This window comes from Micromonospora purpureochromogenes (genome assembly GCF_900091515.1).
GTDB classification, from domain to species: domain Bacteria; phylum Actinomycetota; class Actinomycetes; order Mycobacteriales; family Micromonosporaceae; genus Micromonospora; species Micromonospora purpureochromogenes.
In genome coordinates this window covers 6,450,954-6,504,414 of record NZ_LT607410.1, presented here as the reverse complement: position 1 = coordinate 6,504,414, position 53,461 = coordinate 6,450,954, and the positions used below count along the sequence as shown (strand labels likewise).

General features: G+C 73.8%; 64 protein-coding genes (2 of these 64 only partly in view). 35 read left to right on the top strand and 29 right to left on the bottom strand.

The window, feature by feature from the left end; genetic code table 11:
- On the top strand, positions 1–365 hold the 3' portion of the coding sequence (locus tag GA0074696_RS29705; protein WP_197700793.1) for a trypsin-like serine protease. 517 nt of this gene lie to the left of the window's left edge; only the last 365 of its 882 coding nucleotides appear in the window; its start codon lies beyond the left edge, outside the window; it ends in the stop codon at positions 363–365.
- 70 nt (positions 366–435) lie between these two features.
- Here the strand turns inward: GA0074696_RS29705 and GA0074696_RS29700 are convergent, their stop codons facing one another.
- The gene (locus GA0074696_RS29700) at positions 436–1,032 is read right to left on the bottom strand and encodes an ATP-dependent Clp protease proteolytic subunit (protein ID WP_088964893.1); all 597 of its coding nucleotides are present in this window, start codon (positions 1,030–1,032) and stop codon (positions 436–438) included.
- A gap of 139 nt (positions 1,033–1,171) precedes the next feature.
- Positions 1,172–1,756, bottom strand: coding sequence for a helix-turn-helix domain-containing protein (locus GA0074696_RS29695; protein WP_088964142.1), 585 nt, complete (start codon positions 1,754–1,756; stop codon positions 1,172–1,174).
- Between the two features lie 154 nt (positions 1,757–1,910).
- Between GA0074696_RS29695 and GA0074696_RS29690 the strand changes: the two genes are divergently transcribed.
- Positions 1,911–2,927: a potassium channel family protein gene (locus GA0074696_RS29690; protein ID WP_088964141.1), complete on the top strand. Its 1,017-nt coding sequence runs from the start codon at positions 1,911–1,913 to the stop codon at positions 2,925–2,927.
- Between the two features lie 91 nt (positions 2,928–3,018).
- On the opposite strand, the gene GA0074696_RS29685 is transcribed toward GA0074696_RS29690, so the two are convergent.
- The 3 genes from GA0074696_RS29685 to GA0074696_RS29675 all read right to left on the bottom strand — a co-directional run bounded on the left by GA0074696_RS29685 (position 3,019) and on the right by GA0074696_RS29675 (position 7,615).
- Entirely contained in the window at positions 3,019–4,053 is a 1,035-nt protein-coding gene (locus tag GA0074696_RS29685) for a 2-oxoacid:ferredoxin oxidoreductase subunit beta (RefSeq protein ID WP_088964140.1), read from the bottom strand.
- Complete coding sequence (locus tag GA0074696_RS29680) at positions 4,046–5,893, bottom strand: 2-oxoacid:acceptor oxidoreductase subunit alpha (RefSeq protein ID WP_088964139.1); 1,848 nt, start codon at positions 5,891–5,893, stop codon at positions 4,046–4,048. The genes GA0074696_RS29685 and GA0074696_RS29680 overlap by 8 nt, the downstream gene beginning before the upstream one ends.
- 291 nt (positions 5,894–6,184) lie before the next feature.
- Complete coding sequence (locus GA0074696_RS29675) at positions 6,185–7,615, bottom strand: hypothetical protein (RefSeq protein ID WP_088964138.1); 1,431 nt, start codon at positions 7,613–7,615, stop codon at positions 6,185–6,187.
- A 146-nt stretch (positions 7,616–7,761) separates the two neighbouring features.
- Here GA0074696_RS29675 and ndhC point away from each other — a divergent pair, with 146 nt between their 5' ends.
- The gene (gene ndhC / locus GA0074696_RS29670; RefSeq protein ID WP_088964137.1) at positions 7,762–8,139 is read left to right on the top strand and encodes an NADH-quinone oxidoreductase subunit A; all 378 of its coding nucleotides are present in this window, start codon (positions 7,762–7,764) and stop codon (positions 8,137–8,139) included.
- Positions 8,140–8,151: 12 nt separating this feature from the next.
- On the opposite strand, the gene folP is transcribed toward ndhC, so the two are convergent.
- Positions 8,152–9,021: a dihydropteroate synthase gene (folP, locus tag GA0074696_RS29665; protein WP_088964136.1), complete on the bottom strand. Its 870-nt coding sequence runs from the start codon at positions 9,019–9,021 to the stop codon at positions 8,152–8,154.
- Between the two features lie 154 nt (positions 9,022–9,175).
- Between folP and GA0074696_RS29660 the strand changes: the two genes are divergently transcribed.
- From GA0074696_RS29660 to GA0074696_RS29645, 4 genes are read left to right on the top strand one after another with little or no spacing between them, the layout of a single operon-like run.
- Positions 9,176–9,880 (top strand): DivIVA domain-containing protein, encoded by a 705-nt coding sequence (locus tag GA0074696_RS29660; protein ID WP_088964135.1) that lies wholly within the window; start codon positions 9,176–9,178, stop codon positions 9,878–9,880.
- A complete protein-coding gene (locus tag GA0074696_RS29655; RefSeq protein WP_088964134.1) occupies positions 9,877–10,374 on the top strand; it encodes an SRPBCC family protein in 498 nt (165 codons plus the stop codon). Before GA0074696_RS29660 ends, GA0074696_RS29655 begins: the two co-directional genes overlap by 4 nt.
- Positions 10,375–10,414: 40 nt before the next feature.
- Entirely contained in the window at positions 10,415–11,014 is a 600-nt protein-coding gene (locus GA0074696_RS29650) for a DNA-3-methyladenine glycosylase I (RefSeq protein WP_088964133.1), read from the top strand.
- Positions 11,011–11,592: a hypothetical protein gene (locus GA0074696_RS29645; protein WP_088964132.1), complete on the top strand. Its 582-nt coding sequence runs from the start codon at positions 11,011–11,013 to the stop codon at positions 11,590–11,592. Before GA0074696_RS29650 ends, GA0074696_RS29645 begins: the two co-directional genes overlap by 4 nt.
- A gap of 54 nt (positions 11,593–11,646) precedes the next feature.
- Here the strand turns inward: GA0074696_RS29645 and GA0074696_RS29640 are convergent, their stop codons facing one another.
- On the bottom strand, positions 11,647–12,438 hold the full coding sequence (locus GA0074696_RS29640) for an enoyl-CoA hydratase/isomerase family protein (RefSeq protein WP_088964131.1): 792 nt from the start codon (positions 12,436–12,438) through the stop codon (positions 11,647–11,649).
- Positions 12,439–12,442: 4 nt separating this feature from the next.
- Positions 12,443–13,261 carry a PaaX family transcriptional regulator gene (locus tag GA0074696_RS29635; protein ID WP_088964130.1) on the bottom strand — a complete coding sequence of 273 codons (819 nt, stop codon included), beginning with the start codon at positions 13,259–13,261 and terminating at the stop codon, positions 12,443–12,445.
- 190 nt (positions 13,262–13,451) lie between these two features.
- Between GA0074696_RS29635 and GA0074696_RS29630 the strand changes: the two genes are divergently transcribed.
- Positions 13,452–13,619 carry a DUF3117 domain-containing protein gene (locus tag GA0074696_RS29630; protein ID WP_007455245.1) on the top strand — a complete coding sequence of 56 codons (168 nt, stop codon included), beginning with the start codon at positions 13,452–13,454 and terminating at the stop codon, positions 13,617–13,619.
- Between the two features lie 144 nt (positions 13,620–13,763).
- On the top strand, positions 13,764–15,239 hold the full coding sequence (locus GA0074696_RS29625) for a leucyl aminopeptidase family protein (RefSeq protein ID WP_088964129.1): 1,476 nt from the start codon (positions 13,764–13,766) through the stop codon (positions 15,237–15,239).
- A gap of 55 nt (positions 15,240–15,294) precedes the next feature.
- Here GA0074696_RS29625 and GA0074696_RS29620 read toward each other — a convergent pair whose 3' ends face one another.
- A complete protein-coding gene (locus tag GA0074696_RS29620) occupies positions 15,295–15,903 on the bottom strand; it encodes an O-methyltransferase (protein WP_172894507.1) in 609 nt (202 codons plus the stop codon).
- Between the two features lie 255 nt (positions 15,904–16,158).
- Between GA0074696_RS29620 and GA0074696_RS29615 the strand changes: the two genes are divergently transcribed.
- Together GA0074696_RS29615 and GA0074696_RS29610 are read left to right on the top strand one after the other, a co-directional pair.
- Positions 16,159–17,502 (top strand): S1C family serine protease, encoded by a 1,344-nt coding sequence (locus GA0074696_RS29615; protein WP_172894773.1) that lies wholly within the window; start codon positions 16,159–16,161, stop codon positions 17,500–17,502.
- A 74-nt stretch (positions 17,503–17,576) separates the two neighbouring features.
- Complete coding sequence (locus tag GA0074696_RS29610; protein ID WP_088964127.1) at positions 17,577–17,999, top strand: Sec-independent protein translocase family protein; 423 nt, start codon at positions 17,577–17,579, stop codon at positions 17,997–17,999.
- Between the two features lie 236 nt (positions 18,000–18,235).
- On the opposite strand, the gene GA0074696_RS29605 is transcribed toward GA0074696_RS29610, so the two are convergent.
- The 3 genes from GA0074696_RS29605 to GA0074696_RS29595 all read right to left on the bottom strand — a co-directional run bounded on the left by GA0074696_RS29605 (position 18,236) and on the right by GA0074696_RS29595 (position 21,358).
- Positions 18,236–19,384 (bottom strand): Mrp/NBP35 family ATP-binding protein, encoded by a 1,149-nt coding sequence (locus GA0074696_RS29605; protein WP_088964126.1) that lies wholly within the window; start codon positions 19,382–19,384, stop codon positions 18,236–18,238.
- Positions 19,385–19,479: 95 nt separating this feature from the next.
- Positions 19,480–20,082 carry a DUF1003 domain-containing protein gene (locus GA0074696_RS29600; protein ID WP_088964125.1) on the bottom strand — a complete coding sequence of 201 codons (603 nt, stop codon included), beginning with the start codon at positions 20,080–20,082 and terminating at the stop codon, positions 19,480–19,482.
- A complete protein-coding gene (locus GA0074696_RS29595) occupies positions 20,075–21,358 on the bottom strand; it encodes a magnesium transporter MgtE N-terminal domain-containing protein (protein ID WP_088964891.1) in 1,284 nt (427 codons plus the stop codon). Before GA0074696_RS29595 ends, GA0074696_RS29600 begins: the two co-directional genes overlap by 8 nt.
- A 33-nt stretch (positions 21,359–21,391) precedes the next feature.
- Between GA0074696_RS29595 and GA0074696_RS29590 the strand changes: the two genes are divergently transcribed.
- On the top strand, positions 21,392–22,261 hold the full coding sequence (locus GA0074696_RS29590; protein ID WP_088964124.1) for a PhzF family phenazine biosynthesis protein: 870 nt from the start codon (positions 21,392–21,394) through the stop codon (positions 22,259–22,261).
- 89 nt (positions 22,262–22,350) lie between these two features.
- Positions 22,351–22,815 carry a hypothetical protein gene (locus tag GA0074696_RS29585; RefSeq protein WP_172894770.1) on the top strand — a complete coding sequence of 155 codons (465 nt, stop codon included), beginning with the start codon at positions 22,351–22,353 and terminating at the stop codon, positions 22,813–22,815.
- A gap of 12 nt (positions 22,816–22,827) precedes the next feature.
- Here the strand turns inward: GA0074696_RS29585 and GA0074696_RS29580 are convergent, their stop codons facing one another.
- Positions 22,828–23,526 (bottom strand): HAD family hydrolase, encoded by a 699-nt coding sequence (locus GA0074696_RS29580; RefSeq protein ID WP_088964122.1) that lies wholly within the window; start codon positions 23,524–23,526, stop codon positions 22,828–22,830.
- Between the two features lie 96 nt (positions 23,527–23,622).
- On the opposite strand from GA0074696_RS29580, the gene GA0074696_RS29575 reads away from it, so the two are divergent.
- Together GA0074696_RS29575 and GA0074696_RS29570 are read left to right on the top strand one after the other, a co-directional pair.
- Entirely contained in the window at positions 23,623–24,588 is a 966-nt protein-coding gene (locus tag GA0074696_RS29575; RefSeq protein WP_088964121.1) for a DMT family transporter, read from the top strand.
- A gap of 82 nt (positions 24,589–24,670) precedes the next feature.
- The gene (locus tag GA0074696_RS29570; RefSeq protein WP_088964890.1) at positions 24,671–26,821 is read left to right on the top strand and encodes an APC family permease; all 2,151 of its coding nucleotides are present in this window, start codon (positions 24,671–24,673) and stop codon (positions 26,819–26,821) included.
- A 24-nt stretch (positions 26,822–26,845) separates the two neighbouring features.
- Here GA0074696_RS29570 and GA0074696_RS29565 read toward each other — a convergent pair whose 3' ends face one another.
- Together GA0074696_RS29565 and GA0074696_RS29560 are read right to left on the bottom strand one after the other, a co-directional pair.
- On the bottom strand, positions 26,846–27,139 hold the full coding sequence (locus tag GA0074696_RS29565) for a hypothetical protein (RefSeq protein ID WP_088964120.1): 294 nt from the start codon (positions 27,137–27,139) through the stop codon (positions 26,846–26,848).
- Entirely contained in the window at positions 27,136–27,960 is an 825-nt protein-coding gene (locus tag GA0074696_RS29560) for an SDR family NAD(P)-dependent oxidoreductase (RefSeq protein WP_088964119.1), read from the bottom strand. The genes GA0074696_RS29565 and GA0074696_RS29560 overlap by 4 nt, the downstream gene beginning before the upstream one ends.
- A 130-nt stretch (positions 27,961–28,090) precedes the next feature.
- On the opposite strand from GA0074696_RS29560, the gene GA0074696_RS29555 reads away from it, so the two are divergent.
- Positions 28,091–29,047, top strand: coding sequence for an HpcH/HpaI aldolase/citrate lyase family protein (locus GA0074696_RS29555; protein ID WP_088964118.1), 957 nt, complete (start codon positions 28,091–28,093; stop codon positions 29,045–29,047).
- Between the two features lie 40 nt (positions 29,048–29,087).
- On the opposite strand, the gene GA0074696_RS29550 is transcribed toward GA0074696_RS29555, so the two are convergent.
- A complete protein-coding gene (locus GA0074696_RS29550; RefSeq protein ID WP_088964117.1) occupies positions 29,088–29,564 on the bottom strand; it encodes a DUF4190 domain-containing protein in 477 nt (158 codons plus the stop codon).
- Positions 29,565–29,675: 111 nt separating this feature from the next.
- Here GA0074696_RS29550 and GA0074696_RS29545 point away from each other — a divergent pair, with 111 nt between their 5' ends.
- A complete protein-coding gene (locus GA0074696_RS29545) occupies positions 29,676–30,581 on the top strand; it encodes an SDR family NAD(P)-dependent oxidoreductase (RefSeq protein ID WP_088964116.1) in 906 nt (301 codons plus the stop codon).
- Positions 30,582–30,595: 14 nt separating this feature from the next.
- On the opposite strand, the gene GA0074696_RS29540 is transcribed toward GA0074696_RS29545, so the two are convergent.
- Positions 30,596–31,150 carry a DUF4190 domain-containing protein gene (locus GA0074696_RS29540; RefSeq protein ID WP_172894505.1) on the bottom strand — a complete coding sequence of 185 codons (555 nt, stop codon included), beginning with the start codon at positions 31,148–31,150 and terminating at the stop codon, positions 30,596–30,598.
- 180 nt (positions 31,151–31,330) lie between these two features.
- Here GA0074696_RS29540 and GA0074696_RS29535 point away from each other — a divergent pair, with 180 nt between their 5' ends.
- Positions 31,331–32,527, top strand: a complete 1,197-nt coding sequence (locus tag GA0074696_RS29535; protein WP_088964115.1) for an acyl-CoA dehydrogenase family protein — start codon at positions 31,331–31,333, stop codon at positions 32,525–32,527.
- 12 nt (positions 32,528–32,539) lie between these two features.
- Here the strand turns inward: GA0074696_RS29535 and GA0074696_RS29530 are convergent, their stop codons facing one another.
- Together GA0074696_RS29530 and GA0074696_RS29525 are read right to left on the bottom strand one after the other, a co-directional pair.
- Complete coding sequence (locus GA0074696_RS29530) at positions 32,540–33,298, bottom strand: hypothetical protein (RefSeq protein ID WP_088964114.1); 759 nt, start codon at positions 33,296–33,298, stop codon at positions 32,540–32,542.
- A 49-nt stretch (positions 33,299–33,347) separates the two neighbouring features.
- Positions 33,348–34,010 carry a hypothetical protein gene (locus GA0074696_RS29525; RefSeq protein ID WP_088964113.1) on the bottom strand — a complete coding sequence of 221 codons (663 nt, stop codon included), beginning with the start codon at positions 34,008–34,010 and terminating at the stop codon, positions 33,348–33,350.
- A 95-nt stretch (positions 34,011–34,105) separates the two neighbouring features.
- Here GA0074696_RS29525 and GA0074696_RS29520 point away from each other — a divergent pair, with 95 nt between their 5' ends.
- Positions 34,106–34,720 (top strand): TetR/AcrR family transcriptional regulator, encoded by a 615-nt coding sequence (locus GA0074696_RS29520; protein ID WP_088964112.1) that lies wholly within the window; start codon positions 34,106–34,108, stop codon positions 34,718–34,720.
- A gap of 10 nt (positions 34,721–34,730) precedes the next feature.
- On the opposite strand, the gene GA0074696_RS29515 is transcribed toward GA0074696_RS29520, so the two are convergent.
- Together GA0074696_RS29515 and GA0074696_RS29510 are read right to left on the bottom strand one after the other, a co-directional pair.
- Positions 34,731–35,138 (bottom strand): CoA-binding protein, encoded by a 408-nt coding sequence (locus tag GA0074696_RS29515; RefSeq protein ID WP_088964111.1) that lies wholly within the window; start codon positions 35,136–35,138, stop codon positions 34,731–34,733.
- A 38-nt stretch (positions 35,139–35,176) separates the two neighbouring features.
- A complete protein-coding gene (locus tag GA0074696_RS29510; protein WP_088964110.1) occupies positions 35,177–36,223 on the bottom strand; it encodes an Rv2578c family radical SAM protein in 1,047 nt (348 codons plus the stop codon).
- Between the two features lie 91 nt (positions 36,224–36,314).
- Between GA0074696_RS29510 and GA0074696_RS29505 the strand changes: the two genes are divergently transcribed.
- Positions 36,315–36,734, top strand: coding sequence for a thiol-disulfide oxidoreductase DCC family protein (locus GA0074696_RS29505; protein ID WP_088964109.1), 420 nt, complete (start codon positions 36,315–36,317; stop codon positions 36,732–36,734).
- 12 nt (positions 36,735–36,746) lie between these two features.
- Here GA0074696_RS29505 and GA0074696_RS29500 read toward each other — a convergent pair whose 3' ends face one another.
- The 3 genes from GA0074696_RS29500 to trxA all read right to left on the bottom strand — a co-directional run bounded on the left by GA0074696_RS29500 (position 36,747) and on the right by trxA (position 38,640).
- Positions 36,747–37,709: an HTTM domain-containing protein gene (locus GA0074696_RS29500; protein WP_157746139.1), complete on the bottom strand. Its 963-nt coding sequence runs from the start codon at positions 37,707–37,709 to the stop codon at positions 36,747–36,749.
- Positions 37,706–38,146 carry a hypothetical protein gene (locus GA0074696_RS29495; protein WP_088964108.1) on the bottom strand — a complete coding sequence of 147 codons (441 nt, stop codon included), beginning with the start codon at positions 38,144–38,146 and terminating at the stop codon, positions 37,706–37,708. The genes GA0074696_RS29500 and GA0074696_RS29495 overlap by 4 nt, the downstream gene beginning before the upstream one ends.
- 131 nt (positions 38,147–38,277) lie before the next feature.
- The gene (gene trxA / locus GA0074696_RS29490) at positions 38,278–38,640 is read right to left on the bottom strand and encodes a thioredoxin (protein ID WP_088964107.1); all 363 of its coding nucleotides are present in this window, start codon (positions 38,638–38,640) and stop codon (positions 38,278–38,280) included.
- A gap of 555 nt (positions 38,641–39,195) precedes the next feature.
- On the opposite strand from trxA, the gene GA0074696_RS29485 reads away from it, so the two are divergent.
- The 11 genes from GA0074696_RS29485 (at position 39,196) to GA0074696_RS29440 (ending at position 47,593) form a co-directional block, all read left to right on the top strand.
- Positions 39,196–39,711, top strand: a complete 516-nt coding sequence (locus tag GA0074696_RS29485; protein WP_088964106.1) for a MaoC family dehydratase — start codon at positions 39,196–39,198, stop codon at positions 39,709–39,711.
- A gap of 92 nt (positions 39,712–39,803) precedes the next feature.
- Positions 39,804–40,292, top strand: a complete 489-nt coding sequence (locus GA0074696_RS29480; protein WP_088964888.1) for a hypothetical protein — start codon at positions 39,804–39,806, stop codon at positions 40,290–40,292.
- A gap of 49 nt (positions 40,293–40,341) precedes the next feature.
- Positions 40,342–40,965, top strand: a complete 624-nt coding sequence (locus GA0074696_RS29475; protein ID WP_088964887.1) for a TrmH family RNA methyltransferase — start codon at positions 40,342–40,344, stop codon at positions 40,963–40,965.
- 74 nt (positions 40,966–41,039) lie between these two features.
- Positions 41,040–41,741 carry a DUF6758 family protein gene (locus GA0074696_RS29470; RefSeq protein WP_331716524.1) on the top strand — a complete coding sequence of 234 codons (702 nt, stop codon included), beginning with the start codon at positions 41,040–41,042 and terminating at the stop codon, positions 41,739–41,741.
- Positions 41,742–41,858: 117 nt separating this feature from the next.
- A complete protein-coding gene (locus GA0074696_RS31290) occupies positions 41,859–42,017 on the top strand; it encodes a hypothetical protein (RefSeq protein WP_170285364.1) in 159 nt (52 codons plus the stop codon).
- 6 nt (positions 42,018–42,023) lie between these two features.
- Positions 42,024–42,905 (top strand): PH domain-containing protein, encoded by an 882-nt coding sequence (locus tag GA0074696_RS29465; RefSeq protein WP_088964104.1) that lies wholly within the window; start codon positions 42,024–42,026, stop codon positions 42,903–42,905.
- A gap of 103 nt (positions 42,906–43,008) precedes the next feature.
- Positions 43,009–43,782, top strand: coding sequence for a SigE family RNA polymerase sigma factor (locus GA0074696_RS29460; protein WP_088964103.1), 774 nt, complete (start codon positions 43,009–43,011; stop codon positions 43,780–43,782).
- A gap of 50 nt (positions 43,783–43,832) precedes the next feature.
- Complete coding sequence (locus tag GA0074696_RS29455; protein WP_088964886.1) at positions 43,833–45,035, top strand: hypothetical protein; 1,203 nt, start codon at positions 43,833–43,835, stop codon at positions 45,033–45,035.
- Between the two features lie 26 nt (positions 45,036–45,061).
- Entirely contained in the window at positions 45,062–45,925 is an 864-nt protein-coding gene (locus tag GA0074696_RS29450; RefSeq protein ID WP_088964885.1) for a PHP domain-containing protein, read from the top strand.
- Between the two features lie 40 nt (positions 45,926–45,965).
- A complete protein-coding gene (locus GA0074696_RS29445) occupies positions 45,966–46,580 on the top strand; it encodes a MarC family protein (protein WP_088964102.1) in 615 nt (204 codons plus the stop codon).
- 149 nt (positions 46,581–46,729) lie between these two features.
- Positions 46,730–47,593 carry a RecB family exonuclease gene (locus GA0074696_RS29440; protein ID WP_407940628.1) on the top strand — a complete coding sequence of 288 codons (864 nt, stop codon included), beginning with the start codon at positions 46,730–46,732 and terminating at the stop codon, positions 47,591–47,593.
- Positions 47,594–47,775: 182 nt separating this feature from the next.
- On the opposite strand, the gene GA0074696_RS29435 is transcribed toward GA0074696_RS29440, so the two are convergent.
- Entirely contained in the window at positions 47,776–48,633 is an 858-nt protein-coding gene (locus GA0074696_RS29435; RefSeq protein WP_088964100.1) for an oxygenase MpaB family protein, read from the bottom strand.
- 98 nt (positions 48,634–48,731) lie between these two features.
- Positions 48,732–49,160, bottom strand: coding sequence for a Fur family transcriptional regulator (locus GA0074696_RS29430; protein ID WP_088964099.1), 429 nt, complete (start codon positions 49,158–49,160; stop codon positions 48,732–48,734).
- 195 nt (positions 49,161–49,355) lie between these two features.
- Here GA0074696_RS29430 and GA0074696_RS29425 point away from each other — a divergent pair, with 195 nt between their 5' ends.
- A complete protein-coding gene (locus tag GA0074696_RS29425) occupies positions 49,356–49,838 on the top strand; it encodes a DUF2231 domain-containing protein (RefSeq protein WP_088964098.1) in 483 nt (160 codons plus the stop codon).
- A 13-nt stretch (positions 49,839–49,851) separates the two neighbouring features.
- Here the strand turns inward: GA0074696_RS29425 and GA0074696_RS29420 are convergent, their stop codons facing one another.
- Positions 49,852–50,385, bottom strand: a complete 534-nt coding sequence (locus tag GA0074696_RS29420; RefSeq protein ID WP_088964097.1) for a hypothetical protein — start codon at positions 50,383–50,385, stop codon at positions 49,852–49,854.
- Between the two features lie 230 nt (positions 50,386–50,615).
- Here GA0074696_RS29420 and GA0074696_RS31285 point away from each other — a divergent pair, with 230 nt between their 5' ends.
- On the top strand, positions 50,616–50,795 hold the full coding sequence (locus GA0074696_RS31285) for a hypothetical protein (protein ID WP_407940627.1): 180 nt from the start codon (positions 50,616–50,618) through the stop codon (positions 50,793–50,795).
- A 247-nt stretch (positions 50,796–51,042) separates the two neighbouring features.
- On the opposite strand, the gene GA0074696_RS32160 is transcribed toward GA0074696_RS31285, so the two are convergent.
- A complete protein-coding gene (locus tag GA0074696_RS32160) occupies positions 51,043–51,741 on the bottom strand; it encodes a flagellar biosynthesis protein FlgA (protein ID WP_231925193.1) in 699 nt (232 codons plus the stop codon).
- A gap of 532 nt (positions 51,742–52,273) precedes the next feature.
- Between GA0074696_RS32160 and GA0074696_RS32155 the strand changes: the two genes are divergently transcribed.
- A complete protein-coding gene (locus GA0074696_RS32155) occupies positions 52,274–52,468 on the top strand; it encodes a hypothetical protein (protein ID WP_231925192.1) in 195 nt (64 codons plus the stop codon).
- A 216-nt stretch (positions 52,469–52,684) separates the two neighbouring features.
- Here the strand turns inward: GA0074696_RS32155 and GA0074696_RS29400 are convergent, their stop codons facing one another.
- A complete protein-coding gene (locus GA0074696_RS29400) occupies positions 52,685–53,341 on the bottom strand; it encodes a 5-formyltetrahydrofolate cyclo-ligase (RefSeq protein ID WP_088964884.1) in 657 nt (218 codons plus the stop codon).
- 84 nt (positions 53,342–53,425) lie between these two features.
- Here GA0074696_RS29400 and GA0074696_RS29395 point away from each other — a divergent pair, with 84 nt between their 5' ends.
- Positions 53,426–53,461: the 5' end (the start) of a GGDEF domain-containing protein gene (locus GA0074696_RS29395; protein WP_172894501.1), read on the top strand. 2,154 nt of this gene lie beyond the right edge of the window; the window shows 36 of its 2,190 coding nt (coding positions 1–36); the start codon lies at positions 53,426–53,428; the stop codon falls past the right edge of the window.

Below are 53,461 nucleotides of genomic sequence, written 5' to 3'. Positions count from 1 at the left end.
ACGCCCTCGGCGCCCGCGCGCTCGACGCGGCCCGCTGGGAGGTCATGGGGTACGGCACCGAGGAGGCCCTGCGCGGCCCCGGCGGCCACACCCACCGGGGCGGCGGCGTCCGGATGAAGGCGGTCGTCGGCTTCGACGCGCTCAACAAGACCTGGGTACGCCTGGCGATGAACGAGTCCCGGGCTTACGGCGGCGCCTGCTACGGCGACTCCGGCGGCCCGAACTTCGTCACCGTCGACGGGCGGCGGATCCTCGCCGCCACCACCATCACCGGTGACAGCCCCTGCTACGCCACCAACGTGTCGTACCGGCTGGACACGCCGAGCGCACGGGGCTTCCTCGGCGACTTCGTCGAGCTGCCCTGACCCGACGCGCGGACGGCGGACGGCGGCCGGCGGGGGACCATCCCGCCGGCCGCCGCTCGTCGCCCGCCGGTCAGCCGGCGAGCTGGTCCACCCGGGCGATCACCTGGTCGATCAGGCCGTAGTCGCGGGCCTGCTCGGCGGTGAACCAGCGGTCCCGGTCCCAGTCGCGCTGGATCTCCTCCAGCGTCCGACCACTGTGCTGGGCGATCAACTCCTGCATGGTCCGCTTCACGTGCAGCATGTTCTCCGCCTGGATGGTGATGTCGGCGGCGGTGCCACCCATCCCGCCGGAAGGCTGGTGCATCATGATCCGCGAGTGCGGAAGCGCGAACCGCTTGCCCGCCGCGCCGGCGCAGAGCAGGAACTGCCCCATCGACCCGGCGAAGCCGAGCGCCAGCGTGGCCACGTCGTTCTGCACGTAGCGCATGGTGTCGTAGACGGCCATCCCCGCGCTCACCGAGCCGCCCGGCGAGTTGATGTAGAGGAAGATGTCCCGCTCGCTGTCCTCGGCGGCGAGCAGCAGGATCTGCGCGCAGATCTGGTTCGCGGTGTCGTCGGTGACCTCGGTGCCGAGGAAGACGATCCGCTCCCGCAGCAGCCGCTCGAACACGTGGTCTCCGAAGGTCGGCTGACCGCCGTCCAGCATGCGCACGTCGTACCCGATCATCGCGACCACCCTCCAGGCTGGCGCCGGCGGGCGAGGAGCACCGCCCGGGAACCGGCGTCTCCAGCCTGCGCCCGGCGCCGGTCGCGGCCCCAGGATTTCTGCCGCCGGCAGATCCGCCGACGGCAGAACCCAGGCCGGCCTACACCGCGGTCAGCCGCCGCCGGCCCGTCCGGGCCCGGCGGCGGGCCAGCATCCTGGAGGTACGCGGACCGGGGCGCCCGGCCGGCGCGGAGGCGATCAGCCGGACCCGCAGCCCCGCCCCGCCGACGGTCGACCCGACGGGCGACGCCGGACCGCCGACGTGCAGGATCGGCCCGCCCAGCCGCAGCACCGGCCCGGCCGGGTGCCTGAAGGTCGGGGCGGCCGACACCGGCGGCGTCGCCCCGGCGGGCTGGAAGCCGATCCGGACAGTCGGGCCGGTCTCGCCGCGGGCCGCCGGCACCCGGTCCAGCCGGGACAGGGCGGCCCGGGGCGCGGCGGGGATCCGCCGTTCGACCCGGCGCAGGTCGTCACGGGCCTCTTCGAGCAGGTCGGACAGGTTGATGCCGAGGGCGCGGCAGATCGCGGCGAGCACCTCGGAGGAGGCTTCCTTGCGGCCCCGCTCCACCTCGGAGAGATAGGGCAGCGACACCCCGGCCGCCTCGGCGACCTCGCGCAGCGTCCGGCCCTGGCGCAGCCGTAGCCGGCGCAGCACCCCACCGATCACCCGGCGCAGCAACGACATGCGGGCCTCCTCGCGGTCGGCGTCGGCGGAACTTCCCCCATCATGCCCGTCGTCGTGCCCGCCCACCCGCCCGGTCGGCCACCCCGGCGTGCGGATGCCGGCCCAACCGCTATGTTGTGGGCGTGCAGGCGATCCGGGGGAAGCAGGACCGACGGTGATCCATTTCCCGGCGCAGCGGCGCGGTCCGCTGAGCGCGTTGAGCCTGCGGCTGGCCGCCGCTCTGGGCCTGGTGCTGCTGACCGTCGCGGTGGTCTTCCTCGACCGGGACGGCTACCGCGACGTCGACGAGAACGGGCTGACCCTGCTCGACAGCGCCTACTACGCGGTGGTCACCCTCTCCACGACCGGGTACGGCGACATCACCCCGTTCTCGCAGTCGGCCCGGCTGGTCAACGTCCTGTTCATCACCCCCGCCCGGGTGCTCTTCCTGATCATCCTGGTCGGCACCACCCTGGAAGTCCTGACCGAGCAGTACCGGACCGGCCGTCGGCTGGGGCGGTGGAGGAGAACCGTGAAGGACCACGTCATCATCTGCGGCTACGGCACCAAGGGTCGCAGCGCGGTCTCCGCCCTGCTGGAGAACGGCCTGGACAAGTCCCGGATCGTGGTGGTGGAGCGCAGCGGCACCGCGCTGCGGCAGGCGACCTCCGCCGGCCTGGTCGCCATCGAGGGTTCCGCCACCCGCTCGTCGGTGCTGGAGGAGGCGCACGTCCGCAACGCCAAGGCGGTGATCATCGCGACCGACAGCGACGACGCCTCGGTGCTGGTGGCGCTCACCGCGCGGCAGCTCACCGCCGGCCAGGTCCGGATCATCGCGGCGGTCCGCGAGGCGGAGAACGCCCCGCTGCTGCGCCAGAGCGGCGCGCACCACGTGATCGTCTCCTCGGCCACCGCCGGCCGGCTGCTGGGGCTCTCCACCTCGGCGCCGCCGCTGATCGACGTGGTGGAGGACCTGCTCACCCCCGGCCAGGGCATGGCGCTGGCGATGCGCTCCGCCGAGCGGCACGAGGTCGGCAAGTCGCCGCGCGAGCTGGAGTCCCTGGTCATCGCGCTGGTCCGCCGGGGCAAGGTGGTCACCCTCGCGGACCGGGCCGGTGCGGTGATCGAGACCGGCGACATGCTCGTCCACGTCCGCGACGACCGCCCCCAGACCAGCGCCACCCACCCCTGACCCCCCGGAGCCCCCGGACGCACTTACCGAGAAAGAGTGGCTATTCCAGACGGAATAGCCACTCTTTCTCTGTAAGTGGGTGGGGCTGGGGTCAGAGGATGGTCCAGGTGTCGCCGGTGGCGAGGAGGCCGGCGAGCTGCTGCTCGGGGGTCTCGGTGACCTTCGCCTTGGCGGCGGCCACCTGCTCCTGTACCACGCTGTCGTAGGACGGGCGGTCGACCGAGCGGAACACGCCGATCGGGGTGTTGCGCAGGTCGAGTCCGGGCAGCCGGGACAGCGCGAAGGCGTACGCGGGGTCGTTGACTCCGGCGTCGTGCACCACGATCTCCTCGGCCGGGGTGGCCGCGGTCTCCCGGACCTCCAGCCCGAACCCGCCCGGCGGGTGGACGACGCAGAACTGCCCGTCCTTGCCGAACGTGATCGGCTGCCCGTGCTCCAGCCGGATCAGGTAGTCGTCCCGGGTGGCCGGCTCCTTGAGCTGGTCGAACGCGCCGTCGTTGAAGATGTTGCAGTTCTGGTAGATCTCCACGAACGCGGAACCCTGGTGCTGGGCGGCGGCCCGCAGCACCGACTGCAGGTGCTTGCGGTCCGAGTCGATGGTGCGGCCGACGAAGGTGGCCTCCGCGCCCAGCGCCAGCGACAGCGGGTTGAACGGGGCGTCCGCCGAGCCGACCGGGGTCGACTTGGTGATCTTGCCGACCTCGGAGGTCGGCGAGTACTGCCCCTTGGTCAGGCCGTAGATCCGGTTGTTGAACAGCAGGATCTTGAGGTTGACGTTGCGGCGCAGCGCGTGGATCAGGTGGTTGCCGCCGATCGACAGCGCGTCGCCGTCGCCGGTGACCACCCACACCGACAGGTCCGGCCGGGACACCGACAGGCCGGTGGCGATCGCCGGGGCGCGCCCGTGGATCGAGTGCATCCCGTAGGTGTTCATGTAGTACGGGAAGCGCGACGAGCAGCCGATCCCGGAGACGAAGACGGTGTTCTCCCGGGCGATGTTCAGCTCCGGCATGAACTGCTGGACGGCCGCCAGGATCGCGTAGTCACCGCAACCGGGGCACCAGCGCACCTCCTGGTCGGACTTGAAGTCCTTGGCGGTGAGCTTCAGGGCGACGGGCTCAGACATTCTTCAGGACCTCTTCCAGCGTCGTCTCCAGCTCGGCGGAGGTGAACGGCAGACCGCGGACCTGGTTGTAGCCGATCGCGTCGACCAGGTACTTGGCCCGGATCACGTGGGCGAGCTGGCCGAGGTTCATCTCGGGGATGACCACCCGGTCGTAGGAGCGCAGCACCTCGCCGAGGTTGGCGGGCATCGGTGCCAGGTGGCGCAGGTGCGCCTGCGCGATCGACAGGCCGCGCTGGCGCAGGGCCCGGCAGGCCGCTCCGATCGGCCCGTACGTCGAGCCCCAGCCGAGCACCAGCACCCGGGCGTCGCCGTCCGGGTCCTCCACCTCGACGTCCGGCACCGGGATCGTCTCGATCCGGGTCGCCCGGGTCCGCACCATGAAGTCGTGGTTCGCCGGGTCGTACGAGATGTCACCGGTCTTGTCGGCCTTCTCCAGGCCGCCGATGCGGTGCTCCAGCCCCGGCGTACCCGGGATGGCCCACGGCCGGGCCAGGGTCTCCGGGTCCCGCAGGTAGGGCAGGAACGTGGTGCCGTCCTCGCCGTTGGGCGTGGTGGCGAACTCGACCCGCAGGTCGGGCAGGGACTCCACGTCGGGCAGCAGCCACGGCTCGGAGCCGTTGGCGACGTAGTTGTCGGACAGCAGGATCACCGGGGTGCGGTAGGTCAGCGCGATCCGGGCCGCCTCCAGCGCCGCGTGGAAGCAGTCGGAGGGCGACTTCGGCGCGATCACCGCGACGGGGGCCTCACCGTGCCGGCCGTGCAGCGCGATGTTCAGGTCGGCCTGCTCGGTCTTGGTGGGCATGCCGGTGGACGGCCCGGCCCGCTGCACGTCGACGATGACCAGCGGCAGCTCCAGCGCCACCGCGAGGGAGATCGTCTCGCTCTTGAGTGCCACGCCCGGGCCGCTGGTCGTGGTGACGCCGAGCGAGCCGCCGTACGAGGCGCCCAGTGCGGCGCCGACCGCGGCGATCTCGTCCTCGGCCTGCATGGTGATCACGCCGAACCGCTTGTGCTTGCTCAGCTCGTGCAGGATGTCCGACGCCGGGGTGATCGGGTACGCCCCGAGGAACACCGGCAGCCCGGAGCGGACGCCGGCGGCCACCAGGCCGAGCGAGAGCGCCGCGTTGCCGGTGATGTTCCGGTAGGTGCCCGGCAGCATCTTGGCCGGCTTCACCTCGTAGCGGACGGAGAACGAGTCGGTGGTCTCGCCGAAGTTCCAGCCGGCCCGGAAGGCGGCCACGTTCGCGGCGACCAGTTCCGGACGGGCGGCGAACTTGCGCTCCAGGAAGCGCAGCGTCGACTCGTACGGCCGGGAGTACATCCAGGAGAGCAGGCCCAGCGCGAACATGTTCTTGGCCCGCTCGGCGTCCTTCTTGGACACTGCGAGCTCGGCGAGCGCGCCGACCGTCATCGAGGTCAGCGCCACCGGGTGCACCACGTAGCCGGCGAGCGAGTCGTCGTCCAGCGGGCTGGACTCGTAGCCCACCTTGGCCAGGTTGCGCCGGGTGAACTCGTCGGTGTTGACGATGATGTCCGCGCCGCGGGGCAGGTCGGCCAGGTTGGCCTTGAGCGCCGCCGGGTTCATCGCCACCAGCACGTTCGGCGCGTCGCCGGGGGTGAGGATGTCGTAGTCGGCGAAGTGCACCTGGAAGCTCGACACGCCGGGCAGCGTGCCGGCGGGCGCCCGGATCTCGGCCGGGAAGTTGGGCAACGTGGAGATGTCGTTGCCCAGCTGCGCCGTCTCCGAGGTGAACCGGTCGCCGGTCAACTGCATGCCGTCGCCGGAGTCACCGGCGAACCGGATGACCACCCGGTCCAGTTGACGGATCTGCTTGGTCACGCCTGCACCTCGCTTCGCTCAGCCCCGTCGCGCGGGCGGCTGAACCTGATGGTGACCCGGCCTTGCCCCGCCACGTGACCTCCTTGACGCGCCGCTGCGCCGATCCGCCCGTGGCTGGTCCGGCCCGCTGTCGTTTCTCAACCCAGAGCCTACGTCGCGCCGTTAGGGCATCCTTGGTGGAGGTCCGACGAGTGGGAACGAATCCGAAGGTTGTTCGTCCGGTTCTGGACCGTTTCGGGGTGACCGCCGTAATCGAGATCACCGCCGCCGACCCTTACCGGGCCGGCCGGTTCAGTCGGATGCCGGATTTGCCGACGGGTCCGGCACCGGTCCGCTCAGCCGGCGCCGCAACGAGGTGGTGGCCAGCGTGAGCGCCAGCACCACCAGCAGCCCGGAGACGGCGATCAGGGTGACCGCGATCCGCTGTGCCGAGCTCATCGCGCCCCCGTCGGAGGTCTGACCGGCCGCGGCGATCACGCCCTGCGAGCCGGTGGGAACCGGGGTCGCCGCCGGCGGGGTGGCCAGCGCCGCCGCCGCGGTGATCCGGAAGGTCATCTGCATCTGCCGGGTCCGGCCGGAGCGTGGGTCGAGTTGGGCGATCACCGCTCCGGCCAGCGGCGCCTCGCGCTGGGCCTGCGGGGTGGCGGCGACCGGCAGGCGCAGGGTGGCGGTACGGCCCGCCGCCACGGCCCCGACGTCGCAGCGGGTACGCGTCGGCGAGACCACCTCGCAACCGGGCGTGGCGAGCACGCTGACCCCGTCGGGCAGCGACACCTCGATCCGTCCCGCGGCGTCCACCCGGCCGGTGTTGCCCAGCCGGACGCCCAGTTCGGCCGGGCCGCCGCTGATGTCGAAGGCCACCTCGTCGGCGTCCAGGCTCATCCCGGACACCGGCGGGCCGGGCGGAAAGAGGACCGCGAACCCCTCGTTGTCCGCGGCCGTGGCCGTTCCAGGGCCGGACGCGGTGACCCGGACCGAGCCGCTGAGCGGCATCCTGCGCCACGCCCCGCCGTCGACCCGGACCCGGATCAGGCTGGTGAACTTCGCGCCCGGGGCGGCGGACCACTCGCCGCATCGCCAGTTGCCGCCGCCCACCGCGGCGCAGCCCGGGGTGCCCGCGTCGGTCAGCCCGACGGGCAGGGTGTAGGCGAGGTGGACCCGCTCGGCGAGCGTCCCGGTGTTGGCGACGGTCACCCGCAGCGTGGTGGTGGTGCTCCGGGCGTTCCAGTAGCCGGGGCCGAGCACGATGTCGCGGGTGGTGACCCGAACCCCGAGGCCGCCGGTGTCCTGCTGGCTCGGCGCGGGGTTGCCCGGGGGTACCGGCCGGTCGCCGCCACCCTGCGGCGGCGGGGCGGGCGCGGTGGTGGTCGGCGCGGTGGTGGTCGGGGCGGGGTCGCCGGGGGCGGTCGTCGTCGGGGTGGCCGTGGTCGGCTCGGGTGCCGGGGTGGTCGGGTCGGGGGGCAGCGTCGGCGGCGCGGTGGTCGGCAGCGGCTCGGTGGTGGTCGGCTCGACCGGCGGGGTGGTCTCGTCCGTCGGCTCACCACCCGGCGTCGTCGCGTCGGTCGCGGCGGTGGCCACCCGTAGCGCCGTTGGGGAGGCGGTGGCCAGGCCCGGCGCGGCCGCGAGCGCGACCGCCAGCCCGGTGGCCAGCGACGCCGCTACCAGCGAAGAGGTACGCCAGGCGAGCGCCCGCCAACCGGGGCGTACGTCCACGCGGGCCATCTGTCCTCCGTGACACTGGGTGAGCTTTCATTATTCGGTAACAATTGCCGGAGGGCACCAGTCCCACCGGGAAACAAATCCGTAACGTGTTCGGTACGCCTCCCGGGCCGGACGGGCAGGACCGATGGCCGGTAGGCTGACCCACCGTGACCGGTTACCTGGGCTCGTACGCGACGCTCGGGCTCCTCCTGCTCGCCAGCGCTCTCTTCTTCGTTACGGCGTTCTCGGCCAACCGGGTGTTACGTCCTGGCCGTCCGGCCGATCCCTGGGGCAAGCGGACCAGCTACGAGTGCGGTCTCGACCCGGTCGGCGGCGACTGGGCGCAGATGCAGATCCGCTACTACGTCTACGCGTACCTGTACGTCCTGTTCGCGGTCGAGGCGGTCTTTCTCTTCCCCTGGGCGCTGGTCTTCGACCGCCCCGGCTTCGGCCTGGTCACCGTCGCCGAGATGGGCATCTTCGTGGCCGTGGTGGCGCTCGGCATCCTCTACGCCTGGCGCAAGAACATCCTCCGCTGGACCTGACGCCCGCGCCGGTCAGGCCAGGCCGCGGCGGGTGAGCGTCGGGGGGCGATCGCCGCGGATCGAGGCGACCATGTCCAGCACCCGGCGGGTGGGGCGCACCTGGTGGGCGCGGAAGACCCGGGCACCGAGCCAGGCCGAGACGGCGGTCGCGGCGAGGGTGCCCTCCAGTCGTTCCGGCACCGGCAGGTCCAGCGTCTCGCCGATGAAGTCCTTGTTCGACAGGGCCACCAGCAGCGGCCAGCCGGTCCCGGTCAGCTCGTCGAGCCGGCGGGTGATCTCCAGCGAGTGCCGGGTGTTCTTGCCGAAGTCGTGCGCCGGGTCGATCAGGATGCCGTCGGGGCGTACCCCCAGGGCCACCGCGCGCTCGGCGAGCCCGGTCACCGTGGTGACCACGTCGGCGACCACGTCGTCGAAGGCGGCCCGGTGCGGCCGGGTACGCGGGGCGAGCCCGCCGGCGTGCGAGCAGACCAGCCCGGCCCCGGTCTTCGCGGCGACCCGGGCCAGCGCCGGGTCGGCGCCGGACCAGGTGTCGTTCAGCAGGTCCGCGCCGGCCGCCACCGCCTCCACCGCGACCTCGGCCCGCCAGGTGTCGATCGAGATCACCACGTCGGGGAAGGCGGCCCGGACGGCGGCGATGGTGTCCACCGTCCGCCGGATCTCCTCGGCGACGTCGACCTCGTCGCCCGGCCCGGCCTTCACCCCGCCGATGTCGATGATCTCCGCGCCCTCGGTCACCGCGGCCTCCACCGCGCGCAGCGCGCTGTCCTGGGCGAAGGTCGCGCCCCGGTCGAAGAACGAGTCGGGCGTGCGGTTGACGATCGCCATCACCACCAGCTCGCCCGGTGCGAACGTCCGCCCACCGAGCCGCAGCGCCCCGGCCATCCCGCCTCCCGCCCGTCGCCGGCCGGGTCGCCCGGCCGCTGACGACGCTATCCGGTCGGCCGGCGCACCGCCGGGCCGGGACGTCACCAGGGGATCCGGGGCGCTGCGGTGGTTGGGGTCGCTCGGGGGGCGGTCGCCGTGCCACGATCTGTCCATGGGTCAGGTTCTGCTCGTACTGGTCATCGCGTTGACCGTGGCGGCGGTGGTGTTCGGGGTGACGGTGCTGGTCTCCGGCCGGGACGCCGGCCTGGCGCCGGCCGAGCCGGACGGCCGGGCCGTGCCGCTGCCGGGCAGCCGCCCGCTGCGCGAGACGGACGTCGGCGAGGTCCGCTTCGACACCGCGCTGCGCGGCTACCGGATGGCCCAGGTCGACCAGGCGATGCGCCGGGCCGCCTACGACATCGGCTACAAGGCCGAGCTGATCGGCGTGCTGGAGGCCGAGGTCGCGGCGCTGCGCGAGGGTCGGCTGGCCGACGCCGACGCGCTGCGCCGGGCCCGCGAGGAGGCCGCCGGCGACGCCCCGGCCACCGACCCCGTCCCCGGGCACGCGGGCGCCGCCGCGACCCCGGCGAACGGGTCGACCGACGCCGCGCGTGACGGCGAGCTGAGCCCGGCGGCCCCGGACGGCGTCCGGCCGTTCGACACCGATCGGCCGGCGGCCGACGACGCCGACCGGCCGCTCGACCCGCCGGCCCTGCGCACCGCCGACGCCGGGGCCCCGCCCGAGGCGTCCGGCGACGCCGCGCCCGCCCTGCGTACCGCGGCCGTGGACACCGACCCCCGCTCCGACGGCACCGACTCCGATGCCGACCCGGCTGGCGGGCGGCCCGGCGACAGGGTCCGCTCGGAGTCGCTGTGACCGGCCCGGAGGGCGTGGACGGCCTGCGCGAGGCCGCCCAGCCCGGCGCCGGCGAGTTCACCGCCACGGTGATCGTGGACGCCCCCGCCCCCCGGGTCTTCGCCGCGCTCACCGACTGGGAGCGGCAGTCCGAGTGGATCCCGTTCACCAGGGTCCGTGTCGTCGAGGGCGACGGCGGGGAGGGCACCCTGGTCGAGGCGGTCACCGCGCTCGGGCCGGCGGTGCTGCGCGACGAGATGCGGGTGGTCCGGGTCGACGCGCCGTACGAGGTCGGCGTCGTGCACTGCGGCAAGCTGCTCCGCGGCCCCGGCGTGCTGCGCTGCACCCCGCTGGCCCGGGACCGCACCCAGGTGGTCTGGCACGAGTGGTTCCACCTGCCCGGCGGGCCGGCCGGCCGGGTGGCGTGGCCGCTGCTCTGGCCGGGTTCCAAGGCGGGCCTGACCCTGGCGCTGAAGCGTTTCGCCCGGCTGGTCGAGCAGGGCCGGCTGCCCTGACCCCACGGGGCTGTCGGGGCCAGGCCCTAGCCTGTACGCCGTGACTGACCTGGTGACCGGCCCCGACGGCCTGACCCGCTGCGCCTGGGGGTCGAGCACCCCGGACTACGCCGTCTACCACGACACCGAGTGGGGTCGGCCGCTGCGCGGCGACGACGCGCTCTACGAGCGGCTGACGCTGGAGGCGTTCCAGTCCGGCCTGTCCTGGCTGACCATCCTGCGCAAGCGGCCGGCGTTCCGGCTGGCCTTCGACGAGTTCCGGATCGAGCGGATCGCCGGTTACGGCGAGGCCGACGTGGCCCGGCTGCTCGCCGACGCGGGGATCGTCCGTAACCGCGCCAAGATCGAGGCGGCGATCGCCAACGCGCGGGCCGCGCTGGAGCTGCCCGACGGGCTCTCCGCGCTGCTCTGGTCGTACGCGCCGCCGCCCCGGGCCGCCCGGCCGGAGTCGTTCGCCGAGGTACCCGCCCTGACGCCGGAGTCCACCGCGATGGCCAAGGCGCTCAAGAAGAGCGGCTTCCGCTTCGTCGGCCCCACCACCGCGTACGCGCTGATGCAGGCCACCGGCATGGTCGACGACCACCTGGCCGGCTGCCACGTGGCCGCCGCCCGGGTGGCCCGTGATGAGATGGGGGCATGACCGCCACCGACCACCGCGCCAGCGGGACGACCGACGTCGACGGGCCGGCTCAGGGCGCCTGGGCGGTGCTCCTGCCGGCCGGCCGGTACGACGCCGAACGCCTCGTCCACCACGACACCCTGGAGCTGTCCGTCCCGGTCGGGGAGTCCCGGCCGCGCCCCGGTGACCCGGTGGCGGTGCTGGTGCCGGAGCCGCCCCGGCTGGTGGCCCTGGGCCGGGTCGCCCGCGCGGGCGCGGAGTCGCTGGTGGTGACGTACACCCGGCGGGCCTTCGACGAGCCGGCCCCGGCCGAGCAGGTGCCGGTCGACGGGCCGGTCACCCCGCTCGACGCCGGGGTCTACCGCGAGCTGGCCGACCGGCTCGGCCCGCCGCCGCTGCGCCGCACCTGGCTGGTCAGCCTGGACCTCCCGATCGAGGCGGACTCCCGGGCCGAGGCGGTCCGGATCTTCTGGTCGTACGTGCAGGAGCTGGGCCCGGCCGAGCTGCCCGCGTTCGTCTCCCCGTCCGGCGACGAGTTGGCCATGCAGGCGTTCGTGCTGGGCGCCGAGGCGAACCAGGACCCGGAGGAGGACGACTGACCTGCTCCGGGTGAGCGCCGGCCGGCCCGGGCGGACCGGGCCGGCGTGGCACCGTCAGTGGCCCTCGAAGACCGGCTTGCGCTTCTCCACGAACGCCATCGTGGCGGCCTTGTGGTCGGCGGTGGCGCCGCAGATCGCCTGGGCCTGCGCCTCGGCGGCGAGGGCGTCGGCGAGGGTGCCCGCGTCGGCGATGGAGAGCTGGCGCTTGATCGCCGCGTACGCGACGGTCGGGCCGGCGGCGAGCCGGGCGGCCAGCTCCTGCGCGGTCGGCAGCACCAGCTCGTCGTCCTCGACCAGCTTGTTCAGCAGGCCCAGCCGGCAGGCCTCCTCGGCACCGACCGGCTCGGCGAGCATCAGCAGCTCGACGGCCTTGGCGTGGCCGACCAGCCGGGGCAGCGTCCAGGAGGCCCCGGTGTCGGCGGCCAGCCCCACCCCGGCGAACGCCATCAGGAACTTGGTCTTCGGGCCGCCGACCCGGAAGTCGGCGAGGAAGGCCAGCGAGGCGCCCGCCCCGGCCGCCATCCCGCGCACCGCGGCCACCACCGGCTTGGGGAGGCTGGCCAGCCGGGCGGCGATCGGGTTGTAGTGCGCCCGCACGGTGTCCAGCGGGTTCGTGGTGGTCGACTGGAGGGTCTGCACGTGCTCGCGCAGGTCCTGGCCGGCGCTGAACTGCCCGCCCGCGCCGGCCAGCACCACGGCCCGGCAGGAACGGTCGGCCTCCAGCTCGGCCAGGGTGTCCCGGAGCGCCTCCTTGAGCGCCACGTCGAGCGAGTTCATCGCCGTGGGGCGGTTCAGCGTCAGGGTGACCACGGCGTCGGTGCGGTCGACGAGCAGCGGCTCGGTCACGTTTCTAACGACCCTTCTGTCGGGCGATGCGGTTGCTGGCGTCGAGGCAGTGCTCGACGTACCGGTCGGCGGCCGGCCGCAGCCGGGCCGCGTGCCGGTCGAAGAAGCTGGCCGCGGCGGTGCCGGGCCAGCGCTCCGGGAGCAGCGCCGGGGGCAGCTGCGGGTCCCGGAAGAGGAAGGTACGCCACGCGTGCACCAGCCGGAACCGGGCCGCGTACGCCTCCTCGTCGCCGCTGCGCACGGTCACCCCGGACAGCAGCGGCCGCTGCTCGGCGACGAACCGCTCGTACGCGTGCCCGATCTCGGTGAGGTCCCACGCCCGGCGGACCACCCCCATCGCGCCCGGCGTGCCGGCGGCGTGCGCGGCGGTGAACCGCTCGTAGCGCACGCCCGCCTCCTCCAGGAGCAGGTCCACGTCCTCGCTCGCCCGGGTGGCCACCCAGGTGTGCTCGTCGAGGGTGCCGTAGCCCAGGAAGGCCAGGTTGGCGGCGAGGCGCTGCCGGTCCCGCCGGGCCGTCGGGGTCTGGAGCACCAGGAGGTCGAACCGGCCGTCCCAGGTGACCCGGCCGGTGCGGTAGATCCGGGCGCCCGCCTCGTCGAGTCGCCGGGCGGCCTTCGGTGTGATCGAATATCCCGGTCCGGTGGCCAGCCGGAGCGGGTCCAGCCAGCCCTGGCGAACCATCCGGGAGACCGCGGTGCGCACGGCCGGAGGAGCGATCCCGAGCGGCGCCAGTAGCTTGACCAGGGCGGCGACCGGTGCACGGCCACCCCTCGGTCGGAGGTAGTCGCCGTACAGGTCGAAGAGTGCCGACCGTGCCTGCATGACCGCACATTGTGACAGGCCTTCTCAAGATACGCTAGATGCTGTTACATCAATGCTGCTCCGGTTTGGGTCCGGCGGTGTTCATCAGGGAAAATCGTTGGTCGACACCTCCGCGCACGTTGCGGGTGGTCGTGACGAAGTGGCTGTGGGGCAACCCACCGACCCTGATACAGGTCTGAGGGGAGACAACATGGCGGCGATGAAGCCGCGGACGGGCGACGGTCCGCTGGAAGTCACCAAGGAGGGCCGGGGCATCGTCATGCGGGTCCCGCTGGAGGGCGGTGGCCGGCTCGTCGTCGAGATGACTCCCGACGAGGCCAATGCACTCGGTGACGCCCTGAAGGCGGCCGCCGGCTGATCGACCGACAGGCCGCGCGGCGACGCGCGGGCGGTCCGTCGTATCCCTGAGCCACCGGCCACGGCCGGTGGCTCAGGGTCTTCGCCTGTGTTCGCGGGTGGCCAGGCCCCGCACCACGATCCTTTCTCGGAGGTACGGTCCAGCGTGCTCGCCATCCGCCTGACAGCCGGTCCGGACCGGCTCGACACTCTCGTCCTGCCCGTCCGCGCCGCGGCCGACACCGACGGGGGCGACACCCCGGCGACGCTGGCCCCGACCGGGCCGGCCCTGCCCGACGAGGTGCTGGCGGAGGCGACCGCCCTGCTGCCGGCGACCCGGCTGACCGGCCGGGCCGGCGAGACGTACGCGCACCTGCGCCCGGCCCGCACCCCGGCCCGGCTGCTGCTGCTCGGCATCGGCGACGGCGCCGACCGGGCCTGGCGGACCGCCGGGGCGGCGTTGACCCGCGCCGGCAAGGATGAGACGCATATCACGTTTTCGGTGCCGCCCGGCACCGGCGCGGAGGCGGTCCGCGCCCTCGTCGAGGGGCTGCTGCTCGCCTCCTACCGGTTCCGGATGACCGAGGCCGGCGAGTCGCCCGCGCTGACCGGGGTGGACCTGCTGGTCGATGACCCGGACGCGTACCGCGACGCGGTCGAGGTGGCCGAGACCACCGCCCGGATGACCCGGCTCGCCCGGGACCTCACCAACACCCCGTCCTCGGTGAAGAACCCGCAGTGGTTCGTCGCGCAGGTCGAGGCCGCCGCGGCCGACCAGCCCGACCTGCACCTGCGGGTACGCGGGCCCGAGGAACTGGCCGCCGAGGGCTTCGGAGGCATCCTCGCCGTCGGCGGCGGCTCGGCGAGCACCCCTCGCCTGGTGGAGCTGGACTGGCGGCCCGCCGACGCCCGTACCCACGTGGTGCTGGTCGGCAAGGGGATCACCTTCGACACCGGCGGCATCTCGATCAAGCCGGTGCCGGCGATGAAGCTGATGCGCAAGGACATGGCCGGCGCGGCCGCGGTGGTCGCGGCGACGCTGGGCGCGGCCGCGCTGCGGCTGCCGGTGCGGATCACCACGCTCGCTCCGCTGGCGGAGAACATGGTCAGCGGGTCCGCGTTCCGTCCCGGCGACATCGTCCGCCACTACGGCGGCCTGACCAGCGAGACCACCAACTCCGACGCCGAGGGCCGGCTGGTCCTCGCCGACGCGCTGGCGTACGCGGTCCGGGAGCTCCAGCCGGACCTGCTGATCGACCTGGCCACCCTGACCGGCGCCAACGCGGTCGCGCTCGGCAAGCGCACCGGCGCCCTCTACAGCGAGAACGACCAGCTCGCCGCCGACCTGCTGGCCGCCGTCGACGCCGCCGGCGAGGCCGCCTGGCGGATGCCGCTGGCCGCCGGCTACGTCGAGCACCTCGGCAGTGACCTGGCGGACCTGCACAGCTCGCCCGCCGTCGGCGCCGGCTCGGTGACCGCCGCGCTCTACCTGCGCGAGTTCACCGACGACCTGCGCGACCGGTGGCTGCACATCGACATGTCCGCGCCGTCCTGGGCCGACGGCGACGACGCCGAACTGACCCGGGGCGCGACCGGCTGGGGCGTACGCGGGCTGCTGCGCTGGCTGGCGACGCTGGACTGAGCCGGCGGTCCCGGCCGGCGCGCGGCTGACGCCGGGCCGGGCGGTCGGCGGCGGGTCAGCACTTCACGGCGGCGAGCAGGCCGTGCCCCACCGGCAGCAGCGCCGGGATCCAGTGCTCGGACTCCCGGAGCGCCTTGATCGTCTCCCGGACGGTCACCGTCTCGGCGTCCCGCGCGGCCGGGTCGCCGATCCGGCCGCCGGCCAGGGTGCCGTTGAGGGCCAGCACACCGCCGGGTCGCAGCAGCCGCAGCGCGGCGTCGACGTACGCGGCGAAGCCGGTCGCCTCGGCGTCGACGAAGACCAGGTCGTACGCGCCGTCCGCGAGCCGGGGCAGCACGTCCAGCGCCCGGCCGGTGATGATCCGGGTACGCCCCGACGGGAAGCCGGCCTCGACGAAGATGCGCCGGGCGATCCGCTGGTGCTCGACCTCCAGGTCGATGGTGGTGAGCACGCCGTCGGCCCGCATCCCGCGCAGCAGCCAGACGCCGCTGACCCCGGTGCCGGTGCCGATCTCCACCACCGCCCGGGCGTTGCCGGCGGCGGCGAGCAGGCGCAGCGCCGCCCCGGCCCCGGGCGTCACCGCGTCGAGGCCCACCTCCCGGGCGAGGCTGCGGGCGGTCCGCAGCACGAGGTCCTCGCCGACGTACGACTCGGCGAACTGCAACGCCTGTGCCGTCGGAGTGCCGGAATTGGCGACCGTGGCGATGAGACACCTCCGGGCGGCGGGAGTGGTGCGGGGGGCGGGTTGGCGGTATGAGCCTAGAGGCGAGCCTTCCGGCGCGCAGCCGCGCCGTCCGCCGTCGACGATCACGCCCGGCAAGAGCTGATGCCATCCGGCTCATCCGTGCAATCCTGGAAGCGGTATCCCTCGTTTCGCGACGGCCGCCGCACCACGCGGCACGGGGGGTCCGGGGACGGACTGGGAGGCACCGACGTGACCGACGGCTGGGACTGGCGCCAGCCCGGTGGGACTCCGGCATCGGCGGGACCGCCGGCCGGGGCGACGCCGGTGGGGCCGCCTACGGCGCCGCACGGCGCCCCGGGCGGGACGACATCGCCCTGGTGGTCCGACGCGTTGGCCGACCCGTGGCGTGACCCGTACGCGCCCGCCGCCGTGGTCATTCCGGGCGCGCCCGATGCCGGGGCCGCGCCGGAACCGGTCAGCGACCCGGACGCCCCCGGCCGCCCGAGACTGCGCCAGCTGTTGCTCGTCCCGCTGATCACCGCGCTGCTCGCCGGGTCGCTCGGCGGAGCCCTCGGGTACGCCTTCGCGGTCCGCGGCGGGGCCGGTGGCGGGGTGGCGCTCGGCGCCCGACCGGCCGAGGCGCCGGGCCTGGCCCAGCGTCGCCCCGAGTCGCTGGCCGGGGTCGCCGAGAAGGTCCTGCCCAGCGTGGTGACCGTCCGGGTGGCCAGCCTGGGCGGGGTCAGCGAGGGCTCGGGCTTCATCGTCAGCGCCGACGGGCACGTGATCACCAACGACCACGTGGTCTCCGGCGGCACCGGCCGGGCCTCGGTGGTCTTCAACGATGGCAGCACCGCGCCGGCCACAGTCGTCGGCCAGGACCCGGAGTCGGACATCGCGGTGATCAAGGTCAGCCGCACCGGGCTGCGCCCGGTGGAGTTCGGCGACTCCGACGCGCTGGCGGTCGGCGACCCGGTGCTCGCCATCGGCTCGCCGCTCTCGCTGGCCAACACCGTCACCGCCGGCATCGTCAGCGCCCTGGACCGCACCATGCAGGCCGGGGAGCCCGGCGGCCCGGTCCGTTACTACGCGGCGATCCAGACCGACGCGGCGGTAAACCACGGCAACTCCGGCGGCCCGCTGGTCGACTCGGCCGGCCGGGTGATCGGGGTCAACTCCACGATCAAGTCACTGGTGGCCGAGGGGCAGGAGGCGGGCAACATCGGCCTCGCCTTCGCCATCCCGATCAACCAGGCCAAGCGGATCACGCAGGACATCATCGGCACCGGCAAGGCCCGCCGTACGGTGATCGGCGCGCAGGTGGGCGGCGCCGGCGCCGGCACCGCCACCGGCGGCGCGGGCGTACGGCTGGCGGCGGTGGAGCCGTCCGGGCCGGCGGCCGGCGCGGGGCTGAAGGCCGGGGACGTGATCCTCAAGCTGAACGGCCGCCCGATGACCGAGCCGATCGACCTGATCGCGCTGGTACGCAAGTTCGCGCCGGGATCCGTGGTGACGGTGGAGTACCGGCGGGGGTCGTCCCGGCAGAACACCTCGGTGACGCTCGCCGCAGACGCCAAGTGAGGACCGGTCACCCCCTCCCGGCCGGGCCCTCGACGTGCGTAGTCTTGCCTTGACGCCGACGAGGAGGCCCAGCAGTGCTCGACAACCTGAACTGGTGGGAGATCGGTGCGCTGCTGCTCCTGGCGCTGCTGATCTTCGGTGACCGGCTGCCCAACGTCATCAACGACGGCCTGCGGATGGTCCGCAACCTGCGCGGCATGGCCCGCAACGCGACCGGTGACCTGAGCCGCGAGCTGGGCACCGACATCCAGCTGGAGGACCTGCACCCCAAGGCGTTCATCCGCAAGCACCTGCTCAGCGAAGAGGACGAGCAGGCGATCCGGAAGCCGTTGCAGGGTGTCTACGACAACCTGCGGGCGGACGTGACCGGCGTGCACAACGAGCTCAAGGACGTCGCCGACGCCGCCGACCCGCGCGGCAGGGGCGGCCGCAAGGCCACCGCCACGGGCGGCGCGCCCGCCCCGGCCCCCCGCCCGAGCTACGACGACGCCACCTGACGCCTCCCGCACTCCCCACCTGACCGCACCCGCACCACGCCCCCGTCGCACGCGCTTCGCGCGCCCGCCCCCAGGCAAGGCGCTGAGCGCGCACCCGCGCTGAGCGCGCAGAGCGCGGAGATCCGCCCAGAGCGCGCAAATACAGAGAAAGAGTGGCCTCCCGAGCGCGGAAGGCCACTCTTTCTCTGTATTTGCGCGAATCTTGGGGGCGCGCGGAGCGTGGGGGTGGGGCGGGGTCAGCGGCCGGCGGGCTTGAGGCCGAGGGGCTTGCCGAGGAGGGACTCGCGGCGGACGGCGAGGCGGTCGGCGATCTGGGCCAGCGCCTTGGAGGCCGGGGCGTCCGGCTCGGCCAGCACGATCGGGTTGCCGGCGTCGCCGCCCTCGCGTACCCGGGTGTCGAGCGGGATCTGACCCAGCAGCGGCACCTGCGCGCCGATCGTCCGGCTCAGCGACTCGGCCACGGCCTGGCCGCCACCGGCGCCGAAGACCTCCATCCGCGAGCCGTCGGGCAGCTCCAGCCAGGCCATGTTCTCGATGACCCCGACCACCCGCTGGTGGGTCTGCAGGGCGATCGCGCCGGCCCGCTCGGCGACCTCGGCGGCCGCGGCCTGCGGCGTGGTCACCACCAGGATCTCGGCGTTCGGCAGCAGCTGGGCCACCGAGATGGCGATGTCGCCGGTGCCCGGGGGCAGGTCGAGCAGGAGCACGTCCAGATCGCCCCAGTAGACGTCGCCGAGGAACTGCTGGAGCGCCCGGTGCAGCATCGGGCCGCGCCACACCACGGCGGCGTTGCCGGGGGTGAACATGCCGATCGAGATCACCTTCACGCCGTGCGCCTGCGGCGGCATGATCATGTCCTCGACCCGGGTCGGGCGGCCGTCCGCGCCGAGCATCCGGGGCACCGAGTGGCCGTAGATGTCCGCGTCGACCACGCCGACCGAGAGGCCCCGGGCGGCCAGCGCGGCGGCCAGGTTGACCGTCACGCTCGACTTGCCGACGCCACCCTTGCCGCTGGCCACCGCGTACACCCGGGTCCGGGAGCCGGGCTGGGCGAACGGGATCACCGGCTCCTCGGTGGCGTTGCCGCCGCGCAGCTTCGACTGGAGTTCCTGGCGCTGCTCGGGGCTCATCACGCCGAACTCGATCTCGACGCCCGTCACGCCGGGGACCGCCCCCACGGCGGCGGTGATGTCGGAGCGCAGCTTGTCCTTCAGCGGGCAGCCGGCGACGGTGAGCAGCAGCTCGACGCGTACGACGCCGTCGTCGCCGACCACGGCGGAGCGGACCATGCCGAGGTCCGTGATCGGGCGGCGGATCTCCGGGTCGTTGACGGTGGCCAGGGCGGCCTGGATCGCGTCGGAGATGGTGCTGACGGGAGCTGACATGCCCGCAATGCTACGTCGGCGGTGATCCGTCGCCGCCGCCAGCGGGGCCGGTGTGAGCGAATCGATGGCCCTTCGAACGGGCCCGGCCCCCGTCGTCAGCCCTCCGGCCGGCCGCCGCGGGCGTAATCGCCGTCCAGGTCGTCGCGGGGCTCGTCGAGGCCGTCGCCGCCCCGCCGGACGGCCTTCTCCTGCTGCCGGCGTTCCAGTTTCTGCCGGCGCTGGGCCGCCTCGTCCAGCTCCTCGGCCAGCCGGGCCAGCTCGGAGCGGAGGAAGTCCCGGGTGGCCACCTCACCCATGGCGATCCGCAGCGCGGCGATCTCCCGGGTCAGGTACTCCGTGTCGGCCTTCTGCAGGGTGGCCCGCCGCCGGTCCTCCTCCAGCGCCACCCGGTCCCGGTCGGCCTGTCGGTTCTGCGCGAGCAGGATCAGCGGGGCCGCGTACGACGCCTGCAACGACAGGATCAGGGTGAGGAAGGTGAAGGTGTACGGGTCGAAGCGCAGGTGCGCCGGCGCCAGGGTGTTCCAGCCGAACCAGAGCGCGATGACCACCGTCATGTAGACGATGAAGTTCGCGGTGCCCATGCCCCGGGCGATCCCCTCGGACCACCGGCCGAAGGCCTCCGGGTCGAACCGGGGCAGCTTGACGCCCCGGGGCTCGCGCGGCTGGTCCAGTCGCTCGGCCCGTCGCTGGTCAGCCATCAGCGCCGTCCGTCCCCTCGGCGGGGCTCGGGGCCGGTACGGCGTCCCGGTCCCGCCAGTCGCGCGGCAGCGAGTGGTCGAGCACGTCGTCGACCGTGACCGCGCCGACCAGCCGGTTGTTGCGGTCCACCACGGGCATCGCGACCAGGTCGTAGGTGGCCATCCGGCGGGTGATCTCCGGCAGGGGGGTGGTCGGCCGCAGCGGGTCGATGTCGTTGACCACCACCCCGCCGAGCATCTCCGCCGGCGGCTCCCGGAGCAGCCGCTGGAAGTGCACCATGCCCAGGTAGCGGCCGGTGGGCGTGGTCATCGGCGCGCGGGCCACGAACACCTGGGCCGCGACGGCCGGGGAAAGCTGCTCCTCCCGGATCCGGGCGAGCGCCTCCGCGACGGTGGCGTCCGGCGGCAGGATCACCGGCTCGGAGGTCATCACGCTGCCCGCCGTACCGGAGGCGTAGCGCAGCAGCTGGCGGACCGGGTCGGCCTCGTTCGGCTCCATCAGGTCCAGCAGCACGTCCTGCTCCGGCGGCGGCAGCTCGTTGAGCAGGTCGGCGGCGTCGTCCGGGTCCATCTCCTCCAGCACGTCGGCGGCCCGTTCCCGGTCCAGCGCGGCGAGGATCTCCACCTGGTCGTGCTCGGGCAGCTCGCTGAGCACGTCGGCGAGGCGTTCGTCGTCCAGCGCCGCCGCGACCTCGTTGCGCCGCGCGTCGGGCAGGTCCTGCAGGGCGTTGGCCAGGTCGGCCGGGCGCATGTCCTCCAGCACGGCGAGCAGGTTGGCCGTACCCCGGTTGGCGGCGATGCCGCTCAGCCCGCGGACCCGGTCCCACTCGACCTGGTGCAGGTGGCCACGGCGGGTGAGCCGGCCGGTCTGCTCGCGGACGGCGACCCGGGACAGCGACCACTCGCCACCCCGGCTGCACTCCATCGCCACGTCGACCACCGCGCCCGGCTGGCCGCCCGGTTCGAGCTGGACCCGCCGGTCCAACAGCTCCTGGAGCACCAGCAGCTCGTTGGGGCGCTTCTCGAAGCGGCGCAGGTTGAGGGTGCCGCTGCCGAGCACCACCGCGTCCGCGTCGATGGAGGTGATCCGGTTGATGGACAGGAAGATCCGCCGGCGCATCGGCATCTCGGCGACCAGGCCCACCACCTCGGGGGGACGTTGGGTCGGCCGGATCCGGGCCACCGCGTCACGCACCCGGCCCACCTGGTCACCGTTCGGGTCGAAGACGGCGACTCCGGCGAGTCGGGCGATGTAGACCCGGTTCGGCGTGCTCACGGGCACCAGCCTAAGCGCCTAGTGTTTATCAACATGTCGACCTTGGCCTACGAGATCGTGGACGTCTTCACCGATCGCCCGTTCGCCGGCAACCCGCTGGCCGTGGTGTTCGGCGCCGAAGGGCTCGCCACCGAACAGATGCAGGCGCTCGCGCTGGAGTTCAACCTCTCGGAAACGGTGTTCGTGCTGCCGCCCACCCAGGTCGGGGCCACCTACCGGGCCCGGATCTTCACCCCGGCCGCGGAGTTGCCGTTCGCCGGGCACCCCAGCGTCGGCGCGGCGGTCACCGCCAGTCGGCGCGGGATGTTCGGTGTGGGCAGTATCACCCAGGAGTGCGGCGCGGGGGTGCTGCCGATCGAGGTCGACGAAACCGGTGCCACCCTGACCGGCGGCACCCCCACCCTCGGGCCGGAGCTGGACCCGGAGCCGCTGCTGGAGATGGCCGGCCTCACCGCCGACGACCACGCCGGCCCGGCGCCCCGGGTGGCCGGCTGCGGGTTGGAGTTTCCCTACCTTCCGGTCCGCCCGGACGCGGTGGCCCGCGCCAAGGTCAACGCGGCGGCGGCGGAACGGTACGGGGTGGAGCACGTCAGCGTCTTCTCCTGGGACGCCGAGACGCAAACCGCGCACGCCCGCGTCTTCGTGCCCGGGCTCGGCGTGCCGGAGGACCCGGCCACCGGCTCGGCCGCCCTCGGGCTCGGCGTCTGGCTGGTTGCCAGCGGGCTGCTCCCCGGCGACGGGCGCTCCGCGTACGCGGTCCGCCAGGGCATCGAGATCCACCGCCCGTCGGCGCTGGCCTGCACCGTGACCGCGGCCGACGGGGCGGCGGTCGGCGCCACCGTCTCCGGTCAGGTCATGGCGGTGGCCCGGGGCGAGATCCTGGTCCCGCCGTTCGTCGGTTGACCGGTGACCACACGCCCCACGTACGAGAGGATGCCGGTGTGACGGACGAGGTGGACGCCCCGGTGTCGACGCCCCTGGTCGACGAGGCGATGAAGAAGGCGGCCGTGGCCTGGGTGAGCGTCGGCGACGGCCCGGCGCTGGCGCTGTGGTGCGTACCGCTGGAGGGGTCGCTCTTCGTGGTCAGCGGGCCGGGCGAGCAGTCCGCGCCCGGGCTGGCCGACGCGGCGCAGGCGCGGGTGACCCTGCGCGGCGACCACGGCGGGCGGATCGTGACCTGGCCGGCCCAGGTGACCCGGTTGGCGCCGGGCACCGAGGCGTGGGAGACCTCCGCCCCGCTGGTGGCGGCGAAGCGGCTGAACGCCTCCGGACCCACCGCCGACCTGGTGGCCCGCTGGGCGGCCGACGGCTGCGCGCTGACCCGGCTCGGACCGGCCGGCGAGCCGGACGCCGGCACGGACCTGCCGGCCGACTCGCTGGCCGAGGTGCCGCGCGAGACTCCCGCCGTGCGCGCCACCCGTAAACCGTTCCGCCTGCACAAGGTCCGCCGCCGCTGAGCGGCTCGGCGCTCAGCAACCGACCGGCACCGCGTCGACCAGCTCGACCACCTCGCTCAGCGAACCGACGACCGGGCCGTCCCAGTCCGGCTCGGCGTCGAAGACCAGGTGCCCGGCCAGGTCGGGGGCGGCCAGCCGCACGGCGGTCATCCCCGCCCGCTGCGCGCCGGTCAACTCCCGGCTGCCGCCGTCACCGACGTAGAGGCAGTCCTCGGGCCGCACGTCGAGCCGACGGCAGGCGGCGAGGTAGAGCGCCGGGTCCGGCTTGCACCGGCCGACGTGGACGGAGAAGATCCGCGCGTCGAGCAGCGGGGCGACGGCCAGCTGCGGCAGGAACGCCGGCAGCTCGTGGGTGCAGTCGCTGATCACGCCGGTGCGGACGCCCCGCTCCCGCAGCGCGGCGAGCGCGGGCACCGCGTCGTCGCGCAGTCGGGTGTCGGCGCGTACCGCCCGGTGCCGGGAGGCCACCGCCGCCCGGACGGCGTCGTCGGAGGGGTGGACGCCGGCCTGGACGCAGACCCAGCGCAGCGTCGCCTCGGCGTTGCCGTGCCGGCCGCTGGCCCGCTGGTAGAAGGTGCGGTCGAGGACCGCAGCGAGCGTGTCGACGGGACAGCCGAGCAGCTCGGCGGTGGTTTCGTGGGCGGCGCCGCGCTGGACGCAGCGGGTCAGGGTGCCGAAGAAGTCGAACAGCACCGCGGGGTACCTGGGCATGGGAAAGCGCCTCCGGACGTCGAGGGATCGCCGGCGCGGACGCGCATGATCGTAACGGAGCGTTGACGGTAAGTGGTGGCCGGAGTTGTGTGAGTATTGCTCTCCGTGTCTCCCACCCCGCACCGCCCGCCGGTGGACCCGCTGACCGTCGGCGTTCTCGCGCTCGCCGTCGCCGCCGTCTCCTCCTCCGCCCCGCTGGTCGCCTTCGCCGCGGCCCCGGCGCTGGCCATCGCGTTCTGGCGCAACCTGCTCTCGGTCGCCGTGCTCGGCCCGTTCTCGTTGGCCCGCCGCCGGACCGAGTTCCGGGCGCTGACCGTGGGGGCGGGCCGGCGGGAGGGCTGGTACTGCGTGCTCTCCGGCGTCGCGCTGGCCGCCCACTTCGCCACCTGGATGCCGAGCGCCCAGCTCACCTCGGTCGCCGCGGCGACCGCGCTCGGCGCCACCCAGCCGGTCTGGCAGGGGCTGATCGCCCGCTGGCAGGGCCGCCACCTGCCGTACGCCGTCTGGGCCGGCATCGCGGTGGCCGTGACGGGCGCGGTGCTCGCCACCGGCGCGGACGTCGCCGTCTCCGGGCGGGCCTTCGCCGGGGACCTGCTGGCGATCACCGGCGGCCTGTTCGCCGCGGTCTACACCGCGTTCGGCGAGCGCGCCCGGGCCACCATCAGCACCGCCACCTACACCACCATCTGCTACGGGGTGTGCGCGCTGATCCTGCTGGTGGTGTGCCTGGTCGGCGGCGTGCCACTGCGCGGGTACGACTCCGCCACCTGGCTGGCCATCCTCGGTCTGGTCGCCGGTGCCCAACTGCTCGGGCACTCGATGTTCAACTACGCCCTGCGCCGCGTCTCGGCCACCACGGTCAGCGTGCTGATCCTGCTGGAGGCGCCGGGCGCCGCCCTGATCGGCTGGGTCTGGCTCGGTCAGCTGCCCCGCCCGCTCGCCCTGCCCGGGCTGGCCCTGCTGCTGGTCGGGGTGGCCGTGGTGGTGCTCGGGGGCGCCCGCGCCGGCCGCCGCCCCGAACCGGCCCCGGTCCCCGCCGACGCCGCCCCACCCACCGGCTGACCGGTCGGCGCTTCGCGGGAGTACGCCGATTCCGCCGCCACGACCGCCGCTCGCGCGTGAGAGTGCGGAGGGGGTGATGGCGATGGCGCGGCGACCGGGCGACGAGGACGAGGCCGACAGCGGCACCGTCGTCACCCCGTCGGCCGAGTTCCCGCCGCTCGCCCCCGAAGAGCTGGGCACCCTGCGCCGGATCGGTGACCGCTGGCGCGCCGACCACCCCGGCGAGCTGCCGATCGACCCGACCCTGGGCCGGCACGGGGGGCGTCCCACCCCGACCCGCTTCGGCCGGCTGGCCCCGATCGCCATGTTCCGCCGGGAGCAGCCGGACGAACTGGTCGCCACCGAACCGGCGAACCTGCCCGGCACCCGGTTCGGCCGGGCGCTGACCCGACTGCGCCGGGTCGTTTTCGGTCCGCCGCTGTCCAGCGCGGCGGTGCTCTACGAGCGGATGCGCAAGCTGGTGGCGCTGCCGGTGCTCTCCTCCGACCTGCTCAGTTCGGTGGCGTACGGGCCGGAGGCGATGCTGGCCGTGCTGGTGCTGGCCGGCAGCGCGGCGTTGGGGCTCTCCCTGCCGCTGGCCGCCGGGCTGGTGGTGCTCATGATCGCCGTCGGCGTCTCCTACCGGCAGACCATCCACGCCTACCCGCACGGTGCGGGGTCGTACATCGTCGCGGGGGACAACCTGGGCACCGGGGCGGGGCTGACCGCCGCGGCCGGGCTGATGCTCGACTACGTGCTGACCGTGGCCGTCTCGGTGGCCGCCGGGGTGCACGCGGTCACCTCGGCGCTGCCCGGGCTGGGGCCGTTCGCCGTCCCGCTCGGGGTGCTGGTGATCGCGGTGCTGCTCGCCGCCAACCTCCGCGGGGTCCGGACCGCCGGCAACATCTTCGTGCTCCCCACGTACGCCTTCGTGGTCGCGCTGCTGGCGCTGCTGGTGGTCGGCTACCTGCGGGCGGCCGGGCGCGGCTTCACCCCGGTGGCGCCGCCGGCGGTGCCGGCGGCCGAGGGGCTCGGCCTGCTGCTGGTGCTGCGGGCCTTCGCCTCGGGCGCGGTCTCGATGACCGGCATCGAGGCGGTGTCCAACGCAGTCCCGGCGTTCCGCCCGCCCGAGTGGCGGAACGCCCGCACCACGCTGGGCTGGATGGTGGCGATGCTGGTGCTGCTCTTCGCCGGGCTCACCCTGCTGATCCACCTGGCCGGCCTGGCGCCGACGACGGGGGAGACCCTGCTCTCCCAACTGGCCCGGGTCACCTTCCCGACCGGCCCCTGGTACGGCCTGATCCAGGCCACCACCGCGCTGATCCTGCTGCTGGCGGCGAACACCGCCTTCAACGGCTTCCCCCGGCTGCTGTTCTTCATGGCCCGGGCCGGTCACGCGCCGCGCCGCTTCCTGCACATGGGGGACCGGCTGGCGTTCAGCGACGGCCTGGTCGCCCTCGCCGCGACCGCCGCGCTGGTCTTCGTCGCCTTCGGCGGGTACACCGAGCGGCTGATCCCGCTCTACGCGGTCGGGGTGTTCCTCGCCTTCACCCTCTCCCAGGCCGGGATGGTGGTGCACTGGCGCCGCCGGCGCGGGGCCGGCTGGCGGGGCCGGCTGGCGGTCAACGCGATCGGCGCCACGCTCTCCGGGCTGGTGCTCGTGACCGCGGCGGTCGCCAAGTTCACCGAGGGCGCCTGGTTGGTGGTGATCGCCGTACCGCTGCTGGTGCTGCTCTTCCACCGGGTGCACCGGCACTACCGGAACCTGCACGCCGCGCTGGCCCTGCACCCGCCGCCGGTCGCGCCCGTCGCCGCCGGGCCCGCCGAGGGCGAGGAGCTGCCCCAACAGGTACGCCACCTGGTGGTGGTCCCGATGGCCCGGCTCAACCGGGCATCGCTGCGCGCCCTGGCGTACGCGGTGTCGCTGGGTCAGCCGACCCTGGCGGTGCACATCGCGCCGGAGGAGGCGGAGGCGGACCGGTTCCGCGAGCAGTGGCGGGCCTGGGGGGACCACGTGCGGCTGGAGACCATCGTGTCGCCGTACCGGGCGGTGATCGGGCCGCTGGCGCACTACCTGGAGGCGCTGCACGACACCGGCCCGGAGCTGGTGCTGACCGTGATCGTGCCGGAGGTGGTGCTGCGCCGGAGCTGGCACCGCCCGCTGCACAGCCGGACCGAGCAGCGGCTGCGCCGGGCGTTGCGGCCGCTGCCGGGGGTGGTGGTCACCAGCATCCCGGTGCACCTCACCGAGTGACCGCCGGGGCCGCCCGGTGGGCGGTCAGCGGTCGTGGACCTCGATCACCCGGGTGGTCGGTGCCGCGTCGCCGATCGCCGCCCGCTGGGCCAGCCGGTCCGGGTCGGCCAGGAACCCCGCCAACCCGGCCCGCGAGGCGAACCGGATCAGGTGCACCTCGGTCCGCTCGTCGGTGCTGTGCAGCCGCCGTTCCAGCCGCCCGCCGTGCCGCCCGAGCAGCCCGAGCACGGCGTCCTCGTACCGGTGGCCGGCGTCCACGGCATCGGGTGCCAGGTCGACCACCGCCACCAGGAGCAGCCCCTCGTCCGGCGCGCTCACCCGTCGAGGCCGACGGCCGTGGCGCTGGCCGTCCAGAGCCGGGCGGCGAGCGTCTGGTCGGCCGCCTTGCGCCGCGGCCGGCGCAGCTTCCGGTCGGCGTAGTAGGCGCCGTCGACCAGCCGGGACGGCTCCTGGTTGGCCAGCCAGACCAGCGTCTCCGCGCCCCGCTCCGGGCTGCGGAACGGCAGCAGCCGCATGCCGAGGGCGACCAGCCGGCTGTCCGCCCCGAACCGGGTCCGCACCACCCCCGGGTGGAAGCAGTACGACCGGACGTCCGGCCAGCGCCGGGCCGCCTCCGCCGTGAACAGGATGTTCGCCTGCTTGCTGGTGCCGTACGCGCGGATCGGCCGGTACGGGTGCAGCGTGGCGTTCAGGTCGTCCGGGTCGAGCGCCCCGCTGCGGTGCGCGCCGGAGGCGGTCACCGCCATCCGGCCGATCCGGTCGGCCAGCAGGTTGCTCAGCAGGAACGGCGCCAGGTGGTTGGCCTGCATGGAGAGCTCGAAGCCGTCGACGGTGGTGAGCGGTTCCAGCACGATCGCCCCGGCGTTGTTGGCCAGCACGTCGATCCGGTCGTACGCCGCCCGCAGCCGCTCGGCGAGCCCGCGTACGTCGTCGAGCACCGCGAAGTCGGCGCGGAACAGCTCGGGGCGCTCGCCGCAGGCCTCGCGTACCCGGTCCCCGGCGGCCTGGAGCCGGGCCGGGTCCCGGCCGACCAGCACGACCCGGTCGCCCCGGCGGGCCAGGGCCGTCGCGGCGGCCAGGCCGATGCCGGAGCTGGCCCCGGTCACCACCACGGTCCGACGGCCAGTGAGATCTTCCACAGGTCCATTCACCCCGGTCACGGCACGAGGTTACCGTGGCGTCACAACGCCCTTTGGGATCGTTAAGTTCTCGTTCTCGTCATCCAAATGGCGTCGGCGTGCCCGCCGAACGCTGGAAGGAGTGCATCCTATGGCCGCAGTCGGTCGCCCCCGCCGGTCCTGCCTCGCCGTGCCGGGTTCCAGCGTCAAGATGCTCGGCAAGGCCCAGGGCCTCCCCGCCGACCAGGTCTTCCTCGACCTGGAGGACGCGGTCGCCCCGCTGGCCAAGCCGGACGCCCGCAAGAACATCGTCGCGGCGCTCAACGAGGGCGACTGGGCCGGCAAGACCCGGGTGGTCCGGGTCAACGACCTGACCACCCCGTGGACCTACCGGGACGTCATCGAGGTGGTCGAGGGCGCGGGCGCGAACCTCGACTGCATCATGCTGCCGAAGGTGCAGAACGCCGCCCAGGTGCAGTGGCTGGACCTGACGCTGACCCAGATCGAGAAGACCCTGGGCCTGGAGGTCGGCCGGATCGGCATCGAGGCGCAGATCGAGAACGCCGCCGGCCTGGTCAACGTCGACGCCATCGCCGCCGCCTCGCCCCGGGTCGAGACCATCATCTTCGGCCCGGCCGACTTCATGGCCTCGATCAACATGAAGTCGCTGGTGGTCGGCGCGCTGATCCCGGACTACCCGGGCGACCCCTACCACTACATCCTGATGCGGATCCTGATGGCCGCCCGGATGCACGACAAGCAGGCCATCGACGGCCCGTTCCTGCAGATCCGCGACGTCGACGCGTTCCGCGAGGTGGCCAAGCGCTCCGCGGCGCTGGGCTTCGACGGCAAGTGGGTGCTGCACCCCGGCCAGATCGACGCCGCCAACGAGGTCTACCAGCCGGCCCAGGCCGACTACGACCACGCCGAGCTGATCCTCGACGCGTACGAGCACTACACCTCGGAGGCCGGCGGCAAGCTCGGCGCCGTGATGCTCGGCGACGAGATGATCGACGAGGCGTCCCGCAAGATGGCCCTGGTGATCGCCGCCAAGGGACGCGCCGCCGGGATGACCCGCACCTCCAGCTTCACCCCGCCCTCCGAGTGAACCGGTCGGGCCGCCCCGGGTGACCGGGGCGGCCCGGCGGTCAGGAGGTGCTGGAGGCGTCCATCACCGCGAGCACGATGACCACGACGTAGAACGCGAGCAGGAGCAGCAGCAGGCCGGTCAGGATCCAGCCGACGATGATGGCCGCCTTGGCCATGCCCTCGCCGCCCTCACCGGTCTGGCGGATCTGCTTCATGGCGACGTGGCCGAGGATCGCGCCGACCGGCGCGGTGATGCAGGACGCGAAGCCGACCAGCGAGAGCACCAGCGCGGCGATCGCCATGCTGTTGGTCTTCGCCACCGGCTGGCCGTACCCCGGGTACGCGGCCCCCGGGTAGCCGGCCATCGCGTACGGGTCGACCGGGCCGGCCTGCGCCGGGACGGCGCCCGCGTACGGGTCGGCCGGGGCGTACGGGTCCTTGCCGGTCGGCTGGGCGGGAATGGGCTGGCCGCTGACGGGCAGGGTCGGATCGGCCGACGGGTCGTGCCAGCCGCCGGGCGGTGGGGGATAGGTCATAGGTCTCTCCGTCGCGTGTGGGTGCGCCGTCAGGGTAGTCATGACCGGACAAACCCGAGGTCCCCGTGGTGCCGCGTTGCCCGGGACGTCCCGACCGGGCAGGATCTCGGCATGGCTATCGACGCGCGTGGTGCGGACCGTTCCGGCAGCCGACCGAGGCGGGACGTGAGCCGCCCCGGGCTGGCCCGGCGTACCCGCGCCGTCGCCACCGCCGGGCCGCACGACCAGGACGAGCCGGTGCCGGTGGCCGAGCCGGTCACCATGCGGCTGGACGGGCGGGTCGCCCTGGTCACCGGCGCGGGCAGCCCCGACGGCATCGGGTACGCGACCGCCCGCCGGCTGGCCGACCTGGGCGCCCGGGTGGCGATCGTCTCCACCACCCGGCGGATCCACGAACGGGCCGGCGAGCTGGGCGTGACCGGCTTCGTCGCCGACCTCACCGACGAGTCCGAGGTCGGCGCGCTCGCCGACGCGGTGGCCGAGCAGCTCGGCGACGTCGAGGTGCTGGTCAACAACGCGGGCCTGGCCAGCCGGGCCAGCCCGGAGGTGCTGCGTCCGGTGGCCCAGCTCAGCTACGACGAGTGGCGGGGCGAGATCGACCGGAACCTGACCACCGCCTTCCTGTCCAGCCGCGCCTTCATCGGTGGGATGGCCGAGCGGGGCTGGGGGCGGATCGTGAACCTGGCGGCCACCGCCGGGCCGGTGAACGCGCTGCCCACCGAGGCGGCGTACGCGGCGGCCAAGGCCGGCGTGGTCGGGCTGACCCGGGCCCTGGCGATGGAGATGATCGCCGACGGGGTGACCGTGAACGCGGTGGCCCCGGGCACCATCTACACGGCGGCCTCGACGGTGGCCGAGATCAAGCAGGGGATGGGCACCCCGGTCGGGCGCCCCGGCCACCCCGACGAGGTGGCCGCCGCCATCGCCTTCCTCTGCTCGCCGGCCGCCTCGTACATCACCGGGCAGATGCTGGTGGTGGACGGCGGCAACAGCGTCCGCGAGGCGCAGTTCCGCTGACCCCCGCCGCCCGGTCAGTTGTAGGTGCCGCCGCCGTCGGAGTTGGCCCAGATGGCCAGGCCGATCCAGCCGCAGCATACGAGCAGGCCGATCGCGGTGAAGACGTAGCTGAGGATCAGTCCCCAGGTGGCGAGCTGGTCACCGTCCTCGCCGGTCCGCCGGATCTGCCGCTTCGCCAGGTGGCCGAGGACGATCCCGGCCGGGGCGAAGACGAAGGCGAAGACCAGCGACAGGATCGCCATGGTGTTCGGTCCGCCGCCGCCTCCCGGTGGCGGGCCGTACTGGCCGTACGGGCCCTGCGGCGGGTACGCCGGCTGCTGTGCCCACTGCTGGTGCTCCTGCGGCTGCCCCCACTGCGGCTGGTCCGGCTGCTGACCCCACTGCTGCCGCTCGGGCTGTTGGCCCCACTGCTGCTGCTCAGGCTGCTGCCCCCACTGGGGCTGGTCCGGTTGCTGGCCCCACTGCTGCTGCTCGGGTTGCTGGCCCCACTGGGGCAGTCCGGAGGGCTGGCCCGGCTGCTCGTACGGCGACGGCGGCTGCTCCGGCTCGCCGGGTGGTGGATGACTCACGTCCGTTCGCCTCCTCCGCCGCAGGTCACAGCGCCTCTCTCTTGCGGACGCTACCCGCAGCGGTGAACCTTTTCACAGCGGTTGTGTGGACTGGTCACCTTGGCCTCGACGGTCCCGGGGCCGATACTGACCCAGCGTTCAGTTACCCATGAGTAATGCGCCGATCCCCCGGAGGCTGAGATGGCCAGACTCGCCCAGACGCCCGGCCTGACCGACGTGCAGCGGTCGATCCTGGAAACCGTCCGGGAGTTCGCCGACAAGGAGATCATCCCGCACGCGCAGCGGCTGGAGCACGCCGACGAGTACCCGACCGACATCCTGGACGGGATGCGGGAGATGGGCCTGTTCGGTCTCACCATCGACGAGGAGTACGGCGGCCTGGGCGAGTCCCTGCTGACCTACGCCCTGGTGGTCGAGCAGCTGTCGCGGGGCTGGATGTCGATCTCCGGCATCGTCAACACCCACTTCATCGTGGCGTACCTGATCTCCCAGCACGGCTCCGCCGAGCAGAAGGCCCGGCTGCTGCCGAAGATGGCCACCGGCGAGGTGCGCGGCGCGTTCTCGATGTCCGAGCCGGAGACCGGCTCCGACGTCTCGGCGATCAAGTCGAAGGCCGTCCGCGACGGCGACAACTACGTCCTCAACGGCCAGAAGATGTGGCTGACCAACGGGGCGTACTCGTCGGTGGTGGCCACCCTGGTCAAGACCGACACCGGCGCGGAGTCGGTCTACGGCAACATGAGCACCTTCCTGCTGGAGAAGGAGCCCGGTTTCGGCGAGACCGCACCCGGCCTGACCATCCCCGGCAAGATCGACAAGATGGGCTACAAGGGCGTCGAGACCACCGAGATGGTGCTCGACGGCGTCACCGTCCCCGCGTCCGCCGTCCTCGGCGGCGCTGACAAGGTCGGCCGCGGCTTCTACCAGATGATGGACGGCATCGAGGTCGGCCGGGTCAACGTGGCCGCCCGGGCCTGCGGCATCTCCATCCGCGCCTTCGAGCTGGCCGTCCAGTACGCCCAGCAGCGCCGCACCTTCGGCCAGCCGCTCGCCAAGCACCAGGCCATCGCCTTCAAGCTCGCCGAGATGGGCACCAAGATCGAGGCCGCGCACGCGCTCATGGTCAACGCCGCCCGGCTCAAGGACGCCGGCCAGCGCAACGACGTCGAGGCCGGGATGGCCAAGCTGCTCGCCTCGGAGTACTGCGCCGAGGTCGTCCAGGAGGCGTTCCGCATCCACGGCGGCTACGGCTACTCCAAGGAGTACGAGATCGAGCGGCTGATGCGGGAGGCGCCCTTCCTGCTCATCGGCGAGGGCACCTCGGAGATCCAGAAGACCATCATCTCCCGGGGCCTGCTCAAGGAGTACAAGCTCTGACCGGTGCGCCGGTCACCGTCCGGCCGGCTCGGCAGCCGGCTCCGGGGCGGTGACCGGCCCGCCCGCCAGCACGTACGGCCGCGACCGGTACTCCTCGATCGCGGCGGCCAGCCGCTGCTCGGGCACCGCGGTGTCCCGACCACCGACCACCGGCGCCGGTTCCAGCGACGGCCACCTGACCGGTCGCAGCCGTACCCCGTTCAGCCGGCCGTCCCGCTTGTGCAGGCTGACCCGGTCGATGTTGGACCAGTCGTAGGACCGGCTGCCGTAGCGGATCCCGCCGGCGGTCAGCGCCAACCGGCCGGTGAACCGCGCCTCCAGGTAGGCGATCCGTCCCACCGCCGCCGCCGCGGCGAGGACCAGCAGCGTCCGGACGATCCGGCCCCACTCCCGGTCGGTCGGGAACCACGAGGTGATCACCACTGCCGTCCCGGTCACCAGGATCAGGTCCGCCAGGAGATCCGTCCAGCCGGCCAGCGACCGGCGGGCCACCAGTCCGGGCTCGACCGCGTCCCGGCCGGCCACCCGGGCGGTCCAGGCCAGCCGGCCGTTCCGCCGCGGCCACCAGCGCCGTCCCAGTTGGTGCAGGCCGAACATCAGCCAGGCGACGCAGGCGAAGCCGTCGAAGGTGGTGGACCGGGACAGCGCCAGCAGTGGCGCGGCCACCGCCACCGCGATCACCGCGGCGACCGCCAGGGAGAGCAGCCGACGCGACCAGAGCCCGTCCCGGGCCGGGGGCAGGCGCAGGCGCAGCGTCCGCAGCAGGGGCATGGGCGCAGGGTACGGCTCGGCCGCCAGCAGTCCGGGCTGTCGGGCTCGGCTAGCGCTCGGCGCCGGGGACGCCGACCCCGAGGTGGCGGCGGGCCGAGGCGACCAGCGCGTCCGGGTCGTCGGCGTAGAGGCGGACCTCGATGACCGGTTCGCTCGGGCCCTTCGGCAGCGCGAGGGAGAGCGGCTCGCGGAGCACGACGTCGACGCTGGTCTGGCTGCCGGTGGAGAGGTGCAGGATCGGCCCGGCGTCGCCCTGCTCGACCTGGACGGCGCGGCTGGACGGCAGCGAACGGTAGCTCTTCGCGACGGTGGCGACGGCCGTCCAGGGCACCGTGACGTCGAGCGAGATGCCGTTGCGGATGCGCAGCCCGTCGCGGTCGAGGACGTGCGGGTGGACCCGCAGGCTGGCGAAGAGCCCGATCATCCAGAGCAGACCCCAGATCCCGAGCCCGAGCGCGAGCTGCCGTACCCACGGCCACGGCACGGTCCGGCTGATGATCAGGTCGAAGATCGGGATCTCGATCGCGGAGAGGCCGATGAACACGCCCAGGATCGGCTTCACGACACTCAGGTAGCTGTACGTCTCCGCGCCGGGCGCGACCGTGAGAGGCCGCCGCATCAGCCAGCGGTAGAGGCTGCGCCACATGCCGATCTCGTACGTGATCGCGCGGCGCAGCAGCACCAGTACGAACCGCCAGCCGTGCTCCCGCATGATCGCCCACCCTCCACCGTTTTTACGTTGCAGTTGCACTGTAAACGGCGGCTTCCGCGTGTGTCAATTCGGTCGCATTGTGAAACCATGGACGCATGCCGAAGCGGGTGGACCACCGGGAACGCCGCACGCAGATCGCCGACGCCCTGATGCGGGTGGCCGCGGAGCACGGGCTGGAAGCCGTCAGCCTGCGGCACGTGGCGGCCGAGGCCGGCGTCTCCGCCGGAATGGTGCAGCACTACTTCCACACCAAGGACGAGATGATGGGCTTCGCGCTGTCAGTCGTCCGCGAGCACAACGAGGCCCGGGTGACGGCGGCCGTCACCGCGCTGGGCGCGACCCCGTCCCCGCGTACCCTCCTGCGGACCATGCTCGGCGAGGTGCTGCCCCTCGACGCCCCCCGGCGGGCCGACGGCCGGGTCGCCCTGGCCTTCCTCGCCTACACCGCCGTACGCCCCGCCGTCGCCGCCGGCCTGCACCAGGACACCGCCGGCCTGCTGGCCTTCATCGCCGGCCAGATCCGAGCCGCCCAGGCGGCCGGCGCGGCCCGCCCCGAGGTCGAGCCGGACGATGCGGCGGTGGGCCTGCTGGCGCTCATGGAAGGGCTCGGCGTCTACCTGCTCGGCGGGCACTTCCCGCCGGAGACCGCGCTCGCCGCGCTCGACGCCCAGCTCGATCTGATCTTCGGGCCGGACGGGCCGGCCGACTGAACCCGGCCGCTCAGCCCAGCCGGGTCAGCCCGGCGGCGGCGCGCTCCACGATCAGGCAGCGGTCCTCGACGTAGTCCATGCCCGCCTCCTCGGCGATCCGCCGCGCCTGCGCCGAGACGATGCCCAGTTGCAGCCACACCGCCGGCGCGCCGATCGCCGCGGCGTCCCGGACCACCTGCACGGCGTCCGCCGCCGGCCGGAACACGTCCACCAGATCGACCGGGTGCGGGATGTCGGCCAGCGACGCGTACGCCCGCTCGCCGAAGAGTTCGTCGACCGTCGGGTTGACCGGGATGATCCGCCAGCCGTACCGCTGCATCTGCAACGGCACGCTGTGCGCGGCCTTGCGGGGGTCGCGGGACGCGCCCACGACGGCGATCACGGCCGAGTCGGCGAGGATCTGCTGAGCGGTACGCACCCGCCGACTCTAGCCCCACCGGTGCGGTGGCCCGCCGGCTACAGCAGCGACAGTTGCTCGGCGGCGGGCGGCGCCTCGGGGGTCGGCGGCCGCCGATTGTCGCCCCGCTCGCCCCGGTGCAGCCCGTGCCGGCGGGCCGCGATCCGCACCCGTGCGGTCAACTCCCGCTGGTACGCCTGCGGCGCGTACGCGCCCGCCCGGTAGAGCTCGCGGTAGCGCGGCACCAGGTGCGGGAACTCCCGGGCCAGCCAGTGTGCGTACCACTCGCGGGCGCCGGGGCGCAGGTGCAGGGCCATCGGCGTCACGCTGGCCGCCCCGGCGGCCGCCACCGCCGCCACCGTCGCGTCGATCGACTCGTCGCTGTCGCTGAGCCCGGGCAGGATCGGCGCCATCAGCACGCCCACCTCGAAGCCCGCTTCGGTGAGCGCGCGTACGGCGTCGAGTCGCCGGCGCGGGCTCGGGGTGCCCGGCTCGACCGCCCGCCACAGCGCCTCGTCGACGAACCCCACCGAGTACGAGACGCCGACGCGGGTCACCTCGGCGGCCTGGCGCAGCAGCGGCAGGTCCCGCAGGATCAGCGTGCCCTTGGTCAGGATGGAGAACGGGTTGGCGAAGTCGCGCAGCGCCTCGATGATCGGCGGCATCAACCGGTACCGCCCCTCGGCCCGCTGGTAGCAGTCCACGTTGGTGCCCATCGCGATGTGCGCGCCGCGCCAACGCGGGGCCGCCAGCTCCCGCCGGACCAGCTCGCCGGCGTTGACCTTGACGATCACCTTGCGATCGAAGTCCGCACCCGCGTCGAGGTCGAGGTAGGTGTGGGTGTTGCGCGCAAAGCAATATTTACATGCATGACTGCATCCCCGGTACGGGTTGATCGTCCACTCGAACGGCACCCGGGACGCGCCCGGCACCTTGTTGATGATCGATTTGGCCTGCACCTCGTAGAACGTCATCCCGGCGAAGTCGGGGGTGTTGAAGGTGCGGGCGATCGCGCCGGGCAGCGCCAGCGGCAGGGGTGGAGTCGCTGGCGCTGACCCGTCGGGATGCCCCTCGTCCGGGGGAGCGGAGAGGTTCTCCCAGCGCATGACACCTATTCGAACATGTGTACGAGGACAGCGCAAGTGACCCGCCGGACACCGGCTCCCGCCCGCCGAGCGGCGGGTGGAGGATGGTGCCATGGAGAGGTCGACCTTCGTCTACGACGGGGACTGCGCGTTCTGCACCCGGTGCGCCGAGTTCATCGAGCGGCGCATCCCGACCGGCGCCCGGGTGGTGCCGTGGCAGTTCGCCGACCTCGACGCCCTCGGGCTGACCGAGGCCGAGTGCGAGGAGGCGGTGCAGTGGGTCGGCGCCGACGGCTCCCGCGCCGCCGGACCGGACGCCATCGCCCGGCTGCTCGGCGACAGCGGTCCGCTCTGGCGGGTGGCCGGCGCGGGGCTGCGCGTCCCGCCGGTCCGCCTCGCCGCCTGGCCCGCGTACCGCTGGGTGGCCCGCAACCGGCACCGGCTTCCCGGCGGCACCGCCGCCTGCGCCCTGCCGCAGGAGGCGCGGGAGCGCCTGTACGGCCCGAGCGGCCGCCCCACCACCGGCGCCTGACCCGCCGCCGGGCTACGGCGTCGCCGGCCCGACCGCCGGTGCCGGGCCGGCCACCGGCGGCGCCCCAGCGGGTACGTCGTCCGGTGCCGGCCCCTGGTCCTGCGGTGCCGGCGAGTCCGGTGCCGGGCCGGTCGGCGCGGTGCCGTCACGGCGACCGGTGATCAGCCGGCGCGCCCACATCACCGGCCTTACCCGCTCCAGCGGCAGGAAGCTCGTCATCGCCGCCAGGTGCGGCGCGAACGAGATGGTGATCGTCGCGATGGTCACCAGGTGGAACGAGTAGAAGAAGCCCACCGTGGTCTGCCGCCAGCGCTCGGGCAGCAGGAACACCACGGGGCTGAGAAGCTCGAAGGCGAGGATGCCGAACTGGGCGACGATCAGCAGGTACGGCACCTGCGCGATCAGGTCGGCGAGGTCCGTGCCGCGCCGGATGATGGCCCGCGCGAGCACCGAGCCGGTCGCCCAGTCCAGCCCGCCGAAGCGCAGCTTGGCCCAGGCCGCGAGGAAGTACGTGCAGATCACGGCGATCTGGGTGACCCGCAGCGCCCACCCGCCGGCCTCGGTACGCGTCGGGTCGCCGTGCCGGGCGCGGCCGGCGGTGGGCAGGGCGGCCAGCGCGACGAGGAGCCCGATCCGGTCGTGGTCGACCTTCCCGTAGCTCATCGCGATGATCATCCACTCGAAGTAGAGCGCGAAGACCGACCAGCCGAGCAGTCGTGGCGCGCGGCCGGTCGCGGCGAGCAGGGCCAGTGGCAGCAGCGTCCAGAAGATGGCCGCGACCACGGTGGGGGTCGGGGTGGGCAGCGGGAGCAGCCGGCCGATCAGCAACGGCTGGTAGAGCTCGCCCGGAACGTCGACCCGGGTGCGTACCCACGGGGTGAAGACGACCAGGTCGGCGGCGACGAAGAGGTAGACCACGGTGCGGAAGGCGGCGACCCGGCCGCGGGGGACCGCCTCGGTCAGCCAGCGGGTCACCGTGCCTCCTGCCAGCGCACCGTGGTCTCGTCGGTCCACCGTCCGGTCGGCCGGCCCTGGTGGATGCCGTACCAGCGGATCACGATGCGGACCTCGACCAGTTCCGGCGCGCCGGGGTGGCGTTCGGCGTACGCGTCGGCGACCTGCCGCAGCAGCGTCGGGTCGGCGGCGTAGCGCTCCCGCTGGCCCTCGATCTCGGCGCGACGGATGCCGGTGGCGTCCTGGCCCAGCGCGATCACCGCGCCGGTGCGGTCGACGCCCTCCACCCGGGTGTCGGGGGCGGGCGCGTTCGGCGGCTCCGACGTGGAGTACATCCGGAACGGCCCGAACGGGAAGTCGTCGTCGACGCCCCAGAGGGTGCCGGCGAGCAGCAGGACCAGGCCGAGCGCGGTCGCGCCCAGCCGGACCGCGCGGCCGCGGGGGGTCAACGTCTCCATCGGGTCGTGACGATACGGGATCAGGACGTCACGCCGGTGTCCCCTGCGCGGTCCGCCGCCGGGCCTGCGTGTCGGCGGGTACGGCGACGGCCGGACCCCCTGGTAGGGAGCCCGGCCGTCGTGGGTGGTGCTCAGTGCTTGTGGTCGGCCAGCTGCTTGCGCACGTCTTCCATGTCGAGGGCCTGGACCTGCTCGATCAGGTTCTCCAGCGCCGACTCGGGCAGCGCACCGGGCTGGGCGAAGACGATCACGCCGTCCCGGATCGCCATGATCGTCGGGATGGAGCGGATGTCGAACTTCGCGCCGAGTTCCTGCTGCGCCTCGGTGTCGACCTTGCCGAAGACGATGTCCGGGTGCTTCTCCGAGGAGCGCTCGTAGACCGGGGCGAACCGCTTGCACGGGCCGCACCACTCGGCCCAGAAGTCGACCAGCACGATGCCGTCGCTCCCGGTCACCTCGTCGAAGTTGGCCGTGGTCAGCTCAACCGTTGCCATTGCACTCTCCGATCAGCGGATTGCTTTTTCGTCCCGTAGAACCAGGGCAGCCCTCGTTGAATTCCCGGCCCGGGCGGGCCGAAACCGGCGCGGCCCGGGGCGGGCCGGTCGGAGGTCGGGCAAACCATCGAACCGCATCTGTCGGTCCGGCGCTGCGGAACGCAAATGCACTGCGCACTTGCGTCACCTCCCGTGATGGGAGCGTTTCCAGGGAGATCCATGTCACCCGCTGGTACGAATCGGTAACTTCAGCCTTGACTTGGGGTGATTGTGCAGCTAGAGATCGCGTGGCACAGCGTAGTCCGTTACTCACAGTGATGTCACAAAAGGGTAAATGTGACGTCCGTCTCTGTCGATGTGTCCACCGCGTACGGCAGAATCTCTTCCATCAGAGCGTGGGCGGCGGGTGCCGGGGAGGGCCCCGCCGCTCATTGCGTCTCCCCCCGGATGTGCCCGGTGTGACATTTCCACTCGGCCTCCGCCCCCGTCATCGCCTTAACCACCGGTAAGGCATGCTGTGCCGAACTCCATCGCCGCCCGTCGAAGGGGACAAGGATGCAGTTCGGCCGCTACTTCGAGGAGTTCGAGGTCGGCGCGGTCTACCGGCACTGGCCCGGCAAGACCGTGACCGAGTACGACGACCACCTCTTCTGCCTGCTCACCATGAACCACCACCCGCTGCACATGGACGCGCACTACGCCGAGTCGGCGAGCCAGTTCAAGCGCAACGTGGTGGTCGGCAACTACATCTACTCGCTGCTCCTCGGCATGTCCGTGGCGGACGTCAGCGGCAAGGCGATCGCCAACCTCGAGGTCGAGTCGCTGCGGCACGTCGCGCCGACCTTCCACGGCGACACCATCTACGGCGAGACCACCGTGCTGGACAAGCGCGAGTCCGGGTCGAAGCCGGACCGCGGCGTCGTCGCGGTGGAGACCCGCGGCTACAACCAGGACGGCACCCTGGTCTGCGTCTTCCGGCGCAAGGTCATGGTCCCCAAGAAGGAGTACGCCGCCGCGGCGGTGCCGGACGGCGTCGACCCGGAGCGGCCGAGCTTCCCCGAGCCGCGCTGACCGCAGCCCCGACGGGGCCCCTTCCCACCGTGTTCTGGTCGGGAAGGGGCCCTTTTCGCGATCCGGGGCATATGCTGGCGCCGGAGGTCCTGATGAGCCACTCCCTCGCCGGAGAGCCGCCCTCTGCCGGACGTCGTGCCGCACCGCTGACCACCGCCGTCTACTCCGCCGCCGAGTGGGACCTGCTCACCACCCTGCCCGGCCGGGTACTCGTGGCCGCCGCCTCCCCCACGCCCGGCCGCCCGCCCCGCGGCGTCGCCGCCGGGCTCGCCGGGCTCGACGCCGTGGCCGCCGGCCGGGCCTCCGACAGCGACCTGGTACGCGCCGTCGTCGCGGCGATCTACGCCCGGCACGACGGCGCGCCGGCCCAGACCGACCGGCTCACCGACCTGGTCGACCTCCTCGCCGCCTGCCGGGCCGCGGTACGCGTACTCGACCGGCGGGCCGACCCGGCCGACTCGGCCGCGTACCGGCAGTGGGTGGAGTCGGTGGCCGCCCGGGTCTGCCGGGCCGGCGATCCGCCCGGTCCCGCCGACCGACGGTTGCTGGACCGGCTCGGTGGTGCTCTGGGGCTGCGGTGACCGGGGTGGCGTCGGGGGGTGCCCCGGCCGGCCGTACCCTCTTGTGACCGTGACCGAGGACCAGCTCGACGTCGGTGTCGGACCGTGGCCCGGCGACCCGCCGGACGACCCGCGCTACGACCCCGAGCTGCTCGCCGCCGGCGACCGGCGCAACGTGGTCGACCGCTACCGGTACTGGCGGCGCGAGGCCGTCGTCGCCGACCTGGACGAGCGCCGGCACGACTTCCACGTGGCGATCGAGAACTGGCAGCACGACTTCAACATCGGCACGGTGGTCCGCAACGCCAACGCCTTCCTCGCCGCCGAGGTGCACATCGTCGGGCTGCGCCGGTGGAACCGGCGCGGCGCCATGGTGACCGACCGCTACCAGCACGTCCGGCACCACCCGACGATCGAGGAGTTCGTCGACTGGGCCGCCGGGCGGGACCTGCCGGTGGTGGGCATCGACAACCTGCCCGGCTCCCGGCCGCTGGAGACCACCACCCTGCCCCGCCGTTGCGTGCTCCTCTTCGGCCAGGAGGGACCGGGCCTGTCCGACCCGGCCCGCGACGCCTGTGACCAGCTCTTCTCCATCGCCCAGTACGGCTCGACCCGGTCGATCAACGCCGGCGTGGCCAGCGGCATCGCCATGCACGCCTGGATCCGGGCGCACGCCGGCCCGCCGCCCGGCTGAGGTCGCCCGGGGCTCGCCGAAGGGAAACGGCCGCTCCGCTTGACGGGCCGCTGGCCGGGGGCCACGGTGGGGATGTGAGTGTCGTGGTGAGTTGTCCGAGGTGCGCCGGCCAGGTCCGGCTCCCCGACCTGATGCACCCCGAGTCGCGGTGCGCGCGGTGCGGCCCGGTCGCGCCGCTGCACGTACCCGAGCACATCGGAGCCGAGATCATGGCGAGCGTGGTCGACCGCGTCGTCGCCGACGAGAAGGCCGAGCGACCCCGGGTGCCGCTGTGGTGTCCGTGGCCGCTGCCGCAGGGTTGGACGGTCACCGGGGTCGGCTGGGCCGGGGACGACGCCTCCGGCGTACGGGCCACGGCGGTGGGCTGCGCCGGGCCGGCGCCGCTGGGCGGGGGGCCGGCCGAACTGCTGCTGGTGGCCGAGGAGCCGGGCGTCGGGCTGGGCGCCCGCTTCGCCGGGGTGTCCGGGCCGGATCCGGGGCCCGAACTCGCGGCGGCGCTCACCGGCCCCGGCCCGGGGCCGGGCCACCCGGAGCACGTCGAGCCGGCCCGGATCAAGGTCGGTGGCCACCCCACTCCACTGTGGCTGGTCCATTCGGCGGCGGATCGAAGCGCGTACGCGGGCGAGGCTCGGGGAATGTGGCTACATGCGATAGCCTGGCCGGCGAGCGCGGGTCACCTCCTCGCGGAAGACGTCGTCCTGCACGACCTTTCCGAGTGGACACCGCCCGAGCTCGTGTACGGCGCTCCGTCACCCAACCTGCACGGCAGGGCATGACCGCCCTGACGGACTTGTCAGGGAGCGGACGCAGATATTCACTGTACGACACCATACTGATACTCTGGGTGCCGCTGCGGTAAACGGACCCGGCCCCGCGCGAGAGGATGGCCCGCTATGGTCAAGAAGGTCCTCACCTGGGCCGGCGTCGCATTCTTGATCTTCTTCGTCGCCTACCGGCCGAACTCCGCCGCGGACGTCTTCAAGTCGCTCGGCGGCGGCATCATGGACATCGCCCAGGGCTTCGGCGACTTCTTCACCAGCCTCGTCGCCTGACCGCCCATGGGCAGCCCCTCCGGACCCCCCTTCGATCCCGACGACCCCGACCGGGAGCGCCGGGAGCGGGACACCGAGCCGATCCCGCGGTTCCGTCCCGACGACGGTCCGGGTTACGGCTCCGGCCCGGGCCTCTCCGACGGTCCGTCCCTTTCGGACGACATCGGCTACGGCGACGGGCCCGGATACGCCGGTGAGGGCCGCTCCGGGCGGACCTGGGCGCGCGATCCGGAGGCCGGCTACCAGCAGGCCACCATCTCCGAGGAGGAGCTGGCCGGGCTGCGGGTGGACGCCTCCGGCATGCCGATGGGTCCCCGGCGGGTGCTGCCCCTGGAGGACGAGCCCAGCTCGCTGGTCGCCCGCTACCTCTTCCCCACCGAGCGCTACCGGGGCGAGTGGAAGCGGCACTGGATCCACCTCGCCACTCCGATCGTCGTCGGCATCGCCGCGACCTTCATCCTCGGCTACCTCTCCGGCTTCCTCGCCGGGCAGGACGTCGGCGCCCTCACCACCGTCGCGGTGCTGCTCTGGTTCGCGGTGATGGGCTGGGTCGCCTGGCGGGTCGCCGACTGGTGGTACGACCGCTTCATCCTCACCAACAAACGGGTCATGGTCGTCAACGGCATCATCACCCGCCGGGTCGCCATGATGCCGCTGGTCCGGGTCACCGACATGAAGTACGAGCAGAGCCCGACCGGCCGCGCGCTCAACTACGGCACCTTCGTGCTGGAGTCCGCGGGCCAGGAGCAGGCGCTGCGGGAGATCAAGAACCTGCCGAACCCGAACGAGCTCTACCTGCGTGTGGTCGAGGAGATGTACGAGCCGCAGGCGGTCGAGGCGCGGCTGGGCAAGGAGGCCGACGAGGCCAAGGCCGACGACGGCGCCTGAAGCTTTTCGTCCGTTCATCGGAGGAACTGCGAACCTTTCGCCGTCGACCCCGCCGCCTCGGCCATGGCACCCTGCCTGCAGGGGCGGGGTGCGGAGGTGACGCGTGGCCGAGCGGGATCTGCTCGAGGAGGAGTTCCGCGACTTCGTCGCGGCGCGCTCCAGCGCCCTGCTGCGCACCGCGTACCTGCTGGCGGGGGACTGGGCCACCGCCGAGGACCTGCTCCAGACCGCACTGACCAAGACGTACCTGGCCTGCAAGCGGCTCGGCGGGATCGAGGCGATCGAGCCGTACGCCCGGCGGGTCATGGTCAACACCTCGACCAGTTGGTGGCGGCGGCGCTGGCACGGTGAACGCCCCACCGAGGTGCTGCCCGAGCGGGCCGGGGTCGACGAGATCGAGCAGCAGCTCGACCGGGACGTGCTCTGGCGGCACCTGACCGCGCTGCCCGCCCGGCAGCGGGCCGTGCTGGTCCTGCGCTTCTACGAGGACATGTCGGAGGCGCAGACCGCCGCGCTGCTGGAGATCTCGCCCGGCACGGTGAAGAGCCAGACCTCCCGCGCGCTGGCCACCCTGCGCCGTCGACTCGGCGAGGAGGCGGCACGGGAACTGCCGGAGACGGCGACCCCGACCGTGGGGCGGCCCGCGTCGTCCGGGGCGGCTGCGGTCGTACCCCCGGAACCGGCCGGCCCACGGCGTGCCCCGCGGACCGGGCGGCCGGGGCGGACGGCCGGGAGCGGCGCGACCACCCCGTCGCCCCGCCCGGCCGAGGCCCGCGGTGCCGGCCGGGACGTGCCCGCCGGAGCGGATGGGCGGCCCGAACTGCCCGTGCCCGGTGCCGTCCGCCCCCGGGCGGCCGTCCCGGCGGAGACCCGGTGAAGCGGACCCCGGCCGCGCGGGACAACCAGACCGGCGGCCCGGAGCGTCCAATGGCTGTGACGCAGGACGACCTGGAGCGGGCGCTGCGGGAGACCTTCTCCCGCCGGGTCGCCGTGCCTCCGCCGTTGGCCGCCGATCCGGCGGGGCTGGCCATCGGCCGGGCCCGGCGGGTCCGTCACCGGCGGACGCTGACCGGGCTGTCGCTGGCCGCGGTCGCCACGGCGGCGGTGACCGCCGGGATGGCGCAGCTCGAGGGCCACCCCGGCCGTTCCACCACACCCACCGTGGTGCTCGGCGACCCGCGCGGTGGCGCCACCGCGCCCGCCTGGCCGGTCGCCCCCGATCCACCGGCCCCGCGCGCCGAGGGAGAGGTCGAACTCATCGTCGGCGGTGCGCTGGTCACCGCCGAGGGAAAGCGGTACGACCTGGGCATCGGCCCGGTCGAACGGGCCCAGCGGCTGCCCGAGCACGGCGGCTGGCTGGTGGTGGGGGCACCCACGCCGGCCGGACGCACCCTCTGGGTCGTGCCGTCCGGCGACGCCCCGCAGGTGCTGCTGGCCGGCGCCGAGGCGGTCGTGCTGAGCCCGGACGGCCGGCAGGTGGCCTGGCGGGACGGCGACGGGCTCTTCGCGGCCGGCCTGGTCGCCAACCGGCTCCTCGCCACCGCCGGTACGACCGCCGCGCACGGCGCCACGCCGGTCCGCTTCGTCGGCGACCGCGTCCTGGTGCGCTCCCGCACCGGCGGCCACCTGCTGTGGCGGCCCGCCGCGGGTCCGCTGCCCGACGGCGACCGCCGGGTCCTCGACGTCTACGGCGCGCTGCCCGACGGTCGGCCCATCGGCCGGGTGCCCGCCGACGGGAACCCGGGCCGGTCCTGCCTGGCGGTGCTCGACCCGGCCGATCTCGCGCCCACCGCCACCGGCTGCGCGGCTCCGCTGGCCGGGGACGGCCTCGGCGCTGTCTCCCCCGACGGTCGGTGGCTGCTGGTCAACGGCCGTACCGGCGGGACCGACGGCGCGCTCCTGGTCGACCTCACCGGCCCGGAACCCGGCCACGCCGCCCGGGCCGCCGGCCCGACGATCAGCGGCGAGGTGGCGTGGAACGGCGCCACGATGGCCGCGTACGTCGACCGGGGCGGGGCGCTGGCGCGGATCGACCCCGACAAGGTCCTGGCCGGGGGCAGGGCCTCCACGACGATGCTGAGCGGGGTCACCCCAGGCGAGCGCCCGGTCGTGGTGGCCGGCGCCTCCTGACGGCCGGGCGGTAGCGTCGGAGCGTGATCTCGCGTCCGGCGATCGACCTGCACACCCACTCCACCGCCAGCGACGGCACGCTGAGCCCGGCCGAGCTGGTCCGCGCCGCCGCCGACGCCGGGCTGGACGTCGTCGCCATCACCGACCACGACACCACCGCCGGCTGGGACGCCGCCGTGCGGGCGCTGCCGCCCGGCCTGACCCTGATCCGCGGCGCGGAGATCTCCTGCCGGTGGCACGGGGTGGAGCCGGCCGTCCCGCTGCACCTGCTCGCGTACCTCTTCGACCCGGACCACCCGGAGCTCGTCGCCGAGCTGGCCCGGGTGCGGCTCGCCCGCGAGGTGCGCGGCGAGCGGATCGTCGAGCTGCTGCGCGCCGACGGGGTCGACATCAGCTGGCCGGAGATCATGGCCGCGGCCGGCGGCGGAACGGTCGGCCGGCCGCACATCGCCGCGGCGCTCATCCGGGCCGGCCTGGTCGCCACCACGACCGAGGCGTTCGGGGTGGACTGGCTGGGCGAGCGCTACCGGCTGCCGAAGGAGGACGTGGACGTGTTCCGGGCGGTCGAGCTGATCCGGGCCGCCGGGGGCGCACCGGTCTTCGCGCACCCGCGGGCGACCCGGCGGGGCCGGATCGTGCCGGACGAGCTGATCGTCGAGCTGGCCGCGGCCGGGCTGGCCGGACTGGAGGCCGACCACGAGGACCATTCCCCGGCCGAGGTCGCGCACGTGCGCGCGCTCGCCGCCGAGCTGGGCCTGCTGGTGACCGGCTCGTCGGACTTCCACGGCACGCACAAGACCGTCCGGCTGGGCGCGCACACCACCGCCCCCGAGGCGTACGAGCGGATCGTCGCGGCGGCCTCCGGAGTGACCGGGGTCGCTTCCGGCTGATCCCCGTTGCCGTCCACAGCGGCCCGACTACGGTTAGCCGGTGGATCTCAAGCTCTTCGGTGAGGTCTTCGTGACCCTGCTGGTAATCGTCGACCCGCCGGGCATGATGCCCATCTTCCTCGCCCTGACCGGGCCGCTGGCCGCGCGAGACCGTAACCGGGCCGCCTGGCAGGCGGTCGCGTTGGCGCTCGGCGTGATCGTGATCTTCGCGGTGGCCGGTCAGACGCTCCTCGACTACCTGCACGTGGACCTGCCGGCGTTGCAGGCGGCCGGCGGCCTGCTGCTGGTGCTGGTCGCGCTGGAGCTGCTGACCGGTAAGGCCGACGACCCCAGCCAGCAGGTCACCTCCAACATCGCGCTGGTGCCGCTGGGCACCCCGCTGCTGGCCGGTCCGGGTGCCATCGTGGCCACCATGCTCTTCGTGCAGCAGGCCGACGGGCTCGGCGACCACTCCGCGATCGCCGCCGCGATCGTCGCCGTGATGATCACCGTCTGGGTCGTGCTGCGCTTCTCCGGCGGCATCGTCAAGATCCTGCGCCCGGGCGGCATCGAGGTGCTGACCCGGATCGCCGGGCTGCTGCTGGCCGCCATCGCCGTGCAGCTCATCGCCGACGCGGTCGCCGCGTTCGTCACCCAGTACGTGAACATGGCCTGACCCGGCCGGGCCCCGCCGGCGATGCGGGCGGGGCGGTGTCGCACCCGGGTGGCAGGATCGGACCCGTGCGACGAGCCTCCTCCGCCGGACGATCCGCGGGCACCCCCCGACCCCGAGCCGAGCAGGCCGAGCAGCTGGGCTTCGAGGGCATGCCGGAGCGGCTCTTCGTCTGCACCCCCAGCAAGCTCGGCGCGTACGAGGACTGCCCCCGCCGCTACCGCTACTCCTACGTCGACCGGCCCGCCCCGCCCAAGGGGCCGCCGTGGGCGCACAACTCGCTCGGCGCCAGCGTGCACACCGCCCTGAAGAACTGGTACGCGCTCACCCCGGAGCGACGCCGGCCGGAGGCGCTGGCCGGGCTGCTCAAGGGCACCTGGGTGCGCGAGGGCTACCGCGACGACGAGCAGGAGCGGCAGGCCTACCGGCGGGCGCTCGGCTGGCTGGAGGCGTACGTCGAGACGCTGGAGCCGGGCGCCGACCCGCTCGGCGTGGAGCGGGTGGTCGCGGTCCGCACGGCGGTGCTGGCCTTCAACGGCCGCGCCGACCGGATCGACTCCCGGCCCGGGCCGGACGGTCCCGAGCTGGTCATCGTCGACTACAAGACCGGCCGCACCGGGCTGGACGCCGACGACGCGCGGGGTTCGCAGGCGCTGGCGCTGTACGCGTACGCCGCCGAGCGGACGTTCCGCCGGCCGTGCCGCCGGGTGGAGCTGCACCACCTGCCCACCGGGACGGTCGCCGCGCACGACCACACCACCGACTCGCTGGCCCGGCAGCTCACCCGGGCCGAGGACACCGCGCGCGACATCATGGCCGCCGAGCGGGCGGTCGCCGACGGGGCCGATCCCGACGAGGCGTTCCCGCCGGTGGCCGGGCCGCGCTGCGGCTGGTGCGACTACCGCCGCAGCTGCCCGGTGGGGGCGCAGGTGCCCGCCCGCGAGCCGTGGGCGGCGATGGACCGCCCGGCCGCAGCCGGCACCGACTCCTCTGCGGTTGCGGGCGGCGAGGGCTGAGGCGGGAGGGCCTGGCCACCAGCGGCACGGTGCCGCTGAGCGATGGCCGCCGGTCAGCGCCCTTTGTCACACCGGCCATGGCTGGTGGATGCCGAGCCGACCGCTCCGGGCGGCGGGCGGGAAGATGCCAGGGTAGGGCCGCACCCTCCGGGGTGACCGACCGAACCGGCACCGTCGGGGGATCAGGCCGCTGTCGCGGCGAGCCGGGCGGCCCGTTCCTTGGCCGCCTGCTGCATCGGGCCCTCGCGCCAGTCGCGGGGCAGCGCGGCCAGGGCGAGGCGCAGCGCGCGGACGCCCAGGTCGGCCGAGAGCGCGGTGGTGGGGAGCCCCAGGCCGCCGTACAGCCGCAGCGCCCAGGGCGGCAGCAGGCCGAGCGCGGTGCCGGCGATCCCCAGGTACGCCCAGCGGGGCGGCCCGAGGCTCAGGCCCAGCCGCGCCGGCAGGCTCAGCTTCCACGGGATCGGCGGCGCGGTCAGGAACAGGGCGGTCTCGGCCGCCTCCCTGGTCATCCGCAGCTCGGGCCGTACCGTCCGGTAGTACTCGGCGACCTCGGCGGCGCTGCCGGGCACCTCGGCCGGATCGAGCCCGACCAGCGCGGCGGCGCGCCGCTGCTCGGCGTAGTAGCCGTCCACCTCGGCGTCGGTCAGCGACAGCCCGGCCCGGCGAGCGGTGCTGACGAACGACTCGACCTCGGTGACGTGCACCCAGCGCAGCAGCGCCGGGTCGTCGATCCGGAACTCCTCGCCGGTCGACGGGTCGGTCGCGCGCATCCGGGCGTGCAGGCCGCGCAGCCGCCGGCTGGCCGCCTCCGCCTCGGCGGTGGTGCCGTAGATGACGGTGCCGACGTACGTGGCGGTGCGGACCAACCGGCCCCACGCGTCGGTGCGGTAGTTGCTGTTCTGCGCCACGCCGGCCATCGCCCGCGGATGCAGCGCCTGGAGGTAGAGAGAGCGCAGGCCGGCGACGATCAGGACCGGCTCGTCGTGCACCTTCCAGGTGACCGATCCCGGACCGAAGAGGCCGATGTCGTCGGAGTCCACCGCCCAAGAGTGCCACGGGACGCCCGGGTGCGACGGCTCGTCGGGTCACCACCGTCCGCCGGCGGCGACCTTGGCGAGCGGGGGTGCCGGGGCCCCGGTCAGGCGTCGGCGGAGCGGCGGGCCTGGCAGGTGGGGCAGAGCCCCCAGAAGGTCACTTCCGCCTCGTCGACCTCGAAGCCGTGGGCGGTGCTCGCGTCGAGGCAGGGGGCGTCACCGACGGCGCAGTCGATGTCGGCGATCTCGCCGCAGCCCCGGCACACCACGTGGTGGTGGTTGTCGCCGACCCGGGCCTCGTAGCGGGCGGGGCTGCCGGCCGGCTCGATCCGGCGGGACAGGCCGGCGCGGGAGAGCGCGCCGAGGACGTCGTACACCGCCTGGGTGGAGACCGAGTCGAGGCGTTCCCGTACCCGACGGGTGATCTCGTCGACCTCCAGGTGGCCGCCGGCGGCCAGCACGTCCAGGACGGCGAGGCGCGGCCGGGTGACCCGCAGGCCCCTCGACCGGAGCGACTCCTCACCACTGGACATGAGGCAATGACAGCACGGGGTCGCCGGGTCGACAAGCGAACCCTGCGGCACGTGGCCGCGGCCACAGCTCAACAACGGTATCGAAGCCGGTGAACCGCATCGGCCGACACCGCGTGTGTCCGATCGGGGGCGTGCTGCGACGGATGGACCGTCGTACGCTTTCGCGGCCAACCGCATCCATCGTCGGAGGTGTCGGTGTTCAAGGAGATCAACGGTCTGCCGGGCCACATCCTGGTGATCCACGCGGCGGTGGTGTTCGTTCCGCTGCTGGCACTGCTCGCCTCCGCGTACGGGCTGGTGCCCCGCTGGCGTCCCCGGCTCGCCTGGGCGGTGGCGATCCTCTCCGTGGTGACACCGGTGATCACCTGGGTGGCCACCGAGTCCGGCGAGGCGTTCGAGGAGTTCCTGGAGGGCAAGAACTACCCGCCCCAGCTGCTCGCCAAGATCGAGGAGCATTCCGAGTACGGCGAGACGACGTTCTGGCTCACCGTGGGACTCGCCGTGGCGGCCCTGGTGCTGCTGGCGCTGACCAGCGACCGGGTGCGTACCCCGCGCCTGCCCTCCTGGGTGAGCTGGCTGCTCACCGGCGTCATCGTGGTGCTGGGGGTGTTCGCGCTGATCTACGTCGTGCTGACCGGCGACACGGGCGCGCAGTCGGTCTGGGGCAACACCCTCTGACCGGTCGTCCGCCTCAGAAGAGCGCCCGGGAGCAGAGCAGGCAGAGCAGCACCAGCAACACCGCCCCGGCCACCGCGCCGACGGCGTAGGTGACCCGCTGCGCGCGCTGTTCCGCCGCGTCCATGGCTTCCATGTCCTGCGGCGGCAGCGCCCGCGGCGGCGTGGCCTGGAGGTGCACCGGCGGTCGCCATCCGGGCGGCGGCGGGGTGGTCGGCGGGGGACCGGCGTAGCCACGGTCGGGCCGGGCGGTCGCCTGCCCCGGGACCGGTGCCGGGGGTACGTCCGTCGGGGCGGCCCACGGTGACGGCGAGGTCGGCGCGGCGGGCGTGCCGGCATGCGCCACGCCGTTGGTCGTCGCCGTGGTGCCGGTCGCGGGCCCGGAGGGCAGCGAACCCGCTGCCGGGGTGCTGCCGAAGGTGGGCTCGCCGAGCGTCGCGCCGTCGGTGCCGGGAGTCGTCCGATCGGTGTCCGGTGCCGTCGGCTGGGCCTGCTCGGGCGGCCGTCGCCAGAACTCGTCCTCGGAGCTGGCACCACTGGGCGTCGTCACGCCGTCCGACGCTACCAACGCGGCGAGCCCTCGGCCGCCCGACGCGGCGACGGGTCGGTGCCGGTGACTGGGGCGAGGCGGTGGCGACCCGGGACTGGGGTGGCTCGCAGCCGAGTTGCGGGAGGGCGCAGTCCCGGGTCAGGCTCGTCTGGTCGACGAGGCCGGGCGGCTGCGCACTCCTCGTCCTGGTCTACGTGTGGCCGCAAGGATCGGGCTGGGCTGGGATAGTGTTGCCGGTCGTGAGCATCGAGGATCCGGACGTGCGCGACGACGACCGCGCCGTCGATCTCAGCGAGGATTTCGTGGTGCTGCCCGAACAGACCGTGGACGACACCGACCACGGCTGGGGTGAGCGCATCGGCGGCAACGACGACTGGCTGCTCGCCGAGCGCCCGCCGCACTGGGACTGACCCACCCTTCTTCCATCATCGGGAGCCGTCGGGTCGGACGGGTGACCGCCGTCGCCGACTGGCGCCTCATGATCGGGTAGCAGTTTCCGAGGCTCGCGTCGGCGTGTCGCCTCGGAAATTGCTACCCGATCAAGAGCCCCTGCTGTCGACGGGCCTGGGAGACGCGATCGAGGCAGCCGCTGGTGGAGATCGCGGCAGCAGCCCAGCGCTCGTCCCGTCGGGCCTGGGCGCGGGGCGGGCGGCTGGGTCAGCCGCGTACCACGACGGCGAAGCGACTTCCCTCCGGTTGGCCGACGGCGCGTTGTGCCTGGTCCGGGCGGAGCGCCAGGTAGAGGGCCGAGGAACCGTCGGCGGCGTCGCCGCCCACCACGTCGAGCACCAGCGCTCCGGAGGCCACCAGTGCGGCCTCCACCGGCGTCCGGCCGGCCGGTACGACCAGCAGGTCGACCCGGGCTCCCGGCCGCAGCACGGCGAGCGCTGCGGGTTCGGCCAGCCGCACCGGTACGCCCACCGACCCGCTCGGCAGCGGCAGTGCGCCCCGCCGATCACCTCCGGTCGAGGGCCCTGCCCCCGGCAGACCGCCCTCGGTCGACGGCCCTGCGCCCGGCAGACCGCCTTCGGTCGACGGCCCCGCTCCCGGCAGACCACCTTCGGTCGACGGCCCGGCCCCCGGCACGCCTGAATTCGACGACTCCTCGCCCGACAGGTCCCCGGCTGATCCGGTCCCGTCCGCCGATGCGGCCAGTGTGCCTCCGGCGATCGCGCCGTCAGCCGAGGAGCCCGGCGGAGCCGGAGTGGGACAGCCGCCGGACGAGTCGAGGACGACCACCGCGAGGCCCAGCAGGGCGGCGACCAGCCCGAGGCGCAGCAGCGTGCCGCCGCCGGGCCGGCGGAGCCAGCGCACCGGGCGCAGGGAGTCCCTCCCGTCCGGGCCACCACCAGCCATGCCGCCCACCTCCCACCTCGCCGTCGGGCCGCCCCCGGAACCCAGCGCGTGCCTCGCCGTCGGGCCGCCTCCCGAGGGTCGTCGACCGCCCACCCTCGCCTCGCTGCCCGGCGCCATAGCGGCGCTCCGACAGCACGCTAGGCGGCAGGATCGGACGCCGGAGCGCCATGTGCACCGGCCTGTGGACAACCGGCAGGCCTGTGGACAACCCCCGAAGCGGCGCTCGACCTGCTAACGAAGGTCAGCCCGGACGGTGCGAGCTGTCCAACCCCCACGCCCGCCAGGCTGAGTCGTTTGCGTCATCAGCTCCACAGCGCCGTACAACCGGGTCGGCACGCCGGCCAGCTGTCCGCGCCCCAGGACCATGCCACCTCAGGAGAGCCAACCCCAGGCCCGCCGCCGGGGCCACCGGCCGGCGCCTGGTCAAGCGAGGACCGCGCACCATGCCGGGCGAGGGGAGCGCATACGCCAAACGCCCCCGCGGCCCAGACGGGGCGGCGGGGGCGGGGGCGTTCTAGATCAGGAGGAGGAGGTGCTGGCCGCGGCCTTGGCCGACCCGCCGTTGGACGAGCCCGACGAGCCGGACGAGCCCGACGTGCTGCCGCCGTTCGACGAGGCGGCCGACGACCCGCTGCCCGACGAGGAGCCGCTGTCCGACTTCGCCGGATTCGGGGTGGTGCTGCCGGTCTTGCTCTCCGAGCCGGAGGAGCGGGAGTCAGTGCGGTAGAAGCCGGAGCCCTTGAAGACGACACCAACCGAGTTGAAGACCTTGCGCAGCCGCCCCTCGCACGCGGGGCACTCGGTCAGCGGCTCGTCAGAGAAGGACTGCACCGCCTCGAGCTGGTGGCCACACGCGGTGCAGGCGTACTGGTACGTGGGCACGTTCTCCTCCGGATCTGGTACGGCCGGTTGGCACTCGACGGTTTCGAGTGCCAATGGTGCGTCATCGGGCCCGGGTTCGTCCAGCGGACGTGGGGGGATCGACACCGGGCGCGTCGGTCAGCGTACGCAGACCGCCCGACGGGGTGATTACGGCGTGCACCGGGCGGTCGTGCGGCTGGGCGGGCAGGGCCTCGACCAGCTCACCGTCGTGCAACAGCGCCACGATCAGGACTCTTCCCGGCACCCGGGCCAGCGCCCGGTCGTACGAGCCGCCGCCGCGACCCAGGCGCAGGCCACGGTGGTCCACCGCCAGCGCCGGCACCACCACCAGCTCCGCCTCGCCGATCGCCGCGCGGCCCAGCCGAGGGCCGGCCGGCTCCCGCATGCCGCGTCCGGCGGCCACCAGCGAGTCGGACCCGTCGTATGCCGCCCAGTCGAGGTCCAGGTCGTCGCGGAGCACCGGCAGCAGCAGCTCGGCCTGGCGGGGCAGCGCCGCGCGCAGCGCCTCCGGCAGCTCCGGGCCGCCCGGTTCGGAGCCGACCGGCACGTACCCGGTCATCCGGTGCGGGCGCAGCCGGCGTACCAGATCCACCAGCTCGGCCCGGACGCGCGCCGCGGCTTCGGCCCGCTGCGGCGCGGTCAGCGCCCGACGGTGGGCGAGCAGCGCGACCCGCGTCTCGCGTTTGGCCTCATGCGCTCCATCAGGAAATTCGGGCACGCAACACTCCCTTGCGCAAACCGCGTCTTCCGGTCGCTCTGTGTCAGCATCGCAGGAAAGGGCGCGGAACTTCCGGGGGGAAGCTTGACGCTACGCGGGCGGTTGACGGCGGCCTTCCTC

What these genes read in the sequence shown, in the direction of transcription:
- GA0074696_RS29700 (WP_088964893.1), bottom strand. Translation starts at nt 1,032, where the DNA reads ATGATCGGGTACGACGTGCGCATGCTGGACGGCGGTCAGCCGACCTTC.
- GA0074696_RS29695 (WP_088964142.1), bottom strand. Translation starts at nt 1,756, where the DNA reads ATGTCGTTGCTGCGCCGGGTGATCGGTGGGGTGCTGCGCCGGCTACGG.
- GA0074696_RS29685 (WP_088964140.1), bottom strand. Translation starts at nt 4,053, where the DNA reads ATGTCTGAGCCCGTCGCCCTGAAGCTCACCGCCAAGGACTTCAAGTCC.
- GA0074696_RS29675 (WP_088964138.1), bottom strand. Translation starts at nt 7,615, where the DNA reads ATGGCCCGCGTGGACGTACGCCCCGGTTGGCGGGCGCTCGCCTGGCGT.
- folP (WP_088964136.1), bottom strand. Translation starts at nt 9,021, where the DNA reads ATGGCCGGGGCGCTGCGGCTCGGTGGGCGGACGTTCGCACCGGGCGAG.
- GA0074696_RS29660 (WP_088964135.1), top strand. Translation starts at nt 9,176, where the DNA reads ATGGGTCAGGTTCTGCTCGTACTGGTCATCGCGTTGACCGTGGCGGCG.
- GA0074696_RS29645 (WP_088964132.1), top strand. Translation starts at nt 11,011, where the DNA reads ATGACCGCCACCGACCACCGCGCCAGCGGGACGACCGACGTCGACGGG.
- GA0074696_RS29635 (WP_088964130.1), bottom strand. Translation starts at nt 13,261, where the DNA reads ATGCAGGCACGGTCGGCACTCTTCGACCTGTACGGCGACTACCTCCGA.
- GA0074696_RS29630 (WP_007455245.1), top strand. Translation starts at nt 13,452, where the DNA reads ATGGCGGCGATGAAGCCGCGGACGGGCGACGGTCCGCTGGAAGTCACC.
- GA0074696_RS29605 (WP_088964126.1), bottom strand. Translation starts at nt 19,384, where the DNA reads ATGTCAGCTCCCGTCAGCACCATCTCCGACGCGATCCAGGCCGCCCTG.
- GA0074696_RS29600 (WP_088964125.1), bottom strand. Translation starts at nt 20,082, where the DNA reads ATGGCTGACCAGCGACGGGCCGAGCGACTGGACCAGCCGCGCGAGCCC.
- GA0074696_RS29590 (WP_088964124.1), top strand. Translation starts at nt 21,392, where the DNA reads ATGTCGACCTTGGCCTACGAGATCGTGGACGTCTTCACCGATCGCCCG.
- GA0074696_RS29585 (WP_172894770.1), top strand. Translation starts at nt 22,351, where the DNA reads ATGAAGAAGGCGGCCGTGGCCTGGGTGAGCGTCGGCGACGGCCCGGCG.
- GA0074696_RS29580 (WP_088964122.1), bottom strand. Translation starts at nt 23,526, where the DNA reads ATGCCCAGGTACCCCGCGGTGCTGTTCGACTTCTTCGGCACCCTGACC.
- GA0074696_RS29570 (WP_088964890.1), top strand. Translation starts at nt 24,671, where the DNA reads ATGGCGCGGCGACCGGGCGACGAGGACGAGGCCGACAGCGGCACCGTC.
- GA0074696_RS29555 (WP_088964118.1), top strand. Translation starts at nt 28,091, where the DNA reads ATGGCCGCAGTCGGTCGCCCCCGCCGGTCCTGCCTCGCCGTGCCGGGT.
- GA0074696_RS29550 (WP_088964117.1), bottom strand. Translation starts at nt 29,564, where the DNA reads ATGACCTATCCCCCACCGCCCGGCGGCTGGCACGACCCGTCGGCCGAT.
- GA0074696_RS29545 (WP_088964116.1), top strand. Translation starts at nt 29,676, where the DNA reads ATGGCTATCGACGCGCGTGGTGCGGACCGTTCCGGCAGCCGACCGAGG.
- GA0074696_RS29535 (WP_088964115.1), top strand. Translation starts at nt 31,331, where the DNA reads ATGGCCAGACTCGCCCAGACGCCCGGCCTGACCGACGTGCAGCGGTCG.
- GA0074696_RS29530 (WP_088964114.1), bottom strand. Translation starts at nt 33,298, where the DNA reads ATGCCCCTGCTGCGGACGCTGCGCCTGCGCCTGCCCCCGGCCCGGGAC.
- GA0074696_RS29525 (WP_088964113.1), bottom strand. Translation starts at nt 34,010, where the DNA reads ATGCGGGAGCACGGCTGGCGGTTCGTACTGGTGCTGCTGCGCCGCGCG.
- GA0074696_RS29520 (WP_088964112.1), top strand. Translation starts at nt 34,106, where the DNA reads ATGCCGAAGCGGGTGGACCACCGGGAACGCCGCACGCAGATCGCCGAC.
- GA0074696_RS29510 (WP_088964110.1), bottom strand. Translation starts at nt 36,223, where the DNA reads ATGCGCTGGGAGAACCTCTCCGCTCCCCCGGACGAGGGGCATCCCGAC.
- GA0074696_RS29505 (WP_088964109.1), top strand. Translation starts at nt 36,315, where the DNA reads ATGGAGAGGTCGACCTTCGTCTACGACGGGGACTGCGCGTTCTGCACC.
- GA0074696_RS29495 (WP_088964108.1), bottom strand. Translation starts at nt 38,146, where the DNA reads ATGGAGACGTTGACCCCCCGCGGCCGCGCGGTCCGGCTGGGCGCGACC.
- trxA (WP_088964107.1), bottom strand. Translation starts at nt 38,640, where the DNA reads ATGGCAACGGTTGAGCTGACCACGGCCAACTTCGACGAGGTGACCGGG.
- GA0074696_RS29485 (WP_088964106.1), top strand. Translation starts at nt 39,196, where the DNA reads ATGCAGTTCGGCCGCTACTTCGAGGAGTTCGAGGTCGGCGCGGTCTAC.
- GA0074696_RS29480 (WP_088964888.1), top strand. Translation starts at nt 39,804, where the DNA reads ATGAGCCACTCCCTCGCCGGAGAGCCGCCCTCTGCCGGACGTCGTGCC.
- GA0074696_RS31290 (WP_170285364.1), top strand. Translation starts at nt 41,859, where the DNA reads ATGGTCAAGAAGGTCCTCACCTGGGCCGGCGTCGCATTCTTGATCTTC.
- GA0074696_RS29465 (WP_088964104.1), top strand. Translation starts at nt 42,024, where the DNA reads ATGGGCAGCCCCTCCGGACCCCCCTTCGATCCCGACGACCCCGACCGG.
- GA0074696_RS29455 (WP_088964886.1), top strand. Translation starts at nt 43,833, where the DNA reads ATGGCTGTGACGCAGGACGACCTGGAGCGGGCGCTGCGGGAGACCTTC.
- GA0074696_RS29440 (WP_407940628.1), top strand. Translation starts at nt 46,730, where the DNA reads ATGCCGGAGCGGCTCTTCGTCTGCACCCCCAGCAAGCTCGGCGCGTAC.
- GA0074696_RS29430 (WP_088964099.1), bottom strand. Translation starts at nt 49,160, where the DNA reads ATGTCCAGTGGTGAGGAGTCGCTCCGGTCGAGGGGCCTGCGGGTCACC.
- GA0074696_RS32160 (WP_231925193.1), bottom strand. Translation starts at nt 51,741, where the DNA reads ATGGCTGGTGGTGGCCCGGACGGGAGGGACTCCCTGCGCCCGGTGCGC.